The organism is Streptomyces sp. NPDC012466 (genome assembly GCF_042955215.1).
Lineage (GTDB): Bacteria > Actinomycetota > Actinomycetes > Streptomycetales > Streptomycetaceae > Streptomyces.
This window is the reverse complement of sequence record NZ_JBIBEQ010000006.1, coordinates 1-56,540: the sequence shown is the minus strand read 5'-3', so window position 1 is coordinate 56,540 and position 56,540 is coordinate 1. Positions and strand designations below refer to the sequence as shown.

Here is a 56,540-nt window from a genome sequence, read left to right as displayed (position 1 = left end):
GAACGTGGGGAACTCCACACCGCGGGACATCTCGAAGCGGTCGATCGCCTTGATCAGGCCGATGGTGCCGACCTGGATGATGTCCTCCATCGGCTCGCTGCGGGAGCGGAACCGGGAGGCGGCGAACTTGACCAGCGCGAGGTTCAGTTCGACGAGCGTGTTGCGGACGTACGAGTACTCGTGGGTCCCTTCCTCCAGCGTCTCCAGACGCTCGAAGAGGGTCTTCGACAGGGCCCGTGCGTCGACCGCGTCGACTTCCGCGTACGGGGGGATGTCCGGAAGTCCGGCGAGGAGTTCGCCCTGTGTGACGAGCATCTCGTTCTGCTCGATGGGATTCAGATGTTCCGGAGGGGGTGTCGACGTCGCTTTCGGGGTACGCGATGCGTCGAGCCGGGGTGACATGATGTCCTCCATCGTTCTCGGCATATGGCTGCCGGAGCCGTAAGGTGCACTGCGGTGTGCGGCGCCTCCAAAGCCGGCCGTGTCGGGTACGTGTCCTTATCTAGGCCTACCCGCTTTCCCGAGCCCACCGCAAGTGCGTTCTGTGGGCATATGTCCGTTTGTGTGTAGTTGTTCGGGTGTCGGAGCATGCTGGGAAGGCGTAGTGTTCGAGGGCGTCAGCAACCAGCCTCGACGTCGGGAGAGAGAGACGGCATGGACCGCGGGACGGTCGGCAGCGCACAGTCTGGCCGGCTTCTGGTGGAGGTGCGGGAAGAGGGCTCTAGTGCCGTCGTGACCCCGGCGGGTGAGTTGGATCACCACACCGCCGATCTGTTGCGTGAGCCACTCGAGGACTGCCTCGCCAAGGGATTCAAGCGCCTCGTCATCGATTGCGCGCGCCTGGAGTTCTGTGACTCCACGGGCCTCAACGTGCTCCTCGGGGCGCGGCTGAAGGCGGAGGCGGCCGGTGGCGGCGTCTCGCTCGCCGGCATGCAGCCGGTGGTGGCCCGCGTGTTCGAGATCACGGGCGCGGACGCGGTCTTCAGCGTCCACGACTCGCTCGAGGCGGCCCTGGCCGACGAGTCGGGCTGACCGGCGGTGCGTCGGTGTGCGGTGCCTCGGACATCCCCCTGTGACCGGTGCCCCGGCCCCGTCGCGCCTTTCGTGCGGAATACATGGGTGTTCCCTCGGTCCGCCAGGGCAGGAGACATCCTGAACGTGTCGGTCGCCAGGGTGGCGGGGGCGCCGCGAAACCGACGCGCCGCGCGCTGCGTGACTGACGGTGTAGTGAACTTTCTGAATCGTGAACTGGTGAATCGGTGAGGTGAAGCGCTGATGAGCACCACCCGGCCCTACCCGCCGGGCGACCGCGGGCCGGAGCCCAGCGGCGCTTCCGGGGCGTCCGAGGGTGGCGTGGCGGCGACCGGTGCGTCCGGCGAGGGCGTGGGCACGCCGTCCGGGGCGGCATCGCCGGGGGGCCGGCAGGTGCGCCGGCTGAGTTTCGAGGGCGAGAGCGGCGTGGTGCCGCTGGCCCGCGACTTCACCCGCCAGGCGCTGTACGCGTGGGGCTGGCTGCCGGCCGCCTCCGCGGACCAGCGCGCCGCGGCCGAGGATGTGCTGCTGGTCGTCTCCGAGCTGGTCACCAACGCCTGCCTGCACGCCGAAGGGCCGGACCAGTTGCGGATCACCTGTGACAACAAGGTGATCCGTGTCGAGGTCGCCGACCGCGGCACGGGCCAGCCCGCACCCCGCACTCCGCACCGCGCGGGACGCCCGGGCGGCCATGGCATGTTCATCGTCCAGCGCCTGTGCCTGGACTGGGGCGTCGTCCGCACGCCGGGGGTCTCCGGCAAGACGGTGTGGGCGGAACTGGGCGCGCCCGCCTGATCCCGGGCGCCCTCGCCCGATCCGTGGCGCGCCGGCCTGGTTCCAGGCGCGCCATGATCTCTGTCCTGAATCAAGCCGGTGTGACCCGGATCGGCGCGCGTGCCTGCGCGATCCTGGGCCCGCCTGCCCGATTTCGGGCAACCTTGCCCCGCCTGGAACCCATTGCCCGGCTGTAGCCATGTATGGCTGATCCTGTGCGCACCTGTCCGTTCCTGTGTATACCTGTCGGATTCCCGGCTCCAGCGGGCACTCCGGGTACGCCCGAACGGGTGACCGCTCCGGCGTGGATCCGGCGCGCCCTGTGTCTTCCTTCCTCAAGGTCCCGGGCGTACCTTGACGGCCCTATCTGATACGCCGTCAGGAACAGGACAGGAAGGGGAGCGGCACCGTGTCGTACCGGAAACGAACCGCCGCGCTCGCGTCCGCCGCGGCCCTGGCCGGCTCGGTGGTGTGGATGGCCGCCCCCGCCGCCCGGGCCGAGGTCGTCGACGTCAACTACCAGTGCAAGACGCCGATCGGCGACAAGAGCGCCGTCTCGCCCATCGACATCAAGGCCGTCGAGAGCGGCAGCGGCTACCGGGTCACCATGTCCTGGCAGAAGGGCGTCTCCTCCAGCCCGGTCGAACTGGGCAAGGGCGCCATGACGCCCAGCGCCACCATCGCCCTGGGCGGCGCCGGCAGCGGCACCCTCTCGGTGACGGGCCCCGCCAACGACGCCGCGATCCCGGCGAACACGCCCATCAAGATCAGCGACCTGAGCGGCACGTACACACCGAAGAAGAGCGGCGAGGTCACCTTCACGGCCGGCGTGCTCACCATCAAGGCGCTCGGTACGACCACCACGTGCACCCCGACGAACGACCCGGGCCCGTCCCTCACCCTCGACGTCACGGCCGCGAGCGGCGGCGGCACCACCGGATCCGCCCAGGGTCCCGGTTCCGGCCCGGACGCCGGTGCGGGGCTTCCGCAGACCGGGCCGGAGGACTCGGCCGTCGCCCTCGGCACCCTCGGCGGCACGGTCCTGCTGGCCGGCGCGGCGGGCGCCCTGTGGCTGTCACGGCGTCACCAGGGGGCCCGGGCCGGGCGCTGAGCGCGCGTCCCTCCTGACAGGCGCCGACGTCCCGGTTCGCTTCGGGATGCCGATGCGGCGCCGACGCCGACGCCGTACGCCCGCACCGTACGACCGCTGGAGCCGCCGATGCCGCCCGCCGTCCGTCTTCCGAACGGGGCGCCGCCCCTGCTGTTGGCGCTGCTGCTGGTCCTGGCGTGCGCCGGGCCCGTCGCGGCGGTGGACCGGCCCGTCGTCGAGCTGTCCGAGTCCGAGGCGGGGACGGGCGGTTCGGTCACCGTCACCGGCAGCGGCTGGCGGCCGCGTGCCCTGCTGACGCTGCTGGTGTGCGGGCAGGCCGAACCGGAGCGGGGCGTGACCGGCGGCACCAACTCCTGCGCCAACGGCGACGGCCGGGCCGTCACCACCGGCCCCGACGGCCGCTTCCGCCGCGAACTGCCCGTCGTGGAGCCGCCGGTGCCGTGCCCCTGCCTGGTGCACGTGGCGACCGTGACGGGAGCAGGGGCCGAGGCCGACGCGGCCCTCCGGGTCGCCGGGCACGCCGTCGAGCCGATGCCCGCCGAAGCGGCCGGCGGACGGCTGTCCCTGCTCGCCGGCACCCGGCTGCGCGGCTCCGGCGGGCTGCTCACCTGGTTCGGCTCCCCGCCCTCGCGGACCCTCGTGGTCACCGTCGGCAACGTCGGCACCTCCCCCGTGAAGAACCCGGTCTTCCAGGTCGGCACCTCGCACGGCGTGTTCGCCCCCGAGTGGCAGGACCAGCGGTGGCGCGGCACGATCCGGCCGGGAGGGAAGGCCCGCATCGAACTGCCCGTGGAGCTCGGGGCCGGGGCGCACGGCGACTACACCGTGTCGCTGAAGTACGGCGGCAAGGTCCTCGCCGAACACCCCTGGGGTGTGGGGCGCCCCTGGGGCGTGACCCTGTTCTGGGTCCTCGTCCTGCTGGTCGTGCCGGCGGCCCTGTTCCGCGCGGCCCTGGCCGTGATCGACCACGTACGGCCACGCCGCCCCGGCCACGCGGCCCGCCCGGCCCGCCGCCTGCGGCCGTCGGCGCCCCGCGGGGCAGCGGCCCGGCCCTGGTCCGCCCCGGACGCCGACCGGCCGGGGCCGGGAGGGCCATGAAGAAGGGCCGCCGCACCCCGGGGGGTGCGACGGCCCGACGTCAGGGTCCGGAGGCCGGCGTCAGCGGACCTCGCCCATCATGGCCTTGACCTTCTTGCGGTACATGTACACCGCGAAGCCGGCGACCACGGCGAGCGCCGCCTCCAGCGCCACGAAGCCCGTCCGGTCGAGGTTGACCCCGCCGACGGCCGGGTTGGACAGCAGCGCGGTCACGGAGTCGCCCGCGGTGACCGCGAGGAACCAGACGCCCATCATCTGCGAGGCGTACTTCGCGGGCGCCATCTTCGTCGTCACGGACAGACCCACCGGCGACAGCGTCAGCTCACCCACGGTCTGCACGAAGTAGATCGCGACCAGCCACATCGCCGCGGCCTTGTGACCGCCCTCGGCGATCGACAGCGGGGCGAGGAAGAGGAAGAAGGACGCGCCCACCAGCACCAGGCCGGAGGCGAACTTCACGATGGTGCTCGGCTCCTGGCCGCGCCGGTTCAGCCACAGCCACAGCCAGGCGAAGACAGGTGCCAGCGCCATGATCAGGACCGGGTTGACCGACTGGTACCAGGAGACCGGGAACTCCCAGCCGAGGATCGTGTTGTCGGCCTTCTCCTTGGCGAAGAGCGACAGGGTCGAGCCGCCCTGGTCGTAGATCATCCAGAAGACGGCGGCGGCGACGAAGAACCAGATGTATGCCGACACCTTCGAGCGCTCGCCGGAGTCCAGGTCCTTGTCGCGCATGATGCGGGAGATGACCAGGATCGGAACGATCAGGCCGAGGAGGGTGAGCGGGATCAGCGCCCAGTTCAGGGTGAAGTGGCCGGTGCCGCCGACCAGACCGTAGAAGACCACGGCGACGGCCAGCCAGATCAGGCCCTTGCGCAGGGTGGACGCCTTCTCGGCGGGCGTCAGCGGGGTCGGGACCACGCTGCTCTTCGCGTCCAGGTGGCGGCTGCCGAGCAGGAACTGGACGAGGCCCAGCGCCATGCCGAGCGCGGCCAGTGCGAAGCCCAGGTGCCAGTCGACGTTCTCACCGACGGTGCCGATGACCAGCGGCGCGATGAAGGCGCCGAGGTTGATGCCGATGTAGAAGACCGTGAAGCCGCCGTCGCGGCGCGGGTCCTCGGGGCCGTCGTAGAGGTGGCCGACCATCGTGGAGATGTTGGCCTTCAGCAGACCGGAACCGATGGCCACCAGGCCCAGGCCGACGTAGAAGCTCGCCGCCGCGGGCAGCGCCAGGCACAGGTGGCCGAGCATGATGACCACGCCCGCGACGGCGACCGTCTTGCGGGGGCCGAGGACACGGTCGGCGAACCAGCCGCCGGGCAGGGTGAGCAGGTAGACGAGCGACAGGTAGACGGCGTAGATGGCCGTCGCCGTGCCCGCGCTCAGGTGCAGGCCACCCGGGGCCACCAGGTACAGCGGGAGCAGGGCCCTCATGCCGTAGTAGGAGAAACGCTCCCACATCTCGGTCATGAACAGAGTGGCCAGTCCGCGGGGGTGGCCGAAGAAGGTCTTCTCGGCACCGGGGGTGTCCGGTCGGGCCGAGTCCTTCGTCAGGCTGGACGCCATGGTCGTTCCTTGCTGCTCGGGACGCGCCCCGCGGCAGCGGTGGTGCGCCCGTTGGGGGGCTGCCGGCACCGGTGGGTACGGCCGTCCGTCCGACGCCTACGGGGGTCCGCTCCGGGTCACGAAGCGGTGGGCGGTCGCCACCGGGATCCACGCCTCTGCGCGCGTCGCCGCACTGCGAGGCCCGGCACAGGTCGTTTCACGTGGGGGGCCGGCGGGAACCGGCCCGCACACAAAAGAGACCTTCAGGGCAAACAGCCTCCGAAGGTCGCCGTGGTGCTACAGGCGTTGAATCACCATACGGCAGGACACCGCCGCATATGGAAGGGCTTGAGACACGGATCACAGGTGCGGGGGGAACCGTGCGCCCCATTTCCAAGGTCCTTACCAGGATCGCACCCCACAGGCAGAGGTTCGGGCGGCTACCCCCGGAACGTAAGAACCGCGTGTGTGAACGGTAAGGATCAAGGATTCCGGTCACACCCCAGCTCAGGGCGTCGCAGGTCTACCATCACCTCATGACCCGTGTACTGCTCGCCGAGGACGACGCGTCCATCTCGGAGCCCCTGGCCCGCGCTCTGCGCCGGGAGGGCTACGAGGTCGAGGTCCGCGAGGACGGACCCACCGCTCTCGACGCCGGACTGCAGGGCGGCGTCGACCTGGTCGTGCTCGACCTCGGTCTGCCCGGCATGGACGGTCTGGAGGTGGCCCGGCGCCTGCGTGGCGAAGGCCATGCCATCCCGATCCTCATCCTGACCGCGCGCGCCGACGAGGTGGACACCGTCGTCGGGCTCGACGCGGGTGCCGACGACTACGTCACCAAGCCCTTCCGGCTCGCCGAACTGCTCGCCCGGGTGCGGGCCCTGCTCCGGCGCGGCGCCTCCGAGCCGCAGCAGCCGCCCGCCACGCACGGCGTGCGCATCGACGTGGAGTCGCACCGCGCCTGGATGGGCGAGGAGGAGCTCCAGCTCACCGCGAAGGAGTTCGACCTGCTGCGGGTGCTGGTGCGGGACGCGGGCCGGGTCGTCACCCGCGACCAGCTGATGCGGGAGGTCTGGGACACGACCTGGTGGTCGTCGACCAAGACCCTCGACATGCACATCTCCTGGCTGCGCAAGAAGCTCGGCGACGATGCCGCCAACCCCCGCTACATCGCCACCGTGCGCGGTGTGGGCTTCCGTTTCGAGAAGAGCTGAGCCGCGGGGCCGGGCTCGGGTAACAGGACATGCGTCGCCGACTGATCCAGTCCACGCTCGCCGTGGTGCTCGTCGTGATCGCCGTCTTCGGCGTCTCCCTCGTCATCGTCGAGACCCGGACCATCAGCAACAGCGCCCAGGAGCGGGTGGAGTCCGAGGCGGTGCGGCTGGCCAGCATCGTCGACAGCCGGCTCTTCGGAGCGCAGCAGGTCGACGCGGAGGTGCTGCGCCAACAGGTCACCCAGGACCGCTACTACGCGGTGATCCGCATCCCCGGGGAGTCGCCCATCGAGGTCGGCACGAAGCCCGTCGGGGACGTCATCAGCGCGAGCGCGCCCGGTGAGGAGGGCGAGACCGTCACCGTCCAGGAGCCGCGCTCCTCGGTGACCCGTGAGGTCGGCCGGACGCTGCTGATCATCGCGCTGGTCGCGCTGCTGGCGGTGGTGGCCGCGGTGCTGCTGGCGGTCCGGCAGGCGAACCGGCTGGCGTCGCCCCTGACCGACCTCGCGGAGACGGCCGAGCGGCTCGGCTCGGGCGATCCGCGACCCCGGCACAAGCGGTACGGGGTGCCCGAGCTGGACCGGGTGGCCGACGTGCTGGACAGCTCCGCCGAGCGCATCGCCCGCATGCTGACCGCCGAACGCCGGCTGGCCGCGGACGCCTCCCACCAGCTGCGCACGCCGCTCACGGCGCTGTCGATGCGGCTGGAGGAGATCACCCTCACCGACGACCCGGACACGGTGAAGGAGGAGGCGACGATCGCGCTGACGCAGGTCGAGCGGCTGACGGACGTCGTGGAACGGCTGCTGACGAACTCACGCGATCCGCGCACCGGCTCCGCCGTCTCCTTCGACCTCGACGAGGTCATCCAGCAGCAGCTCGCCGAGTGGCGGCCGGCGTACCGCAGCGCGGGGCGGGCGATCGTCAGCTCCGGCAAACGGCATCTGCGCGCGGTGGGCACACCCGGCGCGGTCGCGCAGGTCCTGGCCGCGCTGATCGAGAACTCCCTCATGCACGGCGGAGGCACGGTGGCCCTGCGCACCCGCGTCACCGGCAACCAGGCGGTGATCGAGGTCACGGACGAGGGCCCCGGAGTCCCCGCCGACCTCGGCGCCCGGATCTTCGAACGGGCGATCAGCGGCCGCAACTCCACGGGCATCGGCCTGGCGGTCGCCCGCGACCTCGCGGAGGCCGACGGAGGCCGCCTGGAGATGCTCCAGACCAAACCCCCGGTCTTCGGCCTGTTCCTCTCCCGCACGCCCCTGCACAAGCCCCTGGACGACGAGGAACCGATGGTCCGCTAGGGGGTGCCGGGCTGGGCGCCCGCAGGGCTACGGCACCTGCTGCCTCGGCTTCGGGGGGCTCGGCGGCTCGTCGTGCAGGGCCGGGCCCGCGGACGCCGGCGTCTCGTGGGTGGGGAGCGCGCGGAAGACCCAGGAGCGGTAGGACCAGAAGCGGAACAGCGTCGCGATGCCGATGCCCAGGAACTTGAAGACGTTGTTCTGCAGCGGGGTGTCCCAGCCGAAGCCGTACGTCGCCGTGTACAGGACGCCGTTCTCGATGACCAGGCCGATCGCGCTGAACAGCAGGAACAGGGTCATCTCACGGGTGCGGCGGCTCTTGTCGCGGTCGCGGTACGTGAAGTAGCGGAAGCCGACGTAGTTGAAGACGATCGCCACGACGGTCGCGATGACACTCGCGCGCACCACCTGGAGGTCGGTGGTGTGCCGGACCAGGTTGAAGACGACGAGGTTGACCAGCACCCCGGCCCCGCCCACCGCGCCGAATTTGGCGACCTCGCGAACGGTCCGCCGGAGCCGAGAGGCACCATGTCCCATGGTCGTGCAGGCCCCCGTCCGTTCGTCGGCGTCAACCCAGCCATGCTAACCACCCGTCCTCGCGATCTTCCTGCGGACGCCGGTGGGCGGCCGGAGATGGTCCGGGCAGGGCCGGGGAGGGGCAGGAAACCGGCCACTCCGGCGCGGCCGATACCCTGGGGGAGTGACATTCCCGGTAGTCGGCATGGTCGGCGGTGGCCAGCTCGCTCGTATGACACACGAGGCGGGCATCCCGCTCGGCATCAGGTTCAAGCTCCTCAGTGACACCCCGCAGGACTCCGCTGCGCAGGTCGTGAGCGATGTCGTCGTCGGCGACTATCGCGACCTCGACACGCTGCGCGAGTTCGCCCGCGGGTGCGATGTGATCACCTTCGATCACGAACACGTGCCCACCGAGCACCTCAGGGCCCTGGAGGCGGATGGCATCCCCGTGCGCCCCGGCCCCGACGCGCTCGTGCACGCCCAGGACAAGGGGGTGATGCGCGCGAAGCTCGACGCGATCGGTGTGCCGTGTCCACGGCACCGGATCGTGAGCGACCCGCAGGACGTGGCCGCCTTCGCGGCCGAGGGCGAGGGCTTCCCCGTCGTCCTCAAGACCGTCCGCGGCGGCTACGACGGCAAGGGCGTGTGGGTCGTCGACTCCGCCGAGGAGGCCGCCGAGCCGTTCAAGGCCGGTGTCCCCGTGCTCGCCGAGGAGAAGGTCGACTTCCTGCGCGAGCTCGCCGCCAACGTCGTGCGCTCCCCGCACGGCCAGGCCGTCGCCTATCCGGTCGTCGAGTCCCGCCAGGTCAACGGCGTCTGCGACACGGTCATCGCGCCGGCCCCCGGCCTCGACCACGCCCTCGCGCTGCGGGCCGAGGAGATGGCGCTGAGCATCGCCAAGGAGCTCGGTGTCGTCGGGCACCTCGCCGTCGAGCTGTTCCAGACCCGCGACGGCCGCATCCTCGTCAACGAGCTCGCGATGCGCCCGCACAACTCCGGCCACTGGTCGATGGACGGCGCCGTCACCAGCCAGTTCGCCAACCATGTGCGAGCCGTCCTGGACCTGCCCCTCGGTGACCCGCGTCCGCGCGCCGAGTGGACGGTCATGGTCAACGTCCTCGGCGGCGACTACCCGGACATGTACTCCGCGTACCTGCACTGCATGGCCCGCGATCCCCAGCTGAAGATCCACATGTACGGCAAGGACGTGAAGCCCGGCCGCAAGGTCGGTCACGTCAACACCTACGGCGACGACCTGGACGACGTGCTGGAGCGCGCCCGTCACGCTGCCGGCTACCTGAGAGGCACCATCACCGAATGAGCCCTGTTGTTGGCATCGTCATGGGGTCGGACTCCGACTGGCCCGTCATGGAGGCCGCCGCCCAGGCCCTCGACGAGTTCGAGATCGCCTACGAGGTCGACGTCGTCTCCGCGCACCGCATGCCGCGCGAGATGGTCGCCTACGGCGAGCAGGCCGACGGCCGCGGGCTCAAGGTGATCATCGCCGGGGCGGGCGGCGCCGCCCACCTGCCCGGCATGCTGGCCTCCGTCACCCCACTGCCGGTCATCGGCGTGCCCGTGCCGCTGAAGTACCTCGACGGCATGGACAGCCTCCTGTCCATCGTGCAGATGCCGGCCGGTGTCCCGGTCGCGACGGTCTCCGTCGCCGGTGCTCGCAACGCCGGTCTGCTCGCGGCCCGCATCCTCGCCGCGCACGACGAGGACCTGCGCGTCCGCATGCGCGAGTTCCAGCAGGAGCTCAACGACCAGGCCACCGAGAAGGGCAAGCGCCTGCGCTCCAAGGTCGAGGGTGCGGGCGGCTTCGGCTTCGGCGCGGGGAAGTGACGACGTGACCTCCCAGGAGGCGGCCCGGGAACTCCTCAGCGAGTTCCCGGTCGTCGACGGCCACAACGACCTGCCCTGGGCCCTGCGCGCACAGGTCCGCTACGACCTCGACGCCCGCGACATCGCCGCCGACCAGAGCGCCCATCTGCACACCGACATCCCCCGGCTGCGCGCCGGCGGGGTCGGCGCGCAGTACTGGTCGGTCTACGTCCGCACCGACTCACCCTCCCCGGTCGCGGACACGCTCGAACAGATCGACTGCGTACGGCAGTTGCTGACCAGGCACGCCGAGGACCTGCGTCCCGCGCTGACGGCCGCCGACATGGAGGCCGCACGCGGGGAGGGCCGTATCGCCTCCCTCATGGGCGCGGAGGGCGGCCACTCGATCGCCAACTCCCTGGGCGCGCTGCGCGGCCTGTACGGGCTCGGCGTGCGCTACCTCACGCTCACCCACAACGACAACGTCGACTGGGCCGACTCGGCGACCGACGAGCCGAAGGCCGGTGGCCTCACCGCGTTCGGCCGTGAGGTCGTCCGCGAGATGAACCGGCTCGGCATGCTCGTCGACCTCTCCCACGTCGCGGCGACGACCATGCGGGACGCGCTGGACGCGAGCTCGGCCCCGGTGATCTTCTCCCACTCCTCCGCGCGGGCCGTCTGCGACCACCCGCGCAACATCCCGGACGACGTCCTGGAGCGGCTGCCCGCCAACGGCGGTGTCGCGATGGTGACGTTCGTGCCGAAGTTCGTCCTCCAGGCGGCCGTGGACTGGACGGCCGCGGCCGACGAGAACATGCGGGCCCACGGCTTCCACCCCCTCGACACCACCGCGCCCGCCATGAAGGTGCACCGCGCCTTCGAGGAGCGCCACCCGCGCCCGGTCGCCACGGTGTCGACGGTCGCCGACCACCTGGACCACATGCGTGAGACGGCCGGCGTCGACCACCTCGGCATCGGCGGCGACTACGACGGCACCGCCTTCACCCCCGAGGGGCTCGCCGACGTCTCCGGCTACCCGAACCTCCTCGCGGAACTGCTCGACCGCGGCTGGTCCAAGGCCGATCTGGCCAAGCTGACCTGGAAGAACGCGGTCCGGGTCCTGGACGCGGCGGAGGACGTGGCCCGGGGGCTCCAGGCGACGCGGCCGCCGTCCAACGCCACGATCGAGTCGCTGGACGCGCCCGCCGGCTGAGCGGGGCGGGCGGGGTGGCCGGGGGAGCCGGTCGCCCCGCCCGCCCCGCGTACCGGACCCGCCTCCCGCCTCAGCGGCGCCCCGATCGCGGCCGCGCCACGGGGCACCCGCGCACGAGGCCGGCGTCGTACTCCGAACGCCCCGCCCACCAGGAACCGCTCTCCGCTCCGTGCGACGGTGACCGTACCTCACGAACGAGCGTACGGAGCCGCCATGGCAGACCTCCAGGACGACCTGCGCCCCACCGCCGCGGCCGCCGGCGGGTTCGACGAGCTGGCCGAGCCGTACCCCGATGAGGGCCTGGTCACGGCGGAGTCCTACGAGCCCGTCTCCGACCCGGACGACGCGCCCATGACCCGGGCCCACGCCATCCTCGCCGCGCACCCCGTGGCCGACGGCTACAACGGACTGCCCTGGGCGCTCAAGCGCATGTCCTGGTACGACCTGGAGGACGGCGAGAGCACCGTCGACACGGATGTGCCCCGGCTGCGCGGCGGCCATGTGGGCGCGCTGTTCTGGTCGTTGCACCTGCCCGAGGGCCTCGACGGCGACCGGGCCGTCGGCGCCACCCTGGAGCAACTGGACCTGGCGAAGACCGTCGCGCGGAGCTGCGAGGAGGGCCTGCGGCCGGTCTGCACGGCCGGGCAGGTCGCGGACGCCCGCAACTGCGGCCGCGTCGCCGTGCTCTTCGGTCCCGCCGGAGCCCCGGCCCTGGGCGACTCGCTCGGCATCCTGCGCCAGCTGCACCTGCTCGGCCTGCGTGCCCTGACGCTGACCGGTGTGTCCTGGGCGAGTGACGCGGGGCTGACCCGGTTCGGCGAGGAGGTCGTGCGGGAGATGAACCGGCTCGGCGTGATCGTGGACCTCTCCGGCGCGTCCGCCCAGACCGTCCGCCGCGTCCTGAGCCTGTCCCGGGCGCCCGTGCTGTGCAGCCGCTCCGCCGCCCGGGCCCTGCGCCCGCACCCCGTCAACCTCCCCGACGACCTGCTGGCGGAGCTGGGCGCGGCCAGGGGACTGTGTCTGGTGCCGCTGACGGCCGAGCAGGCCGGCCCGACCGTCCGCGATGTCGCCGACCATCTCGACCACATCCGCGCCGTGGCCGGAGCGCACTGCGTCGGACTGTCCGGCACGTACGACACCGGGGCCGCCCACCCGCAGGAGCTCGGCGACACCTCCTGCTTTCCCAGGCTGGTCGCCGAGCTGCTGCGACGCGGCTGGGAGGAGGCCGACGTTGCCCTGCTGACCTGGGGCAACGTCCAGCGGGTCCTGCGGGGTGCCGACTTCACGGCCCGCGCTGCCCAGCAGCGCCGCGAACCCTCGACGGCGACGATCGCGGACCTGGACGGCTAGCGGCCCCGCCTGCCGGGCCGGATCAGGCGTCTTCGATCCGGCACAGGCAGAACGGATGCCCCACCGGGTCGGCGTAGACGCGGAAGTCCTTCTTCTCGTAGTCCTCCTTGTCCAGCACCCGCGCGCCCAGGGCCAGCACCCGCTCCTCGGCCGCGTCGATCTCGTCCCAGGTCGCCCCCGCGTCGAAGTCGAGGTGGAACTGCTGGGCGTTGCGGTCGGCCCGCGGCCACTCCGGGGCGGTGTAACCGGGGGAGCGCTGGAAGGCGAGCCGGGGCCCGCCGGGGACGCGCAGCACCACCCAGTCGGGGTCGTCGTCCTCCGGCGTACCGCCGCCGACCTGCGCGTAGAAGCGGGCCAGCTCGCGGGGGTCGGGGCAGTCGACGACCACGGAACGGAAACGTGCCACGGCGGACATGGGGCCTCCAGACGTCAGCAGGCGCAGAGACAGAACGGGTGCCCGGCCGGATCGGCGTAAACCCGGAAGGTCCGCTCCCGGTCCTCGGCGTCCAGCGGCTTCGCGCCGAGGGCCAGCACGCCCTTCTCGGCCGCGTCCAGGTCGTCGACGACCAGGTCGAGGTGGAACTGCTGCGAGCCGTCGGGCGACGGCCACGTCGGTGGCACGTACCCGGGGGATGCCTGGAAGGCCAGTGCGCCGCCCGGCACCTTCAGGTCGACCCACTCGTCCTCCCCGTCGGTCTCCACCGTCGGCGTGCCGCCGAGCACCTCGGCGTAGAAACCGGCCAGGGCCCGCGGGTCGGGACAGTCCAGGACGACGACACCCAGCTTGGCGAGAGCCATGACTTCCTCCTCGAAGTGGGGGTTACCCACAGGGGCGGGTAACCGGTAACCGTTACTGCATGCTCCCCCATAGGAGGTAACCTCGCAAGGGGAATCGCGAGAGGTACGGTCCAGCCATGACGGAGAGATCGCCCGCGCCCGGCGGCCTGACCCTGGTCGAGGCCCTGGTGAACACGCTGGACATCGAGTCCGGCGCCGACGCCCTGGACACGCCCGAGGGCCGGGCGCGCCTCGGCATCACCCCGGACGAGACGGACCGGGCCCGCACCCTGCGCGAGTCGCTGCGCGCGACCCTGCTCGCCCACGCCGGCCACCCGCCCCACCGGGAGGTCACCCCCCTCGACGACCTCCTGGCCGATGCCCCGCTGCTCGTCACGGTCGACGCGGCGGACGGCTCGGCCGCCCTGACCCCCGCCGACGGCCGCTCCCTGCACGCGCGCGTGGCCGCCGCCGTCGCCGAGGCCCTGGTCGCCGGCACCTGGACCCGTCTCAAGGCGTGCGAGGCCGCCGACTGCCACTGGGCCTACTACGACCGCAGCCCGGCCGGTCGCGGCCGCTGGTGCTCCATGCAGGTCTGCGGGGCCCGCGCGAAGATGCGCCGCTACCGGGCCAAGGACGTCGCCAAGGACGTGTAGGGGCGCCCTGACCCCTGTTGCCGCCCCGCCTCACGGCCGGCTGGGGCAGAATGAACGAAGACGCCGGTTCGGCCGACTGAGCCTCGGCCGAACCGGCGTCACCTGTCTCCGCGTCCGCCGGCGATCAGGCCTTCGGGCGTCCCATCGCCCGGTACGTCCAGCCGGCCTTGCGCCAGCGCTCCGGGTCGAGGGCGTTGCGGCCGTCCAGGATCACCCGCGCCGCCGCGACTTCGCCGAGGGCCTCCTCGTCCAGCTCGCGGAACTCCCGCCACTCCGTCAGGTGCAGCACGATGTCGGCCCCGCGCACGGCGTCCAGCGCCGAGTCGGCGTAGCCGAGCGTCGGGAAGACACTGCGGGCGTTGTCCATGCCCTTCGGGTCGTAGACCGTGACCTGGCCGCCCTGGAGGTGGATCTGCCCGGCCACGTTGAGCGCGGGGGAGTCCCGCACGTCGTCCGAGTCGGGCTTGAAGGTCGCGCCCAGCACCGCCACCCGCTTGCCCAGGAACGGCCCGCCGCCCAGCGCCTGCCGGGCCAGCTCCACCATCTGCCCGCGCTGGCGCATGTTGATCGAGTCGATCTCCCGCAGGAACGTCAGCGCCTGGTCCGCGCCCAGCTCACCGGCGCGCGCCATGAACGCCCGGATGTCCTTCGGCAGACACCCGCCGCCGAAGCCGATCCCGGCCCGCAGGAACTTCCTTCCGATCCGGTCGTCGTACCCGATGGCCTCCGCCAGCTTGGCCACGTCACCACCCGCGGCCTCGCACACCTCCGCCATCGCGTTGATGAACGAGATCTTCGTGGCGAGGAAGGAGTTCGCGGAGGTCTTCACCAGCTCGGAGGTCGGGAAGTCCGTGACCACGAACGGCGAGCCCTCGGCGATCGGCGTGGCGTACACCTCCCGCAGCAGCTTCTCCGCGCGCTCGCTGCGCACGCCCACCACGAGCCGGTCGGGGTGCAGCGTGTCGTCGACGGCGAAGCCCTCGCGCAGGAACTCCGGGTTCCACGCGAGTTCGGCGTCCGCCCCCGCGGGCGCGTGCGCGGCCAGGTAGGCGGCGAGGCGGTCCGCCGAGCCGACCGGCACGGTCGACTTGCCGACGACCAGCGCCGGACCGTGCAGATGCGGCGCGAGCGAGGCGAACGCGGAGTCGACATAGCTCATGTCGCAGGCGTACTCGCCGTGCCGCTGCGGGGTGTTCACACAGACGAAGTGCACATCGCCGAACGCGCCGACCTCCGCCCAGTCCTGGGTGAAGCGCAGCCGGCCGCTGGAGCCCTCGATGCCGGCGACGTGCTTGCGCAGCAGCTCCTCGAGGCCCGGCTCGTACATCGGGGCCTCGGCGCGCTCCAGCTTCTCGATCTTCTCGCGCACGACGTCCAGGGCGAGCACCTCGAACCCCAGCTCGGCCATGGCCGCCGCGTGTGTCGCGCCGAGATAACCGGTGCCGATCACGGTGATCTTCAGGGCCATGGGTGCTCCAGGGGTCTGCGGCATGTGGTGCGCGCCCGAGCATATCCGGGGCATGGCCGCGCGCTTCACTGGGCAACTTCTCCGCTGTCGCCTAGCTCACGTATCACTCCCGTGGGCGACCCCATAAACTTTTGATTACTTAACGGTAGTTAGCGCCAGCATCGCAGCGTTTTGGAGCGTGAGAAACCTTGGCCGGATCGGCTGACTTCGACCTGTACCGCCCGTCCGAGGAGCACGACATGCTCCGTGACGCCGTCCGCTCGCTGGCCGAGGCGAAGATCGCGCCGCACGCCGCCGCGGTGGACGAGGAGGCCCGCTTCCCCCGCGAGGCCCTCGACGCGCTGGTGGCGAACGACCTGCACGCGGTGCACGTACCGGAGGAGTACGGAGGCTCGGGCGCGGACGCGCTGGCCACCGTCATCGTGATCGAAGAGGTCGCCCGCGTGTGCGCCTCCTCCTCCCTCATCCCGGCCGTGAACAAGCTGGGCTCCCTGCCGGTGATCCTCTCCGGCTCCGAGGACCTGAAGAAGCGGTACATGACCCCGCTCGCCAAGGGCGACGGCATGTTCTCGTACTGCCTCTCCGAGCCCGACGCCGGTTCCGACGCCGCCGGCATGAAGACGAAGGCCGTCCGCGACGGCGACCACTACGTCCTCAACGGCGTGAAGCGCTGGATCACCAACGCCGGTGAGTCCGAGTACTACACGGTGATGGCCGTCACCGACCCGGCCAAGCGCTCCAAGGGCATCTCCGCCTTCGTCGTCGAGAAGTCCGACGAGGGCGTCTCCTTCGGTGCCCCCGAGAAGAAGCTCGGCATCAAGGGCTCCCCGACCCGCGAGGTCTACCTCGACAACGTCCGCATCCCCGCCGACCGCATGATCGGCGAGGAGGGCACCGGCTTCGCCACGGCGATGAAGACCCTCGACCACACCCGCATCACCATCGCCGCCCAGGCCCTCGGCATAGCCCAGGGCGCCCTCGACTACGCCAAGGGCTACGTCCAGGAGCGCAAGCAGTTCGGCAAGCCGATCGCCGACTTCCAGGGCATCCAGTTCATGCTCGCCGACATGGCCATGAAGATCTCGGCCGCCCGCGCCCTGACCTACCAGGCCGCCGCCGCCTCCCAGCGCGTCGACGCCGACCTCACCTACCTGGGCGCCGCCGCCAAGTGCTTCGCCTCGGACGTGGCGATGGAGGTCACCACGGACGCGGTCCAGCTCCTCGGCGGGTACGGCTACACGCGCGACTACCCGGTGGAGCGCATGATGCGCGACGCCAAGATCACGCAGATCTACGAGGGTACGAACCAGGTCCAGCGCATCGTCATGGCGCGCAACCTGCCGTAGCCGCGCTCCGGGGGCCGGGACGCTCCGGTCCCCGGCGTTGTCACAGGAAGCGGCGGATCGGGGTGACCGCGGCTTCGGCGAGGCGCTGGGGCAGGGGGCGCCGCTTCCACCGGGTGGCGTCGATCGGCTCGCTGCGCTCCCGGTCGGCGTCGAAGTCGGCGTCCAGGGCCGCGGTGAAGTCCTCGTCGAGGACGGCCAGCACGACCTCCTCGTCGTGCTCCATGGAGCGGCGGTTGAAGTTCGTGGAGCCGATGAGGGAGCACACCCCGTCGACCGTGATGATCTTCGTGTGGAGCATGGTCGGCTGGTACTCCCGCACGTCCACCCCCGCGTCGACGAGCGTCTGGTAGTGCTGCCGCCCGGCCAGCAGGCACGCCCGCTGGTCGGTGTACGGGCCGGGCAGCAGGATCTCGACCCGGACCCCGCGGCGCGCCGCCGCGGCCAGGAGGTCGACGAAGTAGGTGTCGGGGGCGAAGTAGGCCGTGGCCACCCGCAGGCGCTCCCGCGCCGAGGTGATCAGGACCCGCAGCACCGTCTGCATGTCCTGCCAGCCGAAGGCGGCCGACCCCCGCACGACCTGGACCGTGGCCCGGCCGGGCTGCTCCTGGGCGGTGAAGCGGTCGTGGTCGTCGTAGAGGTCGTCGTGACACTCGGCCCAGTTCTGGGCGAAGGCCGCGGCGATGCCGTCCACGGCGGGTCCGCGGACCTGGACATGGGTGTCGCGCCACTCGTCCGGGTTCCGGGCGGCGCCGCACCACTCCTGCGCGATGCCCACACCTCCGGTGAAGGCCGTGTGCTCGTCGGTGACCAGCACCTTGCGGTGGCAGCGGTGATTCTGCCGCATCGGCGACAGGCGCGTGGGTCTGCGGAACCAGGCCACCTGGACACCGGCCTCGTCCATGGCGTCCAGCAGGCCGGGCTCTATCTCCTTGGCCCCGAAGCCGTCCAGCAGCAGCCGCACCCGGACCCCCGCGCGGGCCCGCTCGGCCAGGGCGTCGGCGAACTCGTGGGCGACCTCGCCGCGCCAGTACACGAACGTCATCATGTCGACGGTGTGCTCCGCGGCGCGTATGGCGGCCAGCATCGCGGGGAAGATCTCGTCGCCGTTGCGCAGCGGCACGAGTTCGTTGCCCTCGGTCGCGGCGACGCCGATCAGCCGCTCCAGCCGCCTGCGCAGCCGCTGCTTCTGCCCCTCCGGCCCTCTCGTCTCCGGCACCCGCCGTTCGTCGTACGTCTGCTGCGTCATGTGTGGGTCTCCCCCCTGCACGGTTCGCTCGCCGCCCCCGGCCCGGCGACGCCGGGCCTCCGGCGTGCCTGCACACCCTTTTTGCCGCTGCCGGAGGATTCACGCAGACCCCGGTGAGTCGTGCCTCACAGGAGGGGGCGCACCGCACACGGGCGGGTCCGTCCTGTGGTGCTCATGGGGCCACAGGCGTAGGACGAGAGGAGCGGGCGCCGATCCGCGGCTCCCGCCACCCCTCCCGGGAGGACGTCATGACCCAGCAGCCCGCCACCACGACCCGGCTGAGCAAGGAGATGCAGGACTGCGTGCAGGCGTGCATGGCCTGCCACAGCGTGTGCGAGGAGACCATGAGCTCCTGCCTGCAGATGGGCGGCCCGGCCCAGATGCAGATCATGCGCACGGTCATGGACTGTGCCGAGATGACGCGCATGTGCGCCGACATGATGATGCGCCGCTCGCCCCTGATGGCCGAGATGTGCGCGATGTGCGCCCGGGCCTGTGACATGTGCGCCGAGGCGTGTATGTCCATGCCGGACGACGCACAGATGATGCGGTGCGCGGAGGCCTGTCGCCGCTGCGCCGAGATGTGCCGCTCGATGTCGGCCGCCTCGATGTGAGGACCGCCGCACCACGAAGGGGGCACCCGCCCGGGTGCCCCCTTCCGCTGCCCGCCCGCCTGGTCAGTTGCCCGAGACGGTGACCCGCTCGTCGTTCTTCAGCTGGCTCACCAGCGTCTTCACCTTCGCGGTGTTCCACTGGAGGTTGCCGTTGGCGGCGTTGCCCGCGATCGGCATGTTCATCGACTTGCCGTCGCCGCCGCTGACGCCCTTCATCGCCCAGAACATGGACGCCAGGTCGTACAGGCCCATGTCCTTGTCGACCACGAGGGTGTCCAGGCCGGCGCTCATGGTCGGGTACAGCTTGAAGGGGTTGAGAACCGTGCCCGGGGTGGCGACCTGGTTGGCCAGGGCCGACAGGAACTTCTGCTGGTTCTTCGTGCGGTCCAGGTCGGAGCCCCTGAGGGCGTAGCGGGTGCGGACGAAGGCGAGGGCCTGCTCGCCGTTCAGCGTCTGCTTGCCCTTCTTGAGGTCCGCGCCGGACTTGGTGTCCTTGATGTCCTGCGGGATGTCCATCTCGACGCCGCCGACCGCGTCCACGATGTTCGCGAAGCCGGCGAAGCCGATCTCCACGTAGTGGTCGATGTGCAGGCCCGTGTTGGCCTCCACCGTGCGCACCAGCAGCTCCGGGCCGTCCTCGGCGTAGGCCGCGTTCAGCTTCGTCTGGCGGCCCGTGGCCGGGTAGAGCTTGCCGGAGTCGGAGCCCTTGAACGACGGGATCGTGACGTTCGAGTCGCGCGGCAGCGAGATCAGTGTCGGGGCGCCGCCGCCGGTGTGCAGGATCATCATCGAGTCCGTGCGCTTGCCCTCGGCGGACCCGGTGTGCAGCTTCTTCTTCTCCTCGGCCGACATGCCCTTGCGGCTGTCGGAGCCGACGATCAGGTAGTTCGTGCCCTCGCCCGCCTCCGGACGGTCGATGACCTTCGACAGGTCGACGTCGCGGTTGAGCTTGGAGTCGGCCCAGAAGTACGTGCCGACGCTCGTCACGACCAGCAGCGTCACCACCGTGATGGCCGTCACCTTGATGCGGCGGCGCCAGTTCGGCGCCGGGCGCGGCTCGTACACGCCGTCGCCCGGACCGCCGGGGCCTCGGCTGCCGGGGGAGCCGTAGACCTGGCCGGTGTTGTAGCCGCTGTCGTAGCTGTCACCGGGGCCGTGGCCGCCCCCGTCGACGTAGGACGGCTGCTGCGGTACTCCGCCGCCGTACGCCGCCTGCCCGGGCGATGCCGCCGGACCGCGGCGGACCTGCCGCATGACACGGGCGCTCTCGGGCTGCGCGCTCGAGCTTCCGCGTCCGTACCGGCTGCCGCGGTTGTCGCCGGAAAACCCCTCGGGCCAATCATTCATGCGCCCCAGTGTGCAGGTCCACGTAGTGGGCCATACAAGAGTCGTCGGAAAATCAGAGCACGGCTGTGGCGAAGCTGACACAAATCCCCCTCATGCCGCCTCGGCATAAGGTGGGGGCCATGACAGACCAGGTCCCAGCTGCGGATTCCGGCAGTCCGGAAATCCCGGGCAAGCCGACTTCGGCGTCCCGCACCACCCTCAGCCACATCATGACCCACAACGACACGAACCTTCTGGGGACGGTGCACGGCGGGGTGATCATGAAGCTGGTCGACGACGCGGCGGGAGCCGTTGCCGGGCGGCACTCCGGCGGGCCGGCCGTCACCGCCTCCATGGACGAGATGGCGTTCCTGGAGCCGGTCCGCGTCGGTGACCTCGTTCACGTCAAGGCACAGGTCAACTGGACGGGCCGTACGTCGATGGAGGTCGGCGTCCGGGTCCTGGCCGAACGCTGGAACGAGTCCGCCCCGCCCACGCAGGTCGGCTCCGCCTACCTCGTCTTCGCCGCGGTCGACGCCGACGGCAAGCCCCGCCGGGTCCCGCCGGTCCTCCCGGAGACCGAACGCGACAAGCGTCGCTACCAGGAGGCCCAGATCCGGCGCACCCACCGCCTGGCCCGCCGCCGCGCGATCATGGACCTGCGGGAGAAGCGAGCGGCAGAGGGCTTCGAGGACTGACGCGCGCCTACGAGCACGCCACCTCGTCGCCCCGCACCACCCCGAACTCGCCCTGCCCCGGGTCCTCGGCCCGCACCTTCTGCACGCGTTCGAAGTCCGCTCCGGCGATCACCTTCAAGGTCGGGCCCAGGCCCTTGACCGCCCGGAGCTCACTGCCCGGCAGAGCCGCCGCGAGGGACTTGGCGGAGCGGTCCCAGCGGGGGTCGTGGGCGACGACCGTGCGCCTGACGTCGCGGGCGGCGGAGTTCACCGGGGCCTTGGTCGTGCGGAAGCCGGTGGAGGCCAGGGCCGCGTCCACCCGGCGGCCCAGGCCGGCGGTGCGGGTGCCGTTCTCCACCTGGACGCGGATCTGCTGCGGGGCGACCGGGACGATCCGGGCCGCGCCGCGCGGCCGGTGCACGGACAGCGGCTGGTCCTGGCGCAGGGCGTCGAAGAGGCGCTCCGCCTTCACCGGGTCCCACTTCAGCGTCGACCCGACGCCCTTCACGGCGTACCCCATCCGCCCGATCGGGACGGTCGTGAACTCCGAGGAGGAGGGCGAGAAGTTCCGCATGGCCCGGCCCAGGTCCAGCATCTCGTCCGTGCCGAAGCCCTTGTCGGCCCGCACCGAGCCGAGCACCGCCCGCGTCACGTCCCGGAACTTCATCGGGTTGAGGAGGATCCCGGACGAGGTGAGCCGTTCCACGAGTGCCGCCATGAAGCGCTGCTGCCGTTTCATGCGGCCCAGGTCGGAGGCCCCGTCGACGTGGCGGGCGCGGACGAACTGGAGCGCCTGCCCGCCCGCGAGCGTGTGCCGGCCGGCGGGGAGGTTCAGGCCGGTGTAGCTGTCCTTCAGCGGGTCCGCGGTGCAGATCTGCACGCCCCCCACCACGTCGACCGTCCTCATGAAGCTGGTGAAGTCGACCTCCAGGTAGTGGTCGATCTTCACCTTCGTCATGTCCTCGACCGTGCGCACGGTCAGCTGCGGCCCGCCCTCGGCGTACGCCGCGTTCAGCTTGATGGGGTGCCCGTGGTGCCGCTTGCCGCTCGTCCGGTCGGTGTGCGCGGGTGTCACCGCGTACGAGTCGCGCGGCAGGCTCACCACGCTCGCCCGTTCCCGGTCCTCGGAGATGTGCACGATCATGATCGTGTCGGTGCAGTGGCAGGGGGCGCCGCCCAGCCGGTACTTGCGGCGCTCCTCCTTGCTGATCTTCTCCCGGCCGTCGGTGCCGACCAGCAGGACGTTCATGCCGTGGCCCGCCTGCGGCCGGTTCTTCATGTCCTTGAAGGGGTCGACCCGGGCGATGTCGGCGTCGAGGCTCGTCATCACCGCGTGCCCGATACCGGCGGAGGCGAGGACCACCACGGACAGCGTGGTGACCGCCCGCATGCCCCAGCGCGGTGTGCGCCGGGGCGGGCCCGGGCGGCGCGGAGCGCGGCGGGGAGAGGGGGGCTGGGGGCGGCGCCGGGGTGCGGCGGTGGACCGAGGGGACCGCGGCGGCGTGGGCATGGGGACACCTCCGGACGACGGCCGTACGTGGGATCCGTGAAACCGTAGGCCGATACGATCTGCGGCCCGCGCCACCGCCCCGGCGGCGCGCACCGGTGTCCCCCGTTCGCGGTAACGTGAGGCCCCTATGAACGCCAATCCCGACGTGCGGCTCCCCGCCGTTTCCGTGATCATGCCCGTCCTCAACGAGGAGCGGCATCTGCGGGGAGCAGTCCAAGCAATCCTCGCGCAGGAGTACGCCGGCGAGATGGAGGTCGTGATCGCCCTCGGTCCGTCCACGGACCGCACGGACGAGATCGCCGCCGAGCTCGTGGCCGAAGACCCGCGTGTGCACACCGTCCCCAACCCCACCGGCCGTACGCCCGCGGCGCTGAACGCGGCGATCAACGCCTCCCGGCACCCGATCGTGGTCCGCGTCGACGGCCACGGCATGCTCTCGCCGAACTACATCGCGACCGCCGTCCGGCTCCTGGAGGAGACCGGCGCGCAGAACGTCGGCGGCATCATGCACGCCGAGGGCGAGAACGACTGGGAGCACGCGGTCGCCGCCGCGATGACCTCGAAGATCGGGGTCGGCAATGCCGCCTTCCACACCGGTGGGCACGCGGGTCCGGCGGAGACCGTCTATCTCGGCGTGTTCCGGCGCGAGGCGCTGGAGCAGCAGGGCGGTTACAACGTGGAGTTCATCCGCGCCCAGGACTGGGAGCTGAACTTCCGCATCCGTGAGGCCGGCGGGCTGATCTGGTTCTCGCCCGAGCTGAAGGTGTCCTACCGGCCGCGGCCGAGCGTGAAGGCGCTGGCCAAGCAGTACAAGGACTACGGGCGCTGGCGGCACGTGGTCGCCCGCTACCACGAGGGCTCGATCAACCTGCGCTACCTCGCCCCGCCGACCGCCGTCTGCGCGATCGCGGCCGGCCTCCTCGTGGGTGCCCTGCTGACGCCGTGGGGCCTCGTGGTGCCCGGCGGCTATCTCGCGGCGATCCTGCTCGGCTCGGTCCCGGCGGGCAAGGGCCTGCCGCTGAAGGCACGGCTGCAGATCCCGGTGGCGCTGGCCACGATGCACATGTCGTGGGGCTGGGGATTCCTGACCAGCCCGCGGGCGCTGGCGAAGAAGGTCATCGCCTCCCGGCGCCCCGCGGTGCGCGCGGACGCCGCCGCGAGCTGACCTCTTACGGCTGAGGCGCTGCCCCGCCCACGGACGCGGAACGGGGCCCGCCGTCCTTCCGGACGGCGGGCCCCGTTCTCATGCCGTGCCCGTGGTCACCACCGGTAGGGCGGGTACACGTCCATGCACTCCTGCTTGTCGGCGGTCAGCGCGTCCGCGGATTCGGGCAGGTCACCCGCATCGGGAGCCTTCTGCTTCGGGTAGGTGGCCCCCTCCCGCCAGTCGCTGCCGACGGTCAGGGTGGTGGTGACGTCGTCGGTGGCCCGCACCTGGCTGCTCGGGACACCGACCGCCTTCGCCACCGACAGCGCGTTGGCCCGGCCCTGCTCCCCGGTGCTCTTCGGGTACGTCACCTGCGTCCGGGCGTGCGGGTCCTGACGGCCCGAGGCGACGGCCCGGGTGAAGCCCTTCTGCTGAAGCGCCGTCACGATCGCGGCGGCCCGCCGCGGAACGGCGGCCTGCTCCTCACTCGCCGTCCCGTTGACGACGGAGACCGACAGCCCCGCGGCCGGCGCGGCGGCCGGACCCGTGGCCGTCACCGACGCCGGGGACGGACCCGAGGCCGCTGCCGCCCGCGCCTTGCCCGCCTTGTCGAAGGAGACGTCGTCGCGGAGCATCGCCCACATCGTGTCGGCGTCCTCCGGCTTGGGCACGAGGTGGTTGGGGTCCAGGGGGTCCTCGATCCACGGCATCGTCGTCATCGTGATGCGGTTCGTCGGGACCGACTTCAGCTGCATGCCCAGGTCGTACAGCTCCTTGACCGTGCCGATCTCCTCGGACACCTTCAGCGCCTTCGTGCCCGCCTCGGCCAGGCCCATGAGCCGGCCGGTGTCGGTGAAGACGTTCTGCTCCTTCAGCGTCCGGATCATCGCGTTCATGTACATGTGCTGCGCCTTGGCGCGCAGCGGGTCACTGCCCCAGGCGTGGCGGGTGCGCAGCCACTGCAGCGCCTGCTTGCCCTGCACGTTGTGCTTGCCGGCCTTCAGCTTCAGTCCGGAGCCGCCGCGCTGACGGGGCAGGGGCCGGTCCCACACGTTCTGGTTGACGCAGACCGGGACGCCGCCGATGGCGTCCGCCATGTCCACCACCCCGGCGAAGTCGACCATCATCCAGTGGTCGATGTACACACCGGTCAGGTTCTGCCAAGTGGCGAGGGTGCAGCCCGGACCGCCGCGCTGGAGCGTCTCGTTGATGATTGTGTTCTTGGCCGGGTAGGTCTCCCCGGTGTCGGGGTCGACGCACTTGGGGATGTCCACCCGGGTGTCGCGCGGGATGCTCACCACGGACGCGCTCTCGCGGTCCGCCGAGACGTGCAGGAGCATCTGCACATCCGCCAGGGGCTTGCTGCCGACGTTGTCCCTGCCGCCGCCCAGCTTCACGTTCTCCGCCGAGTTCCGGCTGTCGGAACCGATCAGCAGGATGTTGAGGGGGGTCTGGCCCGCCGCGTTCGGTCCGGTCTTCTCGACGTCGGATTCGCCGCTGTTGCGCTTGCCCTTGTCGATGTTGCCGTTGAGATGGCGGTAGTAGAGGTATCCGGCGCCGGCCGTCCCGAGTATGAGTACCGACAGCACGATCGCGGACCAGCGCAGTATCCGCCGTCCGCCGCCGCGCCGCCGACCGCGCCGTCGGCCGTGGCCGGCTCTGCCCCCCTCGCCGCCGCCCGCGGCGGGCGCCTCGGCCCCCGCACGCTCGTCCTGGGCCAGGCCGCCCGAATCGTGCCGCGGGCTGCCTCCGCGCACGTCACTCTGCGCCATACCCCTGCCTCCCCACCCCTACGGCCGACCCACGGGTCCGCCCCACGTCGTGTTCGGATCACGGGCGACCCGTGTCCGTCCGGACCACGGGTTTCCCCGGTGCTCCGCCGGAGCACGGTTGTCTCCGCCACTGGTTGGACCACTGACATGCCCGCTCGGATGTACACCCGGCCGATTCGTCCGGGCATGCCCCGTCCACCTGTTAGACGCAGGAAGGGACGGTCAGGTCACTTCGCGCACTCGACCTTGTCGGCCACGGCCTTCTGCACGTCGTCCGGCACCTTCACCGGAGTGGTGAGGGGCACCCCCGCCCCCTTGAAGCCCTTGCCCAGGGGCAGCGTCATAGCGGGCACCCCCTGGGAGTCGGTCACGCTCTTGCCCGGCTTCAGCGGAACTGGGGCATGCCGCCCCTTTGTTTGAGGGAAGGCCCGTGAACGGGAAGGAACGCGGAGTCACTTGGCGCACGTCACCTTGTCGGCGGTGGACTTCGGCACCCCCGCCGGTGCCTTGGTGGGTGCGGTGAGGGAGACACCCGCTCCCTCGAAGTCCTTGCCGAGGGTCAGTGACATGGCGGGCAGCCCCTGCGAGTTGGTCACGCTCTCGCCGGGCTTCATCGCCGAGCCGGACAGACCCATGATGTCCGCGAGGCGGCGGGCCTGGTCGGCCTGGTCGGGCGCGTACTCGAGCGTGGTCTTCGCCAGCGAGGCGGGCGCGTTGCCGGCGTTCTCCGATTTGGTGACGCCCTCCTCGTTCTGCAGCCAGCTCAGCGTCTCCTGGGCGCTGCCGGCGACGGCACCGCCGTTGAGGATCCGCACCCGCACCTCGGAGGCCGGGGCCTTGGTGCCCTTCAGCCGGGCGGCGACCGCGGCGGCCTCCTTCTTCTTCCGCTCCTTGACGGCGGTGAAGGAGACGTCGTTCCTGATCATCGCGAAGACCTGCGGGGCCGTCGACTCGTTGAGCACGACCGTGGCCTTCACCTTCTCGGCCGGGTTGTCGACGACCGGAACGGTGGCGAACGTCAGGTTCTTGATGTTGAGCTTGCCCAGCTCCAGACCGAGGTCCTTCAGCTTGCCGATGCTGTCGAGCTGCGAGTCGACGGTCAGCGCCTTGGTGCCCGCCTCGGCCAGATCGAGCATTTTCGAGGGGCTGGTGAGGGTGTCGTTGGACTTCAGCTTGCGCATCAGCGCGCTCAGGAACTGCTGCTGCAGGCCGATCCGGCTCAGGTCACCGCCGAAACCGACGGCGTGCCGGGTCCGCACGAACGCCAGCGCCTGCTCGCCCTCGATGGTGTGGGTGCCCTTGGACAGCTTCAGGTGCGAGTCCGGGTCGTCGAGGTCCTTGCCCACGCAGACCTCGACCCCGCCGACCGCGCTGGTCAGCGTCTTGACCGCGTTGAAGTCCGCGACCATGAAGTTGTCCGGCTTGACGCCGGTCAGCTCGGTCACGGTCCGCATCGTGCAGCTCGGCGTGCGGCCGTCCTGGCCGAGGCTCGTGTTGAAGCGGACCTGCTGCGTGCCGGGGATGACCTTCTGCGTGCCGTCCTCCTGCGTCGTCGGGCAGTCCGGCACGTCGACGATCAGGTCGCGCGGGATGCTCAGCGCGGTGGCGTTCGAACGGTCCTTGGAGACGTGCAGCAGGATCGTGGTGTCCGCGTGCCCGACACTGCCCGCGTCGCCGTACTTGTCGTTGCCCTTGCCGGTGCGCTTGTCGGTGCCGATCAGCAGGATGTTGATCGCCTTGTCCTTCTGGAAGCCACCGGTGCTCGCGCCGTCGTCGGAGACGGACGCGATGTTGTCGTTCAGGTGCTCGATGTAGAAGTACGCCGCGCCCGCACCGGCGACCAGCACGAACGCCATCGTGCCGCCGGTCCACAGCAGGACCTTCCTGCCCTTCGAGACCTTCTTCACCGGGCGCCGTCCGCGCCGCCCCGCCGGCGGCTCCTCCGGCGCCGCGCGCCGCCTGCGCGGTGGCGGCACCGCACGCCCGGGCGTCTCGGGCCGTGACCGGCCGGGCGCCTGCGTGCGGCCGCGCGCCCGCGGGGCCGCCTCGGAGGACCGCGGCCTGCGCGGCGCGGGGACGCCCGACTGCGGTGCGGAATGACCCAGTCGCAGTTCGTATTCGCCGGTGTCCGGGTTGAGCACCCACTGGTCTGCGGGGTCGATGTCGTCCGCCCGCCCACGGCCTTGCGCGTCCACGGTTGCCTGATTCCTCCGTCGGGGCACGCGGCGCCTTCCCCTCCAAGGCGCTCGGGTCTCGGTCACACGGTGCGCGGCCTCAGGACTGTCCCTCAGGGCCGGGCGCACCGGATCGCTCACACTAACCGTCCCTTTCGGCGCCGAGCGACGACGGTGACCCATTCCACGTCCCTACACCTGGGCAATTCGCCCATTTCCCGGGTGAAGAGTTCATGGCCTCGGAGTGGCCTTGGTGCCCGCTTTACTCGCAGGTGTCCTCGGCTGCCGTGTTACCCCGAAACGTCGGTGGAGGAGAAACGGTGACGGCGGGCGCGCGGAAAGGGCCCGGATGCGAATCCCCGTACGACCCGTCACGCGAATCGGCGGCCCTCGCCGGGGCGTGATGTCCTGGGCCGTCCCCCTCGACGACCACCGGTGCGTCCGTGCGCAGCCGCTCGAACAGCCGGTCCGCCGCGGGCTCCACGAGTTGGTCGCGATTGGCGTCGTACGCATACGACTCCCGGGGAACGGTGAGGAATTGCACTTGTTCCATGGGGATGTCGCGCAGGCCGCGCACGAGTTCGTACAAACCGCGCAAGCTCGCCAGATCGGGGTCGGTGGTGAGGGACGATGTGGCGGCGTCCAGCACGGGATACAGCTTCCCCGGATTCAGCAGGACGTCATTGCTGCGCACCTTGTTGACGAGCGCCCCGAGGAAACGTTGCTGCCGTTCCATCCGCTCGGTGTCGCTGCCGTCGCCGAGGGACTTGCGGGCGCGCACGTAGCCGAGGGCCTGCTCGCCGTTCAGCGTCACGCGCCCGGCGGGCAGCCGCAGCTTGGCGGCCCGGTCGTCGATCGGCTCCCGCAGGCACACCTCGACGCCGTCGACCGCGTCGACCATCTTCTTGAAGCCGTGGAAGTCGACGACGACGTGATGGTCGACGCGGATGTCGGTCAGCTTCTCCACCGTCCGGATGGTGCAGGCCGAACCGCCCAGCTGGAAGGCCTGGTTGAACATCGCGAACCGCGGCGCGCTGCGGGACCCGTCCGGGCGTCGGCAACCCGGCAGGTCCACCATGAGGTCCCGGGGCAGGGAGACGGCGGTGGCGCTGCCCCGCCCCGCGGACAGGTGCAGCAGGATCGTGGTGTCGGACCGCTCGGTGCCGGAGTCCCGCCCGTAGCGGGCGTTGTCGCTCCCCTCGCGCGAGTCCGACCCGATCAGCAGGATGTTGCGGGCGTCCTTGACGAGCGAGGTGGGCCGCTCCTTGTCGTAGCGCTGGAGTTCGGCGGCGGCCGCCTCGTCGGGCGTGATGTTCCCGCTGAGCTTCGCGTATACGGCCCAGCCGATGCCGCCCGCCGCCACGAGGACAGTCGTGACCCCGAACGCCGTGACGCGCACCCACCGCCGCCGGCGCCGCCGCAGCAGCCCCCGCCCGCTGGCGGACGCCCCCGCGCTCGGACCGACCCTGTAGCCCACGGCAGCAACCACCCCTCCTGACGTAGGAACGCCCCGCGCGCACTGCTCCTACGACCATGGCGCGGATGGAGGGCGGGGGACGGGTGGGGATGGGCCGAACGGGGGGAGGGCCCTAGTGGCCCGCCGTGCCGCGGGCGATGGTCGTGACCCGCTCGCTGTCCACCCGCTTGTCCAGCACCCCGTCCCCGGCCTGCTCCAGATGCCGGCACAGCACCACGGAACCGCCGGTGGCCAACGGCCCGTACAGCCCGGCGTTCAGCCCCTCCCACGTGTCGTAGGGCAGGCCCGACAGGATCCGCGACCCGGGTCCGGTCAGCCCCAGCGCGGTCGCCTCGGCCCGGGCGCGCTCGACCACCTCGGCCCCGCTGAACTCCCGCCCGGCCACGATCAGCGCGGGCCCCTCCGGGTCCACGGGCGCGTACGGCACGAACCGGTCCCCTTGCCCCGGCACCTCCACCGCGTAGTCCGCGAAGCCCTCCGGGGCCTGCGGGAACCGCCCTCCGAGCGGCCGCAGGGCCATGGCGATCCGCGCCCCGGAGCAGGCCCGCGCCTCCTCCAGCCGGTCCGGCCCGCTCACCACGACGTCCGCGGCCCGGGCGTCCCCGGACACGTCCGCGACGACTCCCACGGACGCGCACGCCAGCAGCCACACCGCCGTCTGCCAGTGCGCGGGCAGCAGCAGGGCGACCCGGTCCCCGGGCTCGACGGACAACTCGTCCTGGAGGAGGTTCGAGGTCTTGGCCACCCAATTGGCGAAGGTGGCCACGGACAGTTCGACGCGTTCGCCCGTGGCATCGTCGTAGAAGGTCACCAGGGGGCGTCCCGGATCCGCGGCGAGCGCGGAACCCAGCAGGTCGGCGGGGGTGCGATCGGTGGCGTTCACCCGCGCAAGCGTACGCGGCGCACCGGCCCCCACCCAACGGCCTGCCCGCCGTCCCGCCGCGAATCCGCCACCAGTTCGGCCGAACCCGGCCGACGACCCGTCACATCCCAAATAGACAGACTTGTATGACTATGTCCAAGATCAGGGGCATGCGTGGATTCCTTGCTTCCTCGATCGGTGTCACCTGTGCGGCCGCCCTGGCCCTTCCCCTCACCCCTCCCGCCCTCGCGGCGACGGCGAGACCGGTGCCGGCCGCGGAAGCCGCCCCGACGGCGAGACCCGCGCCGCGCGCGGGCACCCCGGCCACGACCCCGGCCGACCGGCGCGCGGCCGAACCGTACGCCGCCGGCAGCACCCAGTCCCTCCCCCTCGAACCCCTCACCCGCGATCGCGCCACCCCCTCCGCCCCCGCCGCCGAACAAGGCCTGACCCGCCGTGCCGTACGCCACTTCTCCCTCGTCGGCGTCGTCTGGGACGACCCCGACGCCGAACTGCACGGCCGCGTCCAGGTCCGCACCCGCGCCGCCGGTACCGGCACCTGGTCGGGCTGGCAGGACGTCGAGACCCACAACGCCGACCACGCCGCCGACCCGGACACCCCCGAGAGAGCCTCGGGCCGGATCCGCGGTGCCACGGCCCCCCTGTGGGTGGGCGACTCCGACGGCGTCGAACTCCGGGTCCGCTCCGAGTCCGACGGCGCGGCGACCGACTCCGCCGGGAACAGCGCGGACGCCCGCAACCTGCACGCCGCGCCCCCGCTGCCCTCCGGCCTCCGCCTCGAACTCGTCGACCCCGGCGAGGACGAGGACCCGTTCCGCGGTGCCGTCGCGGACGGCCCCCGCACCGGCGGCCTGAATGCCGAGGCGTCCGCGCTCACCGACGCCGCCGCCGTCAACGCCGACCTCGCCCCCCTCGGCGCCACCGAGATCACGGCACTGAGCCGCACCGAGACCGAACAGGAGTACCTCGCCCTCGACGCGGGCGTACTGACCGAGCAGCAGCGGCAGGCGAAGCCGTACATCGGCCCGCGCCCGGGTATCGTCACGCGGCGCGGATGGGGCGCGGACGAGGGGTTGCGGGAGAGCGGCTTCCGGTACACGAAGAAGGTCAAGGCGGCCTTCGTGCACCACACGGCCAGCGGCAACAACTACCGCTGCTCGCAGGTCCCCTCACTCATCCGCAGTATCTACCGCTACCACGTCAAGAGCATGGGCTGGCGGGACGTCGGCTACAACTTCCTCATCGACAAGTGCGGAAAGATCTACGAGGGCCGCGCCGGGGGCGTGGCGAGGCCGGTCCTCGGCGCGCACACGCTGGGTTTCAACAGCAACAGCATGGGGATCGCCGTCCTCGGGTCGTACGGCGCCACCAAGCCGTCGAAGGCCGCGGTCAAGGCCGTCGCCCGGCTGACCGCGTGGAAGCTGGGGCTGTACCGGGTCAACCCGAAGGGAAAGACCTACCTGAAGTCGGCCGGCAGCAATCTCCACCGCAAGGGCAAGAAGGTACGACTGAACGTGATCTCGGGGCACCGGGACGGCTTCATCACCGAGTGCCCGGGACGCAAGCTCTACGGAAAGCTCGGCTCGGCCCGCTCCAAGGCGGCCCGCTACCAGGGCCGCTGAGCACACGTCTGACCGCCGACGGGGGACAGGGGGGGCGGATGCCGCACGGCCAACGAAGGCGCCACGGAACGGTCTGCATACACTGACCGGCCGAAAGACAGTTCGGCCGGTCCCGGCAGGAAGCAGAGACGACACGTGACAGAAGCGATCCTCCTGGTCGGCGGCAAGGGCACCCGGCTGCGCCCGCTCACGGTGCACACGCCCAAGCCCATGGTCCCGGCGGCCGGGGTGCCCTTCCTCACGCACCAGCTGGCCAGAGCGAGAGCCGCGGGCGTCGAGCACATCGTCCTGGCCACGTCCTATCTGGCCGAGGTCTTCGAGCCGTACTTCGGTGACGGCTCCGGGCTGGGACTCCACCTGGAGTACGTCACCGAGGAGGAGCCGCTCGGCACCGGCGGTGCCATCCGCAACGTGGCCTCCCGGCTGCACTCCGGCCCCGACGACCCGGTCCTGATCTTCAACGGCGACATCCTGACGGGCCTGGACATCCGGGCCCTCGTCGACACCCATGAGACGACCGGTGCGGACGTCTCCCTGCACCTCACCAAGGTCACGGACCCGCGCGCCTACGGCCTGGTCCCCACCGACGACACGGGCAGGGTGCTGGCGTTCCTGGAGAAGCCGCAGACCCCCGAGGAGATCGTCACCGACCAGATCAACGCGGGGGCGTACGTCTTCCGCCGCTCGGTCATCGACGCGATCCCGCTGGGCAGGCCGGTGTCGGTGGAGCGGGAGACCTTCCCCGGTCTCCTGTCGGCCGGCGCGCACCTCCAGGGCATGGTCGACTCGACGTACTGGCTGGACCTGGGCACCCCGGCGGCCTTCGTGCGGGGCTCGGCGGACCTGGTCCTCGGCCGGGCCCCGTCGCCCGCCGTCCCGGGCCGCTGCGGCGACCGCCTCGTCCTGCCCACGGCCCAGGTCGCCTCCGACGCGAAGCTGTCGGGCGGCACGGTGGTGGGCGAGGGGGCCTTCGTCGCGGAGGGCGCGCGGATCTTCGGCAGCACGATCCTCCCGGGCGCGGTCATCGAGCCGGGCGCTGTCATCACCGACTCCCTGATCGGCTCCCGGGCCCGCGTCGGCCGGCGCTCGGTCCTCACGGGCACGGTCATCGGCGACGGCGCGGTGATCGGCGCCGACAACGAACTCCTGGAGGGCGCCCGCATATGGTGCGACGCCCGCATCCCGGCAGGAGCGGTCCGCTTCTCCTCGGACCAGTAGGACGCGCGGGGGCCGCTGCACTCAGCTGCGGGCACACCTGCCGCCAAGGGCGATGGGGGTCCCCCTGCTCGAGCGAAGCCGAGAGCTTGGGGGCGGGTGGGCGCAGCGGCACCTGGTGGCGCCGAGGTGCGCGCCCACCCGCCCCCGGCATCGACGCCGGGCACCCGAAGCCCACAGCACCCGCCCCCCGACCGACGCCGAGCACCTCGACCGCCGAGAGTTCACAACTGCCCGATGTCCCACCGGGGCATCTTCGGCGCCCTGCGCGCCGGCACCCTTCCGCTCAGCAGGATCAGCCGGGCCGCCCGATGCCGCTGCCCCGCGTACGGCTCCAGCAGCTCCAGCATCGCCGCGTCATCCGCGTCCCGGTTCCCGGCCAGCGCCCATCCCACGATCCCGGGCAGATGCAGGTCCCCCACCGTCACCTCGTCCGCCGCCCCGTGACTGCGCTGCACCGTCTCCGCGGAGGTCCACGGCCCGACCCCCGGCACGAGCTCCAGCCGCGCCCGAGCCGCCCCGGGGTCCATCCCCACCGCCTGCTCCAGCCGTGCGGCCACCCGCACCGCACGCAGGATCGTCGACGCCCGCTTGTTGTCGACCCCGGCCCGGTGCCACTCCCACGAGGGGATCAGCGCCCAGGTCCGAGGCGAGGGCATCACGTACATCCGCCCGGGCGCGGGCCCCGGCGCCGGCTCCCCGAACTTCCGCACCAGCAGCCGCCACGCCCGGTACGCCTCATCGGTCGTGACCTTCTGTTCCAGGATCGAGGGGATCAAGGACTCCAGCACGAGCCCGCTCCGCGTCAGCCGCAACCCCGGCCGCCGATGCCGGGCCGACGCCAGCAGCCGGTGCCGCGGCACGAACGCCGACGGATCGTCCGCGGACCCGAGCAGCTCGGGCAACCGCTCCAGCAGCCACGGTGCCCCGGGCCCCCACGCCTCCCCGCGCACCCCACCGGCGTACGCGCACACCCGCAGTGTTCCGGGCCCGGCCGGAGTGAGACTGGCCCGCCACACCGACCCGTCCGGCATCGCCCGGAACGTCGGGTCGCCGGGCCCGCGCCGCAGCGGCCCGAGGACCAGGCCCAGATCCAGCGGCCCGTCCGGCACCCACTCGCGCACCCGCCCCGGCCCCGTGGCCTGCCGCGGCATCCCCGGGGGCACGGCGACCTGCCCGCCGCGCACCGGCATGGGGGTACCTCCCACGCCTTTCCGGCTGTGGGGGAGCGTGGGCCGCTGAGCGAACCGTCCTGCCATGAATGAAGTCCCCGGGATCCGTAAGAGCAGCCCTACGAGGGTAGGCGCCGCCCGGCACCTGTCAACGCACCTCGATGAACGTCCCCGCGTCACGCCCGGGCCGCGGCCGCGGTTCCTCCGCGGGATGCCCGACCGCCACCGCCCCCATCGGGTCCCAGTCCGCCGGCAGCTCCAGCACCTCGCGCACCACGTCCCGGCAGAACATCGTCGACGACACCCACGCCGAGCCCAGCCGCTCCCCGGCCAGCGCGACCAGGAAGTTCTGCACGCCGGCACCCGCGGCGACCACGAACATCTCCCGCTCGGCACCGTCGCGCCGCGTGTCGCCGTACGTGTGCGAGCCGTCCATGACCAGGCAGGGGACGACGAGATAGGGCGCGTTGCGCAGTACGTCCCCGCGCCGGACCCGCTTGGCGATGGACTCCTCGCTCTTGCCGTCCCGCCGCAGATCGGCGATCCACGCGTCCCGCATGGCGTCGAGCAGGCGCGTCCGCGACTCCGGCGACTCCAGCAGCACGAACCGCCACGGGGTGGTGTGGTGCGGTGCCGGCGCCGTCACGGCGGCGGCCACGGCCCGGCGTACGGCACCCGCGTCGACGGGTTCGTCCGTGAAGGCCCGGACCGTGCGCCGCTGGGTCACGGCCAGCCGGACCGCCTCGGAGGTGCCGAGGCGGAACATGTCGTCGCGGGCGCCGCGGACCATGACCCGCGCTCCCTCGCCGCCGTCGCCCTCCGCCACCAGATGCGTGAGCCCGCGCACCACGGCGACGGGAAGCCCCGCGGCCTTGCCCTTGACGAGGTCCCCCGCGGCGGCGAGTTCATCGGCCGTGGCGACGACCGTGGCGCTGAGCGGATTGCCGTGGGCGTCCGTGCCGCCGCGCAGATCGTCGAGCACGCGCACTCCGGCGGCGCCGATCGCGACATCCGTGAGCCCGGCGCGCCAGGGCCGCCCGAACGTGTCGGTCACGACCACCCCGACGTCGACACCGAGGGTGTCCCGCAGCCCGTCGCGAATGGCGCGGGCGGAGGCGTCCGGGTCCTCGGGCAGCAACAGCACCGTCCCGGACGGGGTGTTGGACGCGTCGACCCCGGCCGCGGCCATGACCAGGCCCTGCCGGTTCTCCACGATCCGCAGGCTGCCGCGACGGGCGACCACCCGTACGGTCTCCGCGTCGATCGCGGCCTCCCGGTCGACGGCCCGGACGATCCGGCCCTCGGCCTTGGACACGATCTTCGAGGTGACGAGCAGCACGTCCCCGTCGGCCAGCCCGGGCTCGGCGGCCGCGATCAGCTTGGCCAGGTCGTCCCCGGCCGCCACCTCCGGTATCCCGGCCACGGCCCACACCCGGTACCCGTCGGCGCCCCGCTCCGCGCCGGTGACAGCGGCGCTCACGCCCCCCGCACCTCCTCGGCCAGCGTCAGCGCCTCCCGGGCCATGCGCGCGGTGGCGTCGGTGTCGCTCATCAGCAGCGGTACGGCCCGGCAGCGGATCCCGGCCGCCTCGACCTGCTCCACCGCGCCCGCGTCCACCGAGTCGACGAGCCAGCCGTCCAGCAGGCCCGAGCCGTAGTGCTCGGCCACCGCCGTCGCGGTCGACTCGACGCCCACGGCGGCGAGCACCTTGTCGGCCATGCCCCGCACGGGCGCGTCACCGACGATGGGGGAGAGGCCGACGACCGGCACCCCGGCGTCGGCGATCGCCTCCCGGATGCCGGGCACGGCGAGGATCGTGCCGATCGACACGACCGGGTTGGACGGCGGGAAGAGGATCACGTCCGCCTCGGCGATGGCCTCCAGGACACCCGGCGCGGGCTTCGCCTGGTCGGCTCCCACCGGTACGACCGCCCGGGCGGGCACCGAGGCGCGCAGCCGCACCCAGTACTCCTGGAAGTGGATCGCCTTGGTCTCGCCGTCGATCTCGACGGCCACATGCGTCTCGACGCGGTCGTCGGACATGGGGATCAGCCGCACGCCCGGCTTCCAGCGGTCGCACAGCGCCTCCGTCACCGCGCTCAGCGGGTATCCGGCGCCGATCATCTGCGTCCGCACGATGTGCGTGGCGAAGTCCCGGTCGCCCAGGCCGAACCACTCGGGCCCGACGCCGTACCCCGCGAGCTCCTCCTTGAGGTGGAAGGTCTCGTCGGCGCGACCCCACCCCTGCTCCTCGTTGATGCCGCCGCCGAGCGTGTACATCACCGTGTCGAGGTCCGGGCAGACCTTCAGCCCGAAGAGGTGGATGTCGTCCCCGGTGTTGCCGATGACCGTGATGTCCGCGTCCGGGACGGCACGCTTCAGACCACGCAGGAACCGGGCACCGCCGATGCCGCCTGCCAGAACCACAATGCGCATGGGAGCCAGTCTTGCAGGCGCCTGCGACAAGCGGTCGGCGCCCGCGACATCCGGGCCGGCGCCCACGGCATCCGGTCAGGCGGTCAGAGCGCCCGGTACGGTCCGGGCCTCGCAGTGCGGGGCCGTGTGCATCGGCATCTCGGTGAGGCCCGGGTAGTAGACGTGCAGGCTCACCGCCGGCTCCAGTGCGTCGTTCACCACCTCGTGCACGTACCCCGGCGCGAACACGCGCTGCGCGCCCGCACGCAGGGCGCGCGTGCCCCGCTCCGTGCGCTCGGTCAGCGTGCCCTCCAGGACGGTCAGCACCCCGGAGGAGCGGCCGTGGTCGTGCAGCCCGCTGCCCTGCCCGGGCACCCAGGACAGCAGCCACACCTCGTAGCCCGGGCCGGTGCGCAGCCGGTGGTACCAGCGGCTGACCGCGTCGTAGCGGACGAGGTGCTCCCACTGGGAGCGGTCCTCGGCGAGGGAGCGGGCCAGTCCGACGAACTCGGCGACGGTGGCCGGGTGCTCGCGCGGGGTCTGGAGGAGGTGCGTGACTTCGAGGATGTCACCGGCGATCTGGAGGTCGCTGTCGCTGTTCATGGGGTGCGTGGTTCCTCAGTGAAAGAAGGTCAGAGGGAACGGGAGCCGAGAGACGGGTGGCTCGGCCTTCAGCTGGAGCGGGTGTGGCTCAACAGCTGGGACAGCAACAGCTACAGCGAGCGAGGGCAGCACCGTGGGACCCGGCGGTGCGGGTCGAGGTGGATGCCAAGTTCGCGAGCATGCCCACAAGGACACCGGTTCACACCTTCACTGTCAACTCGACACCCGGTATGTGGGATGTGGTTCACCTCATCCGGTCGATCGCTCAGATGAAAGGTTTGTTCATGGCCCGCCCGGGACACATGGCGTCCAACCGGGCGCACAAACCCCGTTGCGTAGTCGTGATCCGACTGTGATCCGTTTCGCTTCGACGTGCGTGTCGGAACGAGATCGAACTCCTGGGCGTCCTTCCCTGTAGAGGTCTGCGAGGGGTCCGGCGGAAGACGTGAGCCCTCAGGGGCTCTGTCGGTGTGTCAGGTTTTATGGTGATTTGAACACTTTCCGCATGGGCTTGGTTCCGCAGAGTGAATAAGGGGCTCAATAGCAGATCTCGGCTTGACTCGCCCGGAGCAGCACACTTGTAATTTCACTCGTGTCGTTCAGCCGGAATCGGTAACGGCTAGATCACGGGGACGCGAAAGACAGACGAGGGGCGCACATGACCGAGACGGTGCAGCAACTGCTGGTCGACGACGCGGACGAGGAACTCGGCTGGCAGGAGCGCGCGCTGTGCGCCCAGACCGACCCCGAGTCCTTCTTCCCCGAGAAGGGCGGCTCGACCAGGGAGGCCAAGAAGGTCTGCCTCGCCTGCGAGGTCCGCTCCGAGTGCCTCGAGTACGCCCTCGCCAACGACGAGCGATTCGGCATCTGGGGCGGCCTGTCCGAGCGGGAGCGCCGCCGGCTGAAGAAAGCGGCCGTCTGACCCCCACCCTCTTCGTGAACGGCCCGTCGCCCGTGGGTGATCCACAGGCGGCGGGCCGTCCGCCCACCCGTCTCCCGGCCACCGGTCCTCAACGAGGCGCTGGGCGCCGCCCCTGCTGGACTGCCGATAGTGTGGTCGCTCGTCCGAGACGCCCCGCCGCCCCCACCGGGCGCGGGCGTCCACCGCAGTCCACCGAACCGGGGCCCGTACCTCGATGTCCGTGCACAGCCACCCGGCAGCTCCCCACGACACCGCTGCCACACCTGAGTTCCCGCGTCATGTGGTGACCGCGGTCCTCGTCTCCCACGACGGCGCCCGCTGGCTGCCCGACGCGCTCGCCGGACTGCTCGGCCAGGAGCGGCCCGTCCAGTTCGCGATGGGCGCCGACACCGGCAGCTCGGACGCCTCCGCACAGCTGGTCACCGACGCGCTCGGCGCCGACCGGGTGCTGCACCTCGCCCGCCGCACCGGCTTCGGCCAGGCCGTCGAGGAGTGCGACCGCACCGCACCGGTCCTCACCCCGGACGAGCTGCCGTACCTGAAGCGCCCCAGCGGCTGGGACCCGGTCACCCGCTCGTGGCGCGACGACGCCTACGACCTGCCCGAGCTGCCGCACGGCGAGCCGGTGCAGTGGCTGTGGCTGCTGCACGACGACTGCGCCCCGGACCCGGACGCCCTGGCCCAGCTGCTGCGGGTCGTGGACAACGAGTACGAACTGGGCCGCGAGGACGTGGCCGTCGTGGGCCCCAAGCTCCGCGGCTGGTACGACCGGCGCCAGCTGTTGGAGGTCGGCGTCTCCATCGCCAACTCCGGCCGCCGCTGGACCGGCCTGGACCGCCGCGAGCAGGACCAGGGCCAGCACGACCACGTCCGGACCGTGCTGTCGGTGTCCACCGCCGGCATGCTCGTCCGCCGCGACGTCTTCGAGCAGCTCGGCGGATTCGACCGCCACCTGCCCCTCATGCGCGACGACGTCGACCTGTGCTGGCGCGCGCACGCGGCCGGCTACCGCGTCCTGGTCGCCCCCGAGGCGGTCGTCCGGCACGCCGAGGCCTCCAGCCGCGAGCGCCGCACGGTCGACTGCGTGGGCCGCACGGCGGCCTCCCCGCACAAGGTCGACAAGGCCGGCGCCGTCTACACCCTGCTCGTCAACGCGCGTACGGCCGTGCTCCCCTGGGTGATGCTGCGCATCGTGCTCGGCACCCTGCTGCGGATCGTGGCCTACCTGGTCGGCAAGGTCCCCGGACAGGCCGTCGACGAGATCCGCGGCCTGATGAGCACCCTGCTCAGGCCCGAGCGGATCCTCGCCGGGCGGCGCGGCAGAGGCGCACCCCGGATCGACAAGGGCGAGCTGCGGGCGCTGTTCCCGCCGCCCGGCGCGACCGTCCGCGTCACCGTCGAGCAGGTCGCGAGCAGCCTCGTCGGCCGCTCCGACCCGGAAGTCGCCGCCGGCGCGGGACGGCACGGCGGCGCCGTCGAGTCGGGCCCCGGCGGCGACGACGCCGACTTCCTCGAGATCGAGCAGTTCGCCCGGCTCAAGCGCATCGCGCGCAAGCCCGGCCCGGTGCTCTTCCTGGTGCTGCTGCTCGTCTCCCTGGCCGCCTGCCGCCAGCTTCTCGGCGGCGGCGCGCTCGTGGGCGGCGCCCTGTTGCCCGCCCCGGCCGACTCCAGCGAGCTGTGGGCGCGCTACCTGGACGCCTGGCACCCGGTCGGCGCCGGCGGCACCTCGCCCGCGCCGCCGTACCTCGCGCTCGTGGCGATGCTGGCGTCCCTGCTGTTCGGCTCGACCGGTCTCGCCGTCACCGTCCTGCTCGTCTGCTCGGTGCCGCTGGCCGGCGTCACGGCCTACTTCGCCTCCCGCCCGCTCGTCGAGTCCCGGCTGCTGCGCGCCTGGGCGGCCGTCGTCTACGCCTTCCTGCCCGCCGCCACCGGTGCCCTCGCCGGCGGCCGTATCGGCACCGCCGTCCTGGCCGTGCTGCTGCCGCTCGTCGCCCGCGCGGGCATCGCGGCCGGCGGCCTGACGAAGGCCGGCGGGGCGCGCGGCAGCTGGCGCGCCACCTGGGCGTACGCGCTGCTGCTGACCATCACCACCGCCTTCACGCCGATCGTGTGGCCCATCGCGCTGCTCCTCGGCATCGGAGTGCTGGTGCTGCGCCGGACCGACATCACGGCCTACGGCCTGCGGTTCCTGGCTCAGCTCGGCACCCCCCTGCTGCTGCTCGCCCCCTGGTCGCTGACGCTGCTCCCGTTCGGTTTCCTCAAAGAAGCGGGCCTGGAGTACGGCCCCTCCACCGCCTCCCCCCTCGACCTGCTCGGCGCCAGCCCGGGCGGCCCCGGCACCGTCAGCGGCCTCATGCTCTTCGGCATCGTGCTGGCCGCCCTGGCCGCCCTGGTGCGCTCCGAACGCCAGGCGGGCATCTGGACGGCCTGGACGGTCGCCCTGACCGGCTTCGTCTTCGCGGTCCTGGCCAACGGCTCCGCCTGGGCCGGCCCGGCGACCCTCGTCTACGGCATCGCCCTCCTGGCGGCCGCCGCGCTCGGCGCCGACGGGGCACGCGCGCGGGTGGCCGAGCAGAGCTTCGGCTGGCGCCAGCCGGTCGCCGTGCTGATCGCCTTCGCCTCGGCCGCCGGCCCGTTGCTCATCGCCGCCGGCTGGATGATCCGCGGCGCCGACGGCCCCCTGGAGCGGCGCGACGCGACCCAGGTGCCCGCGTTCGTCGCCGAGGAGAGCGGCACCCACGACCAGGCCCGCACCCTCGTCCTGGACAGCGACTCCGGCGCCCGCGTCGGCTACATGCTGGTCCGCGGTTCGGGCGCCCGCCTCGGGGACGGCGAGATCGCCGCGGCCGACGGCGAGAACGGCAGGCTCGACAAGGTCGTCGCCAACCTGGTCGCCGGTTCCGGCGCGGACCAGGCCGACCAGCTCGGCGGCTTCGCCGTGCGCTACGTCCTCGTCCACCAGGGCGCGCCCCGCGAGGTCACCCGCGTCCTGGACGCCACACCCGGTCTGACCCGGCTCAGCCAGCAGGACGGCGGCGCGCTGTGGCGCGTCAACCGGGAGGTCGCGCGCGCCACGATCGTCCCCGCTTCCGGATCCGGCACCCCGCGGCCCGTCGCCGCCGGGCCCGTCGACATCCACACCACGATCCCGGCGGGTGCCGGCGGACGCGTACTGCGCCTCGCCGACTCCGCCTCCGACGGCTGGTCCGCCACGCTCGACGGCAAGCCGCTGACCCGCACCACGGTCGACGGCTGGGCCCAGGGCTTCGAACTCCCCGCGGGCGGCGGCAGGCTGGACGTCACCTACGACGACCCGATCGGCCACACGGCCTGGCTGTGGGCCCAGGGGCTCCTCGCCCTCGTCCTCGTGGTGCTCGCCCTGCCCGGCCGACGCCGCGACATCGACGACGACCTCCCCGAGGAGCCTGCCGTCCCGGCCGAGGCCGTCGCCGGCGAGGGCCGCCGCGCCCGCCGCCTGCGCGCCCAGGCGGAAGCCGAGGCCGAGACCGAGGGAACCGCCGGACCCGAGGAGTTCCCGCCCCCGCCCCCGCAGCCGGAACAGCCGCCGGCGGCGGTGCCGCAGCAGCAGAACTACGGCGAGTGGGACAACGCCGCCTACCAGGGCGGCGAGTACGCGGGTTACGGCGACCAGTACCAGAACGCCCCGTACCCGGCGGACGCCTACGGGCAGCAGTACCAGGCGGACCCGTACCAGGGTGGCCAGTACGACCCGTACGCCTACGGCGGCCAGGGTCAGAACCCGTCCTACGACCAGCAGGGTTACGACCAGGCCTACAGTCAGGACCCGGGCTACGGCACGCCGTACGACCCGGCGCAGCAGCACCACCCCCACGGCACGGGCAGTGAGCGTCCCGACGGGAGCCAGCAGTGAACCGCACCACCCTGTCCCTGATCGCGGGCGCGACCGCGCTCGCCGCCGTCACCGGCTTCGCCGCGCTGTCCCAGCCGGACGCCCCGGCCCCGGACACCGCGGCCAAGGCGGCCGCCCAACTGCCCGTGGAGCGCACGAGCCTGCTGTGCCCGGCGCCCAGCACGTCCGACCTCGCCGAGACGTCCTACACGTCCTTCACGCCCGTCACGAAGGGCACCGAGAGCGGCGGCAAGGCCGAACTGCGGGCCGCCGCCCAGGAGTCGGCGGACGCCCCGGCCGACGGCACGGACAAAGGCAAGGGCGGGGACGACGGGAAGTCCGGCAAGGACAAGCCCGCCAAGCCCGTGCTGACGCCGAAGGAGCCCGGCAAGCCGGTCACCGGCGACAGCTCCGGCGGCGACGCGCCCGCGCTCGTCGGAACCGCGGACGGCAGGTTCGCACCCGGCTGGACGGTCCAGGAGACGACCGAGGTCGCCGCGGGGACCGGGCGTGGCCTGCAGGGCGTCAACTGCACCGCTCCGGACACCGACTTCTGGTTCCCCGGCGCCAGCACGGACGCCGACCGCACCGACTACGTCCACCTGACGAACCCCGACGACTCGGCCGCCGTGGCCGACATCGAGCTCTACGGCAAGGACGGCGCCCTGAAGTCCGCGGTGGGGGAGGGCATCACGATCCAGCCGCACTCCAGCGAGCCGGTCCTGCTGTCCACCCTCGTCGACGAGCGGCAGACCGACCTCACCGTGCACGTCAACGTCCGCAGCGGACGCGTCGGCGCCGCCGTGCAGGCCCTGGACGACAAGGTGGGCGGCGACTGGCTGGCCGCGTCCACGGACCCCTCGGGCAGCCTGGTCCTGCCCGGCATCCCCAAGGACGCCACCTCCGTGCGCCTGGTCGCCTTCACCCCCGGCGACGCCGACGCCGACCTGAAGGTGCGCCTGGCGTCCCCCTCCGGGCTGATCACCCCGGCCGGGCACGAGACGGTGCACGTCAAGGGCGGTATGACGACCGCCGTCGACCTGGGCGACGTCACCCGCGGCGAGGCGGGCTCCCTGGTGCTGACCCCGACGGACCGGTCCGTGCCGGTCGTGGCGGCCCTGCGGGTCGTCCGCGGCAAGGGCGACAAGCAGGAGACGGCGTTCATCCCGGCGACCCGCCCCGTCGGCACGCGCGCGACGTCGGCGGACAACAGCGGCAAGGGCAGCACCCTGTCCCTGACGGCCCCCGGCGCCGCCGCCACGGTCAAGGTCACCGCCTCGGCCGGCAGCGAGGGCGGCACCCCGGTGTCGAAGACGTACACGATCAAGGGCGGCACGACCCAGGACATCGAGCCCCCGGCTCCCAGCGGTCTGAAGGGCACCTACGCGCTCACGGTCGAGCCGGTCTCCGGCGGCCCGGTCTACGGGGCCCGCACCCTGGCGGCGACCGAGGGCGGCGTCCCCGCCTTCACCGTGCAGACGCTGCCGGACGACCGGGGGACGGTGGCCGTACCGGAGGCGGACGAGGACCTGTCGGTGCTCCAGAAGTAGAACCGCCGGCCGGCGTCCGGCTCAGCCCTGGTCCTCGCCGTAGCGCGGATCCACCGTCTCCGGCGTCAGCCCCAGCAGCTCGGCGACCTGCTCCACGACGATCTCGTGCACCAGCGCCGCTCGCTCGTCGCGCCCCTTGGTGCGGATCTCGACCGGCCGCCGGTAGACGACCACGCGCGCGGGGCGGCCCTCGCGCGCGCCGATCGTGCCGCCGAGCGGTACCGCCTCGTCGTTCCAGGCCTGGCCGGGCCCGTCGAGCCGGGGGACCTCCAGGACGAGGAAATCGATGTCGGCGAGCTGCGGCCACCGCCGCTCCAGGCGCTCCACGGAGTCCTGCACCAGATCGGCGAACGCGTCCGCACGGCTCGCGGCGAGCGGCACCTGCGGCGGTGCGATGGGGCCGCGCATGCCCCGTCCGTGGCGATCACGGCGGCGGGGCCCGGGGGCGGCGGCACGGGGCGTTACGGGCTTGTCCATCACTGGTGAAGGGTAGTCCCCGACGCGCCCCGGTGCCCGGCACCGCACAGCGGCACGGACGGCTTCCGGCCGACCCGCGGGGCATGTCGTTACATGACAGTTCAAGCCAAGATCGGGCTCAAATCCGTATCCCGCCGAGACCGGTGTGCACACGGCAATTGAGGGTTTTGTGACGACTCCTCTCCGCTCGCGCGGCCGTTCGGCACCCCGGACGGCGATGTCCGGGCAGGTCGGCGAGGTGCGCCCGAAGGAGTGTGTGGGACGTTTCACAGCACGACACGGTGGGGTGACCTCGTGGAGAGTCGTCGCGGCCCGCTCAAGAGTGCGGTACCGTCCAACATCGTGAGCCCTGTACGTCGCTGTTCGCGCACCGCTTGCGGCCGTCCCGCCGTCGCGACGCTGACGTACGTCTACGCCGACTCGACCGCGGTCCTCGGCCCGCTCGCCACCTACGCCGAACCCCACTGCTACGACCTGTGCGCCGAGCACTCCGAGCGCCTCACCGCCCCGCGCGGCTGGGAGGTCGTCCGGCTCCTCGACGGTTCGGCCCCCGCCCGCCCCAGCGGCGACGACCTGGAAGCGCTCGCGAACGCCGTCCGTGAGGCGGCCCGTCCGCAGGAGCGGGCGGCGGAGGCCGGCGGCGGGGGCCGCAGGGCCGACCCGATGGAGGTCGCGCGCCGCGGGCACCTCCGCGTCCTGCGCTCGCCCGACAACTGACCGCGGCCTCGGTTTCTCCACCAGCGCACCCATGGACGCCAGCTTGGCGCGGACATGGCCATTCCGTACGGGGTCGTGGGAAACCGCTTTCGCAGGGCGGAACCCGGGGAGCGCCCGTGTACGCCCAGGAACCGGAACCCGTCGCCGGCTCGCTCGGCCTGTCCGCCTGGTCCAGCTCGGCGGCGTCCGCACGAAGGCGCACCTGGCGGGCCTGACCGGCCTCCTCGCCACCGTCCTCGTCGCCCGGCTCGCCTAGGCATGCCACTCGGCCGGACTCTCTCCGGCGGCGCCCAGGGAGCCGTCTTCGGCCTCTTTCCCATCCTGTGGATCGTCGTCCACGCCCTGTGGGCGTACCGGATGACCGTCCGCACCCGGCACTTCGACACCTGCGCCGCTCCTTCGGCAGGCACTCCGACGACCCGCGCATCCAGGCACTCGTCATCGCCTTCTGCTTCGGGCACTGCTGGAGGCGCTCGCCGGCTTCGGGGCGCCCGTCGCGATCAGCGCGACCCGCTGGTCGCCCTCGGTCGCCCTCGGCTTCGAACCGGTGCGCGCCGTCGTCGTCGCCCTCGTCGCCAACACCGCGCCCGTGGCCTTCGCCGCGATGGGCACACCGGTCGTCACGCTCGCCCAAGTGCCCGGGCTGCCGCTCGGCTCCGTGGCGTCCGTGGTGGGCCGTCAGACCCCGCTGCCGGCCCTCGTGGTGCTCCTCGTGCTCGTCTGGCTCGTGGACGGCCGGCGCGGCCTGCGCGAGACCTGGGTGCCCGCCCTGGCGTGCGGAGTCGCCTTCGCCGTCGCCCAGTTCGCCGCCTCCACCTACGTCTCCGCCCAACTCGCCGACATCGGCGCCGTCCTCGCCGGCGCGGGTGCCCTGGTCGCCGTACCACGCGCGGGTGCCCGCCGCCGAGTCCGTGCGCTTCCGTGCTGACCGGCGCCCGCAGCGAGGAACTGGACGAGGAGGGCCCGACCCGGGAGGTCCTGCGCGCCTACGCCCCTACGCACTGATCGTCGTGATCTTCTCCGTCGCGCAGACCCCGGCCGTCAAGGACCGGCTCGCCGGAACCATCCGCACCACGACTGGCCCTTCCCGAACGTCGCCGGCCCCGACGGCGAACCGGTCGGCGGCAACGTCTTCAGTTGGCCGGTCGGTCGACCGGCGGCACCCTCTTTTGCCCGTCCTCGGCTGGTTCGACGTCGCCGTGACCGGCTCGGACACCTCGGCCAACGCCCTCTTCGGCGCCCTCCAGGTCACCGCGGCCCGCGCGTTTGGCCTGCCCCCCGACCTGCCGCCGCCGCCAACAGCTCCGGCGGTGTCCTCGGCAAGATGATCTCCCCGCAGAACCTCACCATCGCCTGCGCGACCGTCGGACCGGCGGGCCGCGAGGGCGACCTGCCGCGCGAGGTGCTGCCCTGGAGCCTGGGCCTGCCGCTGGTGATGTGCGTGATCGTGGTCGGCCAGAGCACCCCGGTCCTGGGCTGGAGTCTGCCCTGACCTGAGATGACGGCTGGGAGTCCTCTTGGCGTCCGCCCAGCGCGCTGTCGGCGGGCGAGGGTAGTTTGGGCGGACCGACAGTACTTTTTCAGGAAGGTTGGCCGTGGCTGCTGATCTGTCGCAGGTCGTTAAGGCGTACGACGTACGCGGGGTCGTTCCCGACCAGTGGGACGAGTCCCTCGCCGAGCTCTTCGGAGCGGCCTTCGTGCGGGTCACCGGCGCGAGCGCCATCGCGACCGGGCACGACATGCGGCCCTCCTCACCGGGCCTGTCGCGTGCCTTCGCGCGCGGGGCGGCCGCGCTGGGCGCGGACGTGACGGAGATCGGCCTGTGCTCGACGGACCAGCTGTACTACGCCTCGGGCGCGCTGAACCTGCCGGGCGCCATGTTCACCGCCTCCCACAACCCGGCGCAGTACAACGGCATCAAGATGTGCCGCTCGGGTGCCGCCCCGGTCGGCCAGGACACCGGCCTCGCGCAGATCCGCGAACTGGTGGAGGGATGGAGCGAATCGGGCGCCCCGGAGCCGGCCGCCGAGGCGGGCACCATCACCGGCCGCGACACGTTGCCCGACTACGCGGCACACCTGCGCTCCCTGGTCGACCTGACCTCCATCCGCCCCCTGAAGGTCGTCGTCGACGCGGGCAACGGCATGGGCGGGCACACGGTCCCCGAGGTCTTCGCGGGCCTGCCCCTGACGCTGGTCCCGATGTACTTCGAGCTCGACGGCACCTTCCCCAACCACGAGGCCAACCCCCTCGACCCCGCCAACCTCGTCGACCTGCAGAAGCGGGTCCGCGAGGAGGGCGCCGACCTGGGCCTCGCCTTCGACGGCGACGCCGACCGCTGCTTCGTCGTCGACGAGCGGGGCGAGCCGGTCTCCCCTTCGGCGATCACCGCCCTGGTCGCCACTCGCGAACTGGCCCGGCACGGCGGCAAGGGCACGGTCATCCACAACCTGATCACGTCCTGGTCCGTCCCCGAGGTCGTCCAGGAGAACGGCGGCAGCCCGGTCCGCACCCGCGTGGGCCACTCCTTCATCAAGGCCGAGATGGCCCGCACCGGCGCGATCTTCGGCGGCGAGCACTCCGCGCACTACTACTTCCGCGACTTCTGGAACGCCGACACGGGCATGCTGGCCGCCCTCCACGTCCTGGCGGCCCTCGGCGGCCAGGAGGGCCCCCTCTCCTCCCTCGTCGCCCAGTACGACCGCTACGCCGGCTCCGGGGAGATCAACTCCACGGTCGCCGACCAGCAGGCCAGCCTCGCCGCGATCCGCTCCGCGTACGGGGCCCGCGAGGGCATCACCCTCGACGAACTCGACGGCCTCACCGTCTCCGCCGCCGACTGGTGGTTCAACGTCCGCCCCTCCAACACGGAACCGCTGCTGCGCCTGAACGCGGAGGCGAAGGACGCCGAGACGATGGCCAGGGTGCGCGACGAGGTGCTGGGGATCATCAGGGGCTGAGGCCCCACCCCCACCGGCGGTAATCTGACCAGGCACGACCCCAAGCGCCCGCACCTCGGAGGAAACCCCTATGCCCCTCGAATCCGGCCTCCTCGAGATCCTCGCCTGCCCGGCCTGCCACGCCCCCCTCACGGAGCAGGACAGCGAACTGATCTGCACCGACACCGCCTGCGGCCTGGCCTACCCCGTCCGCGACGGCATCCCCGTCCTCCTGGTCGACGAGGCCCGCCGCCCCGCGTGACCGAGGGGCGCACGCAGCCGCGCGCGCCCGTACGCACCCGCGCGACACCCCGGTGCACATAGCTCCCGGCACAGCGGGCACGATCCAGGACACCTCATAACGGACCCCGGCGATGGGAAGCTGCCGCCCATGCTCGACGAATCGCTGCTCGACTCACCGGAGGGCCTCGCCGAGGCCGACCACCGCGGGCTGCTCCGCGGCGCCGCAGAAGCCGGTGCCCGCGTGCGCACAGCCGCCCGCCACGCCGCCGAGGCGGGCGTCAACGACCTCAAGCCGGACGGCCGGCCCCGTGCCGTCCTCATCGCCGGCCCGGGTGCCGCCGCCACCCACGCCGCCGACCTCATCGGCACCCTCGCCGGTGCCGGCAGTCCGGTCACCCGCCTCGCCCCCACCGGCGTCGCCCCCGCCGCGGGCGCTCTGCGCTGGGAACTGCCCGGCTGGGTCGGCTCCGTGGACCTCCTGCTGATCACCACCCCGGACGGCACCGAACCCGGCCTGTCCCTGCTCGCCGAGCAGGCCTACCGCCGGGGCTGCACCGTCGTCGCCGTCGCCCCCGCCCGCACCCCGCTCGCCGACGCCGTCGCCGGGGTGCACGGCCTGTTCGTCCCCATGGCGACCGCCCCGTACGACCTGGACGAGCCGCTCGCCGCGTCCGCCCCCGGCGTCCTGTGGGCCCTGCTCACTCCGCTGCTCGCGCTGCTGGACCGTGCGGGCGTGCTGGACGCCCCGCCGGACGTGCTCGGCAAGGTCGCCGACCGCCTCGACCGCGTCGCCGAGCGCTGCGGCCCCGCCATCGTCACGTACAGCAACGCCGCCAAGACCCTGGCCGCAGAGCTCGCCGACGCGCTCCCGGTCGTGTGGACCGAGGGCACCTCGGCCGGACCCGCGGGCCGCCGCTTCGCCGCCGCCCTCGCCGAACTGTCCGGCACCCCCGCGGTCGTGGCCGAACTGCCCGAGGCCCTCGCCGCCCACGGCGCCCTGCTCGCCGGCCCGCTGGCCGCCAGCGCCGACCCCGAGGACTTCTTCCGCGACCGCGTCGAAGAACCGCCCGCCCTGCACGCGCGCGTGGTGCTGCTGCGCGACCGCCCCATCGGCGGCCTCACCGCCGCCCCCGGCGCCCGCGACCTCGCGCTCAGCCACGACACACCGATCAGCGAGCTGGAACCGGAGGAGGGCGGCGAACTGGAGACCCTCGCGGAACTGATCGCCATCACGGATTTCGCCGCCGTTTACCTGGCGCTCGCTTCGAGGGCCTGATCTTGCCCGGGACACCCTGACGCGCCCGCGCCCCGCGCCCCGCACCACGCAGAGAGAACCCATGGACCGCCTCGACAACACCATCCGCCCCTACGCCTGGGGTTCCCCGACCGCCATCCCGCAGCTGCTCGGCGTGGAACCGACCGGCGAGCCGCAGGCGGAGATGTGGATGGGCGCCCACCCGGGCGCACCCTCGCGCACCGGCCGGGGCACGCTCGTCGAGGTCGTCGACGCCGACCCCGAGAAGGAACTCGGACCCGCCGCCGTCGCCAAGTTCGGCCCCCGGCTGCCCTTCCTCCTCAAGATCCTCGCCGCGGGCGCCCCGCTCTCCCTCCAGGTCCACCCCGACCTCACGCAGGCACGAGAGGGCTACGCGGACGAGGAGCGGCGCGGCATCCCCGTGGACGCCCCGCACCGCAACTACAAGGACGCCAACCACAAGCCAGAACTGATCTGCGCCCTCACCGAGTTCGACGGCCTGTGCGGCTTCCGCGACCCGCTGGAGGCCGCGGCCCTGCTCGACGACCTCGGCGTCGACTCCCTCAAGCCCTACGTCGACCTGCTGCACGCCCACCCCGAGGACGCCGCCCTGCGCGAGGTCCTCACGGCGATCCTCACCGCCGACCCCGACGAGATGTCCCGCACGGTCGCGGACGCGGCCACCGCCTGCACCCGCCTCGGCGGCGCCTACGCCCCCTACGCCGACATCGCCCACCACTACCCGGGCGACCCCGGCGTCATCGCCGCGATGCTGCTGAACCACGTCCGGCTCCAGCCCGGCGAGGCCCTCTACCTCGGCGCCGGCGTCCCGCACGCCTACCTCGACGGCCTCGGCGTGGAGATCATGGCCAACTCCGACAACGTCCTGCGCTGCGGCCTGACCCCCAAGCACGTCGACGTCCCCGAACTCCTGCGCATCGTCCGCTTCCGCCCCAGCGACCCCGGAGTCCTGCGCCCGGAGGCCTCCCCGGACGGCGAGGAGGTCTACGAGACCCCCATCGACGAGTTCCGCCTCTCCCGCTACGTCCTCCCCGAGGCGGGCACCGCCCACGACCTCACCCGTCCGACCCCGCAGATCCTGCTCTGCACGGCCGGCACCGTCCGGGCCGGCGAGCACGACCTGACGCCGGGTGAGTCCGTCTTCGTCCCGGCCGGAGAAAGGGCCGAAGTGTCCGGAACGGGAACACTTTTCCGGGCCACGGTCGTCGCCTGACCGTTTCGACGGCCCCGTGCTGGTGACCTGACTCACCGCTGTCGCGGCGGGCTGCAACAATGGCCCACCGTCAAGCACGGGCAAAGCCACGGGCGCGCACCAAGGCGGCGTCCGGGCCCTGGAACGGCGTACGAAGGGACAACGCGGAGATATGAGCGCGTCAGGCGGTACCAAGGCGATCGTGGCGGCACTGGCCGCCAACCTCGCCATCGCGGTAGCGAAGTTCGTGGCGTTCCTCTTCAGCAACTCGTCGTCAATGCTCGCCGAGTCCGTCCACTCGCTCGCGGACTCCGGCAACCAGGCCCTGCTTCTGGTGGGCGGCAAGAAGGCGAAGCGCGAGGCCACCCCGGAACACCCCTTCGGCTACGGCCGCGAGCGCTACATCTACGCCTTCCTCGTCTCCATCGTGCTCTTCTCGGTCGGCGGCATGTTCGCCCTCTACGAGGGCTACGAGAAGATCAAGCACCCCCACGAGCTGACGCACTGGTACTGGCCCGTCGGCGTCCTGGTCTTCGCGATCATCGCCGAGAGCTTCTCCTTCCGGACGGCCATCAAGGAGTCCAACCCCCTGCGCGGCAGCCGCTCCTGGAAGGACTTCGTCCGCCACGCCAAGGCCCCCGAGCTCCCGGTCGTCCTCCTGGAGGACCTGGGCGCCCTCGTCGGCCTCATCCTCGCGCTCGGCGGCGTAGGCCTCGCCCTGCTCACCGGCGACAGCGTCTGGGACGGCATCGGCACCCTCTGCATCGGCATCCTGCTCATCCTGATCGCCCTGGTCCTCGCCGCCGAGACCAAGTCGCTGCTGCTCGGCGAGTCCGCCGGCATCGAGGAGACCCGGAAGATCGAGGCCGCCGTCGTCGACGGCGACACCGTCACCCGCATCATCCACATGCGCACGCTCCACCTCGGCCCGGAGGAACTCCTCGTCGCCGCCAAGATCGCCGTCCAGCACGACGACACGGCCACCGAGATCGCCGCCGCCATCGACGCCGCCGAGGCCCGCATCCGCGACGCCGTCCCGATCGCCCGCGTGATCTACCTCGAGCCGGACATCTACAGCGAGCGGGAGGCCGCCAAGGGCCCCGACCGCGAGGCCTCCCCGGGCGGCCCGGCCCCCCACCCCACCGAGCACTGACCCCTTTCCTTCCCGGCCCACGGGGCCCGCCGAACCACTCGGCGGGCCCCGTCCGGCTTCCCGGCCCCCACCACCGCCCCGCCCGGCCGCCGGTCCCGTCCCCCGATCCGTCACATGATCGGCTCGATGTGTTTCCCGGCGGACTGGGGATCGCACCCGCCCCCGGTGTAGCTTGGGACGGAGCCAGACGTCGCTGCTGATGGCGGTCGGGCGGTCCCACCGCGGACCGGCCGAGGGAGAGAGGGCCTCCGACGGACTGCGCTGCGCGCACGCGGGCATGCCTGTGTCCTCTTTCGGGCACCCCTGTGTCCGCCGCCGCGCAGACCAGCCGTACCCACCTCGACCCAACCCCCCGAGGAGCAGCTCGCAATGACGACTGTCGAGAACCGACAGGACTTCAAGGTCGCCGACCTCTCCCTGGCCGAGTTCGGCCGCAAGGAGATCACCCTCGCCGAGCACGAGATGCCGGGCCTGATGGCGATCCGCAAGGAGTACGCCGAGGCGCAGCCGCTCGCCGGCGCCCGTGTCACCGGCTCCCTGCACATGACCGTGCAGACCGCCGTGCTCATCGAGACCCTGGTCGCCCTCGGCGCTGAGGTCCGCTGGGCGTCCTGCAACATCTTCTCCACCCAGGACCACGCGGCAGCCGCCATCGCCGTCGGCCCGAACGGCACCGTGGACAACCCCCAGGGCGTCCCGGTCTTCGCCTGGAAGGGCGAGACCCTGGAGGAGTACTGGTGGTGCACCGAGCAGGCGCTCACCTGGCCGGACAGCCCCACCGGCGGCCCGAACATGATTCTGGACGACGGCGGCGACGCCACCCTCCTCGTCCACAAGGGCGTCGAGTACGAGAAGGACGGCAAGGTCCCCTCGCCCGACACCGCCGAGTCCGACGAGCACCGCGTCATCCTCGAACTGCTGAACCGCACCATCACGGACGGCTCGCAGAAGTGGACCCAGCTGGCCTCGGAGATCCGCGGTGTGACCGAGGAGACCACGACCGGCGTCCACCGCCTGTACGAGATGCAGCGCGACGGCGTCCTGCTGTTCCCGGCGATCAACGTCAACGACGCCGTCACCAAGTCGAAGTTCGACAACAAGTACGGCTGCCGCCACTCGCTCATCGACGGCATCAACCGCGCCACCGACGTCCTCATCGGCGGCAAGACCGCGGTCGTCTGCGGCTACGGCGACGTGGGCAAGGGCTGCGCGGAGTCCCTGCGCGGCCAGGGCGCCCGCGTGATCGTCACCGAGATCGACCCGATCTGCGCGCTCCAGGCCGCGATGGACGGCTACCAGGTCACGACCCTCGACGAGGTCGTCGACCAGGCCGACATCTTCATCACCACGACCGGCAACAAGGACATCATCATGGCCTCGGACATGGCCAAGATGAAGCACCAGGCCATCGTCGGCAACATCGGCCACTTCGACAACGAGATCGACATGGCCGGCCTCGCCAGGATCCCGGGCATCGTCAAGGACGAGGTCAAGCCGCAGGTCCACACCTGGACCTTCCCCGACGGCAAGGTGATCATCGTCCTGTCCGAGGGGCGCCTGCTGAACCTGGGCAATGCCACCGGCCACCCGTCGTTCGTGATGTCCAACTCCTTCGCGGACCAGACCCTGGCCCAGATCGAGCTGTTCACCAAGCCCGACGAGTACCCGACCGGTGTCTACGTGCTGCCCAAGCACCTCGACGAGAAGGTCGCCCGCCTCCACCTCGACGCGCTCGGCGTGAAGCTGACGACGCTGCGCCCGGAGCAGGCCGAGTACATCGGCGTCCAGGTCGAGGGCCCCTTCAAGCCTGACCACTACCGCTACTGAGCCGAGCGGCACCACCGCCGGTCAGTCACCCACTGGTCGGATCTCCGAGGCAGGCCCCCGCACCCCCGTGCCGGGGGCCTGCCCCGTTCGACCGGCCGGCGACCGGCCCCGCCCGTCAAGACCCAGGACCCCCATGCCCCGCGGCCGCTATTCGCTCCACGATCCGCACGATCACACCCCCCTCGCGGAAGAGCACTTCCAGTGCGCCCCCGGCCCCTCCGGCTGGCGCTACGTCTCCCAGCTGACCACCCCCTCGGGCGATCACCACGGCTCCGTCGACCTCACCCTCGACGAGCTCGGCCGCCCTCTCCGCCTCGAACTCCACGCCGCCGCCTGGCAGGTGCGCGGCGCCGCCCTCGACGGCGTCACCTGGGTCCGCTCCGACCCCACCGGAACCGAGGCCACCGAAGGCAATGTGCGCGCCCACGCCTTCACCGGCACATCCCCGGCGTTCCTCGTGGCCACCGCCCGTCTCCTGCGTCTCACCCCCTCCGCGACCACCCGCGTACGCCTCGTCGCCTTCACGGACCCGGTCCTCGCCCCCCGCACCGTGGACCAGTCCTGGACCTTGCTGAAAAGCGAAGCACACGCCACTGACAACGGCCCTCTGACCGTGGACGAATACCAGGTCACAGCCCTGGACACGGGCGAGCAGCACACCGTGCACCTCGCCGGAGACGTGGTGCTCGCGGCACCCGGCATCGAGCTCGAGGACCTGGAGTCACCACCGTCGGTGTTCACCTGAGCAGGCAGCCGCCCCGGAGCGGCCGGTCCCGCCCCCCCACTAGGCCGGCGGCACGAACCCGGTGCGGGGCCGCTCGCTCGCGGGAACCTCGGCTGACTCCCCGGACCGGCCCCCGCCGGACGGTTCGGACACCACCTCACGCGCTCCGGCCGTCGGTCCGGCCGATCCATGAGAAGCCGGAGGAGCGCCCGCAGCCTGAAGCCCACCCGCTGCCCGAGCCACGGTCGGGGCCGTCGTTCCGTTCGTGACCGGAGGGGCGGTGGCGGACGTCGCCGACCGGGCCGCATCGCTCCCGAAAGCCCTCCGCGCCTCCCGCGCCTGCCGTTCCTGCACGACTGCCGCCAGATACGCCGCCGCCGGCACACCCTGCGGCACCGGAGCCCCCGTACGCTGCGCCAGATCCGACGCCAGCCGCTCCGCCATCGACCAGCCCACCTGCGGATCCAGCTGTTGCATGCGCGTCAGGTACTGCCGGACGGCGAGCCACAGCCCGTCGGGCACCGCGGACAGATCGAGCCCCGAGAACCGCCCCGACAGCCAAGGAGGCGGAGGCGGCACGAAACCGGTCCGCGTGACCGGGATCCTCTCCCGTACGACGAGCGTCCCCGCGAACACATCACCCAGTCGCCGCCCACGCGCCGACACGAACGAGGCGATGCAGGCGACGATCCCGAACGTCATCAGGATCTCGATCACCCCGATCAAGCCCCTCACCAGCGCATGCCGGAACCGGATCGGGCCCCCGTCGTCCCGCACCACACGCAGCCCGCACGCCATCTTCCCGAGCGACCGCCCGTGACTGAGCGTCTCCACCGCGATAGGCCCGCCCACCAGCACCAGAACGAACGTCACGAGCGACAGTGCCGTCTGCGCCGCCTCGTCGAGGGAGGCCGTGGAAACGACCACCGCGATGGTCACCGCGACGTAGACCGCCAGCGCCGCCACCAGATCGAGCAGCACGGCCAGCGCCCTGCTGGGCAGCCTCGCGGGGCGCAGCTCCAACGCCACAGCCTCGCCCGTCACCAGCTCACTCACGCCCGCCGCCCTTCCCCTGCCCTGCCTCCGACAGGGCCAGTCTGCCAAGCTGAGGGCGCATCGCACCGTAGTACGACAAGCTGATCCACGACGAGCTGCCGACGACCAGCCGAGGAGCAGGCACACCGATGGACCTCGACGTCTTCGTCTCCGCCCACCGAGCGGAATGGGATCGCCTCGAAGCCCTGCTCCGCCGCCGGCGCCGCCTCAACGGCGCAGAAGCCGACGAACTCGTCACCCTTTACCAGCGCACCGCGACGCATCTCTCCCTGATCCGGTCCAGCGCCCCCGACCCGCAACTGACCGGCCGGCTCAGCCAACTCGTGGCACGCGCGCGGCATGCCGTGACAGGCACCCGACGCGCCTCCTGGCGTGACGCCACCCGCTTCCTGGCCCACGGCTTCCCCGCCGCCGTCTACACGGCACGGCACTGGTGGGTGCCCACGGCACTCCTGTCCACGGCCGTCGGGGCTCTGCTGGGCTGGTGGATCGGGACTCACCCCGATGTTCAGGCCTCGATCGCGGCTCCCGGCGAGCTACGCGAGCTCACCCGCCCCGGCGGCCAGTACGAGACGTACTACTCCAGCCACCCGGCCGCCAGCTTCGCCGCCCAGGTCTGGACGAACAACGCCTGGGCTGCAGCCCTGTGCCTCATCCTGGGGGTCTTCCTGGGCCTCCCGGTCATCTGGATCCTCTTCCAGAACATGCTCAACCTCGGCGTCGGTGTCGGCCTGATGTCCTCGGCAGGCCGCCTCGACACGTTCCTCGGCCTGATCCTCCCGCACGGCCTCCTCGAACTGACCGCCGTCTTCGTCGCAGCCGGCACCGGCCTGCGTCTGGGCTGGACCCTCATCGACCCCGGCCCCCGCACACGGCGCACGGCTCTCGCGGAAGAAGGCCGAGCCGCCATAGGCATGGCCATAGGCCTCGCCCTCGTCCTCTTCGTCTCCGGCGCGATCGAAGGGTTCGTCACTCCGTCCGGCCTCCCCACGTGGGCCCGCATCAGCATCGGGGTCGTCGCCGAAGTGGCGTTCCTGGCGTACGTCTACGTCCTGGGCGGTCGCGCCGCCCGCGCGGGGGAAAGCGGTGACGTCGAGGCCGCGGAGCGGAGCGCGACCGTCCCCACAGCCGCCTGATCGCCCCCACGACCGCCGGATGTGCGACGACCTCCGTTCAGCTGCTAGTCTCCTCTTCGCCCCGCAGGAGCCGTTGACACGGCAAGTGTGGGGAGGTAGATTTGAACAGTTGCCTGGAGATGGGCTCAAGGCCCAGACCAGCACGGTGAACATCTATCCGCTTCATGAAACGCTGATTTCATTGAAGCCTCTCCCGATGAATCGGAAATGAAACGGCCGGTCAATCCGGCCCGGAACTTCTGATAAAGTCGGAACCGCCGGAAAGGGAAACGCGAAAGCGAAAACCTGGAAAGCACCGAGGAAATCGGGTCGAGAAAAGATCTGATAGAGTCGGAAACGCAAGACCGAAGGGAAGCCCGGAGGAAAGCCCGAGAGG

At 72.0% G+C, this 56,540-nt stretch carries 49 protein-coding genes and 1 pseudogene (1 of these 50 running past the window's edge); 30 read left to right on the top strand and 20 right to left on the bottom strand.

Translation table 11 applies throughout. The annotated features are described in order from the left end of the window. Positions 1-414, bottom strand: partial view of a SigB/SigF/SigG family RNA polymerase sigma factor gene (locus ACFY9E_RS22320; RefSeq protein WP_390986783.1) — the 5' portion only. Its footprint begins 513 nt before the window's first position; the window shows 414 of its 927 coding nt (coding positions 1-414); its start codon is at positions 412-414; its stop codon lies beyond the left edge, outside the window. 240 nt (positions 415-654) lie between these two features. Here ACFY9E_RS22320 and ACFY9E_RS22315 point away from each other — a divergent pair, with 240 nt between their 5' ends. The 4 genes from ACFY9E_RS22315 (at position 655) to ACFY9E_RS22300 (ending at position 4,015) form a co-directional block, all read left to right on the top strand. Further along, complete coding sequence (locus tag ACFY9E_RS22315; protein WP_031102780.1) at positions 655-1,032, top strand: STAS domain-containing protein; 378 nt, start codon at positions 655-657, stop codon at positions 1,030-1,032. A gap of 243 nt (positions 1,033-1,275) precedes the next feature. Continuing rightward, positions 1,276-1,827 carry an ATP-binding protein gene (locus ACFY9E_RS22310; RefSeq protein WP_390986780.1) on the top strand — a complete coding sequence of 184 codons (552 nt, stop codon included), beginning with the start codon at positions 1,276-1,278 and terminating at the stop codon, positions 1,825-1,827. Positions 1,828-2,215: 388 nt separating this feature from the next. Further along, the gene (locus ACFY9E_RS22305) at positions 2,216-2,917 is read left to right on the top strand and encodes an LPXTG cell wall anchor domain-containing protein (RefSeq protein ID WP_390986778.1); all 702 of its coding nucleotides are present in this window, start codon (positions 2,216-2,218) and stop codon (positions 2,915-2,917) included. 108 nt (positions 2,918-3,025) lie between these two features. After that, positions 3,026-4,015: a hypothetical protein gene (locus tag ACFY9E_RS22300; protein ID WP_390986775.1), complete on the top strand. Its 990-nt coding sequence runs from the start codon at positions 3,026-3,028 to the stop codon at positions 4,013-4,015. 60 nt (positions 4,016-4,075) lie between these two features. On the opposite strand, the gene ACFY9E_RS22295 is transcribed toward ACFY9E_RS22300, so the two are convergent. Beyond that, positions 4,076-5,581: an oligopeptide:H+ symporter gene (locus tag ACFY9E_RS22295; RefSeq protein ID WP_390986773.1), complete on the bottom strand. Its 1,506-nt coding sequence runs from the start codon at positions 5,579-5,581 to the stop codon at positions 4,076-4,078. Between the two features lie 515 nt (positions 5,582-6,096). Between ACFY9E_RS22295 and ACFY9E_RS22290 the strand changes: the two genes are divergently transcribed. Both ACFY9E_RS22290 and ACFY9E_RS22285 read left to right on the top strand, forming a co-directional pair. Then, positions 6,097-6,774, top strand: a complete 678-nt coding sequence (locus ACFY9E_RS22290) for a response regulator transcription factor (protein WP_030844734.1) — start codon at positions 6,097-6,099, stop codon at positions 6,772-6,774. Between the two features lie 29 nt (positions 6,775-6,803). Then, complete coding sequence (locus ACFY9E_RS22285; protein WP_390986770.1) at positions 6,804-8,078, top strand: ATP-binding protein; 1,275 nt, start codon at positions 6,804-6,806, stop codon at positions 8,076-8,078. A gap of 27 nt (positions 8,079-8,105) precedes the next feature. Here the strand turns inward: ACFY9E_RS22285 and ACFY9E_RS22280 are convergent, their stop codons facing one another. Next, the gene (locus ACFY9E_RS22280; RefSeq protein ID WP_390986767.1) at positions 8,106-8,612 is read right to left on the bottom strand and encodes a GtrA family protein; all 507 of its coding nucleotides are present in this window, start codon (positions 8,610-8,612) and stop codon (positions 8,106-8,108) included. Between the two features lie 163 nt (positions 8,613-8,775). On the opposite strand from ACFY9E_RS22280, the gene ACFY9E_RS22275 reads away from it, so the two are divergent. The 4 genes from ACFY9E_RS22275 to ACFY9E_RS22260 all read left to right on the top strand — a co-directional run bounded on the left by ACFY9E_RS22275 (position 8,776) and on the right by ACFY9E_RS22260 (position 12,981). Next, complete coding sequence (locus ACFY9E_RS22275) at positions 8,776-9,915, top strand: 5-(carboxyamino)imidazole ribonucleotide synthase (protein WP_390986764.1); 1,140 nt, start codon at positions 8,776-8,778, stop codon at positions 9,913-9,915. After that, complete coding sequence (purE, locus tag ACFY9E_RS22270; RefSeq protein WP_390986762.1) at positions 9,912-10,439, top strand: 5-(carboxyamino)imidazole ribonucleotide mutase; 528 nt, start codon at positions 9,912-9,914, stop codon at positions 10,437-10,439. Before ACFY9E_RS22275 ends, purE begins: the two co-directional genes overlap by 4 nt. Positions 10,440-10,443: 4 nt before the next feature. Then, positions 10,444-11,631, top strand: coding sequence for a membrane dipeptidase (locus ACFY9E_RS22265; protein WP_390986759.1), 1,188 nt, complete (start codon positions 10,444-10,446; stop codon positions 11,629-11,631). Positions 11,632-11,844: 213 nt separating this feature from the next. After that, complete coding sequence (locus tag ACFY9E_RS22260) at positions 11,845-12,981, top strand: membrane dipeptidase (protein WP_390986756.1); 1,137 nt, start codon at positions 11,845-11,847, stop codon at positions 12,979-12,981. 22 nt (positions 12,982-13,003) lie between these two features. On the opposite strand, the gene ACFY9E_RS22255 is transcribed toward ACFY9E_RS22260, so the two are convergent. Together ACFY9E_RS22255 and ACFY9E_RS22250 are read right to left on the bottom strand one after the other, a co-directional pair. Continuing rightward, positions 13,004-13,396, bottom strand: a complete 393-nt coding sequence (locus tag ACFY9E_RS22255; protein WP_390986753.1) for a VOC family protein — start codon at positions 13,394-13,396, stop codon at positions 13,004-13,006. A gap of 14 nt (positions 13,397-13,410) precedes the next feature. Continuing rightward, positions 13,411-13,779 (bottom strand): VOC family protein, encoded by a 369-nt coding sequence (locus tag ACFY9E_RS22250; RefSeq protein ID WP_390986751.1) that lies wholly within the window; start codon positions 13,777-13,779, stop codon positions 13,411-13,413. A gap of 116 nt (positions 13,780-13,895) precedes the next feature. On the opposite strand from ACFY9E_RS22250, the gene ACFY9E_RS22245 reads away from it, so the two are divergent. Continuing rightward, positions 13,896-14,414, top strand: coding sequence for a CGNR zinc finger domain-containing protein (locus ACFY9E_RS22245; protein WP_390986749.1), 519 nt, complete (start codon positions 13,896-13,898; stop codon positions 14,412-14,414). Positions 14,415-14,538: 124 nt separating this feature from the next. On the opposite strand, the gene ACFY9E_RS22240 is transcribed toward ACFY9E_RS22245, so the two are convergent. Beyond that, positions 14,539-15,882 (bottom strand): nucleotide sugar dehydrogenase, encoded by a 1,344-nt coding sequence (locus tag ACFY9E_RS22240; protein ID WP_390986747.1) that lies wholly within the window; start codon positions 15,880-15,882, stop codon positions 14,539-14,541. A gap of 188 nt (positions 15,883-16,070) precedes the next feature. On the opposite strand from ACFY9E_RS22240, the gene ACFY9E_RS22235 reads away from it, so the two are divergent. After that, positions 16,071-17,228 carry an acyl-CoA dehydrogenase gene (locus ACFY9E_RS22235; protein ID WP_283974627.1) on the top strand — a complete coding sequence of 386 codons (1,158 nt, stop codon included), beginning with the start codon at positions 16,071-16,073 and terminating at the stop codon, positions 17,226-17,228. Positions 17,229-17,268: 40 nt separating this feature from the next. Here the strand turns inward: ACFY9E_RS22235 and ACFY9E_RS22230 are convergent, their stop codons facing one another. Next, positions 17,269-18,474, bottom strand: coding sequence for a phospholipase D-like domain-containing protein (locus ACFY9E_RS22230; protein WP_390986743.1), 1,206 nt, complete (start codon positions 18,472-18,474; stop codon positions 17,269-17,271). A gap of 248 nt (positions 18,475-18,722) precedes the next feature. Here ACFY9E_RS22230 and ACFY9E_RS22225 point away from each other — a divergent pair, with 248 nt between their 5' ends. After that, positions 18,723-19,088 carry a four-helix bundle copper-binding protein gene (locus tag ACFY9E_RS22225; RefSeq protein WP_390986740.1) on the top strand — a complete coding sequence of 122 codons (366 nt, stop codon included), beginning with the start codon at positions 18,723-18,725 and terminating at the stop codon, positions 19,086-19,088. Positions 19,089-19,151: 63 nt separating this feature from the next. Here ACFY9E_RS22225 and ACFY9E_RS22220 read toward each other — a convergent pair whose 3' ends face one another. Continuing rightward, a complete protein-coding gene (locus tag ACFY9E_RS22220) occupies positions 19,152-20,435 on the bottom strand; it encodes an LCP family protein (protein WP_390986734.1) in 1,284 nt (427 codons plus the stop codon). A 119-nt stretch (positions 20,436-20,554) separates the two neighbouring features. On the opposite strand from ACFY9E_RS22220, the gene ACFY9E_RS22215 reads away from it, so the two are divergent. Then, positions 20,555-21,112 carry a hotdog domain-containing protein gene (locus ACFY9E_RS22215; protein WP_390986732.1) on the top strand — a complete coding sequence of 186 codons (558 nt, stop codon included), beginning with the start codon at positions 20,555-20,557 and terminating at the stop codon, positions 21,110-21,112. Positions 21,113-21,119: 7 nt separating this feature from the next. Here ACFY9E_RS22215 and ACFY9E_RS22210 read toward each other — a convergent pair whose 3' ends face one another. Further along, the gene (locus tag ACFY9E_RS22210) at positions 21,120-22,601 is read right to left on the bottom strand and encodes an LCP family protein (RefSeq protein WP_390986729.1); all 1,482 of its coding nucleotides are present in this window, start codon (positions 22,599-22,601) and stop codon (positions 21,120-21,122) included. 127 nt (positions 22,602-22,728) lie between these two features. On the opposite strand from ACFY9E_RS22210, the gene ACFY9E_RS22205 reads away from it, so the two are divergent. Further along, on the top strand, positions 22,729-23,766 hold the full coding sequence (locus ACFY9E_RS22205) for a glycosyltransferase (protein ID WP_390986727.1): 1,038 nt from the start codon (positions 22,729-22,731) through the stop codon (positions 23,764-23,766). A 95-nt stretch (positions 23,767-23,861) separates the two neighbouring features. Here the strand turns inward: ACFY9E_RS22205 and ACFY9E_RS22200 are convergent, their stop codons facing one another. From ACFY9E_RS22200 to ACFY9E_RS22185, 4 genes are all read right to left on the bottom strand, one after another. After that, positions 23,862-25,520 (bottom strand): LCP family protein, encoded by a 1,659-nt coding sequence (locus ACFY9E_RS22200; RefSeq protein WP_390986724.1) that lies wholly within the window; start codon positions 25,518-25,520, stop codon positions 23,862-23,864. Positions 25,521-25,972: 452 nt separating this feature from the next. Next, positions 25,973-27,715 (bottom strand): LCP family protein, encoded by a 1,743-nt coding sequence (locus ACFY9E_RS22195; RefSeq protein WP_390986722.1) that lies wholly within the window; start codon positions 27,713-27,715, stop codon positions 25,973-25,975. 241 nt (positions 27,716-27,956) lie between these two features. Further along, positions 27,957-29,171, bottom strand: a complete 1,215-nt coding sequence (locus tag ACFY9E_RS22190; protein WP_390986719.1) for an LCP family protein — start codon at positions 29,169-29,171, stop codon at positions 27,957-27,959. 112 nt (positions 29,172-29,283) lie between these two features. Beyond that, positions 29,284-30,054, bottom strand: a complete 771-nt coding sequence (locus tag ACFY9E_RS22185; RefSeq protein WP_390986717.1) for a TIGR03089 family protein — start codon at positions 30,052-30,054, stop codon at positions 29,284-29,286. 149 nt (positions 30,055-30,203) lie between these two features. Between ACFY9E_RS22185 and ACFY9E_RS22180 the strand changes: the two genes are divergently transcribed. Continuing rightward, a complete protein-coding gene (locus tag ACFY9E_RS22180) occupies positions 30,204-31,676 on the top strand; it encodes an N-acetylmuramoyl-L-alanine amidase (RefSeq protein WP_390986714.1) in 1,473 nt (490 codons plus the stop codon). A 135-nt stretch (positions 31,677-31,811) separates the two neighbouring features. After that, the gene (locus ACFY9E_RS22175; protein WP_390986712.1) at positions 31,812-32,894 is read left to right on the top strand and encodes a sugar phosphate nucleotidyltransferase; all 1,083 of its coding nucleotides are present in this window, start codon (positions 31,812-31,814) and stop codon (positions 32,892-32,894) included. A gap of 221 nt (positions 32,895-33,115) precedes the next feature. Here ACFY9E_RS22175 and ACFY9E_RS22170 read toward each other — a convergent pair whose 3' ends face one another. From ACFY9E_RS22170 to ACFY9E_RS22155, 4 genes are all read right to left on the bottom strand, one after another. Continuing rightward, entirely contained in the window at positions 33,116-34,150 is a 1,035-nt protein-coding gene (locus ACFY9E_RS22170; RefSeq protein WP_390986710.1) for a DNA-3-methyladenine glycosylase family protein, read from the bottom strand. A 61-nt stretch (positions 34,151-34,211) separates the two neighbouring features. Beyond that, on the bottom strand, positions 34,212-35,543 hold the full coding sequence (locus ACFY9E_RS22165) for a coenzyme F420-0:L-glutamate ligase (RefSeq protein ID WP_390986707.1): 1,332 nt from the start codon (positions 35,541-35,543) through the stop codon (positions 34,212-34,214). Continuing rightward, positions 35,540-36,499, bottom strand: coding sequence for a 2-phospho-L-lactate transferase (gene cofD, locus ACFY9E_RS22160; protein ID WP_390986705.1), 960 nt, complete (start codon positions 36,497-36,499; stop codon positions 35,540-35,542). The genes ACFY9E_RS22165 and cofD overlap by 4 nt, the downstream gene beginning before the upstream one ends. Before the next feature lie 75 nt (positions 36,500-36,574). Next, entirely contained in the window at positions 36,575-37,081 is a 507-nt protein-coding gene (locus ACFY9E_RS22155) for a cupin domain-containing protein (protein WP_390986702.1), read from the bottom strand. Positions 37,082-37,739: 658 nt separating this feature from the next. Between ACFY9E_RS22155 and ACFY9E_RS22150 the strand changes: the two genes are divergently transcribed. The 3 genes from ACFY9E_RS22150 (at position 37,740) to ACFY9E_RS22140 (ending at position 43,424) form a co-directional block, all read left to right on the top strand. After that, a complete protein-coding gene (locus ACFY9E_RS22150) occupies positions 37,740-38,003 on the top strand; it encodes a WhiB family transcriptional regulator (protein ID WP_010034659.1) in 264 nt (87 codons plus the stop codon). A 214-nt stretch (positions 38,004-38,217) separates the two neighbouring features. Beyond that, the gene (locus ACFY9E_RS22145) at positions 38,218-41,895 is read left to right on the top strand and encodes a glycosyltransferase (RefSeq protein ID WP_390986699.1); all 3,678 of its coding nucleotides are present in this window, start codon (positions 38,218-38,220) and stop codon (positions 41,893-41,895) included. Continuing rightward, complete coding sequence (locus ACFY9E_RS22140) at positions 41,892-43,424, top strand: DUF5719 family protein (RefSeq protein ID WP_390986696.1); 1,533 nt, start codon at positions 41,892-41,894, stop codon at positions 43,422-43,424. The genes ACFY9E_RS22145 and ACFY9E_RS22140 overlap by 4 nt, the downstream gene beginning before the upstream one ends. Positions 43,425-43,445: 21 nt before the next feature. On the opposite strand, the gene ACFY9E_RS22135 is transcribed toward ACFY9E_RS22140, so the two are convergent. Further along, positions 43,446-43,901 (bottom strand): metallopeptidase family protein, encoded by a 456-nt coding sequence (locus tag ACFY9E_RS22135; protein ID WP_390986694.1) that lies wholly within the window; start codon positions 43,899-43,901, stop codon positions 43,446-43,448. A 294-nt stretch (positions 43,902-44,195) separates the two neighbouring features. Between ACFY9E_RS22135 and ACFY9E_RS22130 the strand changes: the two genes are divergently transcribed. The 9 genes and pseudogenes from ACFY9E_RS22130 to ACFY9E_RS22090 all read left to right on the top strand — a co-directional run bounded on the left by ACFY9E_RS22130 (position 44,196) and on the right by ACFY9E_RS22090 (position 53,993). Next, entirely contained in the window at positions 44,196-44,618 is a 423-nt protein-coding gene (locus ACFY9E_RS22130) for a DUF3499 domain-containing protein (protein WP_283974607.1), read from the top strand. Between the two features lie 116 nt (positions 44,619-44,734). Next, positions 44,735-46,110, top strand: a pseudogene (locus ACFY9E_RS22125) (L-lactate permease). A gap of 103 nt (positions 46,111-46,213) precedes the next feature. Further along, entirely contained in the window at positions 46,214-47,578 is a 1,365-nt protein-coding gene (locus ACFY9E_RS22120; protein ID WP_390986691.1) for a phosphomannomutase/phosphoglucomutase, read from the top strand. 70 nt (positions 47,579-47,648) lie between these two features. Beyond that, positions 47,649-47,819, top strand: a complete 171-nt coding sequence (locus tag ACFY9E_RS22115) for a Trm112 family protein (protein WP_390986689.1) — start codon at positions 47,649-47,651, stop codon at positions 47,817-47,819. 129 nt (positions 47,820-47,948) lie between these two features. Continuing rightward, a complete protein-coding gene (locus ACFY9E_RS22110; protein ID WP_390986686.1) occupies positions 47,949-49,076 on the top strand; it encodes an SIS domain-containing protein in 1,128 nt (375 codons plus the stop codon). A gap of 61 nt (positions 49,077-49,137) precedes the next feature. Then, positions 49,138-50,289, top strand: coding sequence for a mannose-6-phosphate isomerase, class I (gene manA, locus ACFY9E_RS22105; RefSeq protein ID WP_390986685.1), 1,152 nt, complete (start codon positions 49,138-49,140; stop codon positions 50,287-50,289). A gap of 151 nt (positions 50,290-50,440) precedes the next feature. Further along, the gene (locus tag ACFY9E_RS22100; RefSeq protein ID WP_390986682.1) at positions 50,441-51,421 is read left to right on the top strand and encodes a cation diffusion facilitator family transporter; all 981 of its coding nucleotides are present in this window, start codon (positions 50,441-50,443) and stop codon (positions 51,419-51,421) included. 369 nt (positions 51,422-51,790) lie between these two features. Then, positions 51,791-53,248 (top strand): adenosylhomocysteinase, encoded by a 1,458-nt coding sequence (ahcY, locus tag ACFY9E_RS22095; protein WP_390986679.1) that lies wholly within the window; start codon positions 51,791-51,793, stop codon positions 53,246-53,248. A gap of 133 nt (positions 53,249-53,381) precedes the next feature. Next, positions 53,382-53,993, top strand: a complete 612-nt coding sequence (locus ACFY9E_RS22090) for a hypothetical protein (RefSeq protein ID WP_390986676.1) — start codon at positions 53,382-53,384, stop codon at positions 53,991-53,993. A gap of 39 nt (positions 53,994-54,032) precedes the next feature. Here ACFY9E_RS22090 and ACFY9E_RS22085 read toward each other — a convergent pair whose 3' ends face one another. Continuing rightward, positions 54,033-55,028 carry an RDD family protein gene (locus tag ACFY9E_RS22085; RefSeq protein WP_390986673.1) on the bottom strand — a complete coding sequence of 332 codons (996 nt, stop codon included), beginning with the start codon at positions 55,026-55,028 and terminating at the stop codon, positions 54,033-54,035. A 128-nt stretch (positions 55,029-55,156) separates the two neighbouring features. Between ACFY9E_RS22085 and ACFY9E_RS22080 the strand changes: the two genes are divergently transcribed. Further along, positions 55,157-56,164 carry a stage II sporulation protein M gene (locus tag ACFY9E_RS22080; protein ID WP_390986670.1) on the top strand — a complete coding sequence of 336 codons (1,008 nt, stop codon included), beginning with the start codon at positions 55,157-55,159 and terminating at the stop codon, positions 56,162-56,164. Between the two features lie 162 nt (positions 56,165-56,326). Here the strand turns inward: ACFY9E_RS22080 and ACFY9E_RS22075 are convergent. After that, positions 56,327-56,540 (bottom strand): hypothetical protein (locus ACFY9E_RS22075; RefSeq protein ID WP_390986667.1); only part of this gene is annotated, 214 nt, incomplete at its 5' end.

What these genes read in the sequence shown, in the direction of transcription:
- ACFY9E_RS22315 (WP_031102780.1), top strand. Translation starts at nt 655, where the DNA reads ATGGACCGCGGGACGGTCGGCAGCGCACAGTCTGGCCGGCTTCTGGTG.
- ACFY9E_RS22310 (WP_390986780.1), top strand. Translation starts at nt 1,276, where the DNA reads ATGAGCACCACCCGGCCCTACCCGCCGGGCGACCGCGGGCCGGAGCCC.
- ACFY9E_RS22300 (WP_390986775.1), top strand. Translation starts at nt 3,026, where the DNA reads ATGCCGCCCGCCGTCCGTCTTCCGAACGGGGCGCCGCCCCTGCTGTTG.
- ACFY9E_RS22295 (WP_390986773.1), bottom strand. Translation starts at nt 5,581, where the DNA reads ATGGCGTCCAGCCTGACGAAGGACTCGGCCCGACCGGACACCCCCGGT.
- ACFY9E_RS22290 (WP_030844734.1), top strand. Translation starts at nt 6,097, where the DNA reads ATGACCCGTGTACTGCTCGCCGAGGACGACGCGTCCATCTCGGAGCCC.
- ACFY9E_RS22285 (WP_390986770.1), top strand. Translation starts at nt 6,804, where the DNA reads ATGCGTCGCCGACTGATCCAGTCCACGCTCGCCGTGGTGCTCGTCGTG.
- ACFY9E_RS22280 (WP_390986767.1), bottom strand. Translation starts at nt 8,612, where the DNA reads ATGGGACATGGTGCCTCTCGGCTCCGGCGGACCGTTCGCGAGGTCGCC.
- purE (WP_390986762.1), top strand. Translation starts at nt 9,912, where the DNA reads ATGAGCCCTGTTGTTGGCATCGTCATGGGGTCGGACTCCGACTGGCCC.
- ACFY9E_RS22260 (WP_390986756.1), top strand. Translation starts at nt 11,845, where the DNA reads ATGGCAGACCTCCAGGACGACCTGCGCCCCACCGCCGCGGCCGCCGGC.
- ACFY9E_RS22255 (WP_390986753.1), bottom strand. Translation starts at nt 13,396, where the DNA reads ATGTCCGCCGTGGCACGTTTCCGTTCCGTGGTCGTCGACTGCCCCGAC.
- ACFY9E_RS22250 (WP_390986751.1), bottom strand. Translation starts at nt 13,779, where the DNA reads ATGGCTCTCGCCAAGCTGGGTGTCGTCGTCCTGGACTGTCCCGACCCG.
- ACFY9E_RS22245 (WP_390986749.1), top strand. Translation starts at nt 13,896, where the DNA reads ATGACGGAGAGATCGCCCGCGCCCGGCGGCCTGACCCTGGTCGAGGCC.
- ACFY9E_RS22240 (WP_390986747.1), bottom strand. Translation starts at nt 15,882, where the DNA reads ATGGCCCTGAAGATCACCGTGATCGGCACCGGTTATCTCGGCGCGACA.
- ACFY9E_RS22230 (WP_390986743.1), bottom strand. Translation starts at nt 18,474, where the DNA reads ATGACGCAGCAGACGTACGACGAACGGCGGGTGCCGGAGACGAGAGGG.
- ACFY9E_RS22225 (WP_390986740.1), top strand. Translation starts at nt 18,723, where the DNA reads ATGACCCAGCAGCCCGCCACCACGACCCGGCTGAGCAAGGAGATGCAG.
- ACFY9E_RS22220 (WP_390986734.1), bottom strand. Translation starts at nt 20,435, where the DNA reads ATGAATGATTGGCCCGAGGGGTTTTCCGGCGACAACCGCGGCAGCCGG.
- ACFY9E_RS22215 (WP_390986732.1), top strand. Translation starts at nt 20,555, where the DNA reads ATGACAGACCAGGTCCCAGCTGCGGATTCCGGCAGTCCGGAAATCCCG.
- ACFY9E_RS22210 (WP_390986729.1), bottom strand. Translation starts at nt 22,601, where the DNA reads ATGCCCACGCCGCCGCGGTCCCCTCGGTCCACCGCCGCACCCCGGCGC.
- ACFY9E_RS22205 (WP_390986727.1), top strand. Translation starts at nt 22,729, where the DNA reads ATGAACGCCAATCCCGACGTGCGGCTCCCCGCCGTTTCCGTGATCATG.
- ACFY9E_RS22200 (WP_390986724.1), bottom strand. Translation starts at nt 25,520, where the DNA reads ATGGCGCAGAGTGACGTGCGCGGAGGCAGCCCGCGGCACGATTCGGGC.
- ACFY9E_RS22180 (WP_390986714.1), top strand. Translation starts at nt 30,204, where the DNA reads ATGCGTGGATTCCTTGCTTCCTCGATCGGTGTCACCTGTGCGGCCGCC.
- ACFY9E_RS22170 (WP_390986710.1), bottom strand. Translation starts at nt 34,150, where the DNA reads ATGGCAGGACGGTTCGCTCAGCGGCCCACGCTCCCCCACAGCCGGAAA.
- cofD (WP_390986705.1), bottom strand. Translation starts at nt 36,499, where the DNA reads ATGCGCATTGTGGTTCTGGCAGGCGGCATCGGCGGTGCCCGGTTCCTG.
- ACFY9E_RS22155 (WP_390986702.1), bottom strand. Translation starts at nt 37,081, where the DNA reads ATGAACAGCGACAGCGACCTCCAGATCGCCGGTGACATCCTCGAAGTC.
- ACFY9E_RS22150 (WP_010034659.1), top strand. Translation starts at nt 37,740, where the DNA reads ATGACCGAGACGGTGCAGCAACTGCTGGTCGACGACGCGGACGAGGAA.
- ACFY9E_RS22145 (WP_390986699.1), top strand. Translation starts at nt 38,218, where the DNA reads ATGTCCGTGCACAGCCACCCGGCAGCTCCCCACGACACCGCTGCCACA.
- ACFY9E_RS22135 (WP_390986694.1), bottom strand. Translation starts at nt 43,901, where the DNA reads ATGGACAAGCCCGTAACGCCCCGTGCCGCCGCCCCCGGGCCCCGCCGC.
- ACFY9E_RS22115 (WP_390986689.1), top strand. Translation starts at nt 47,649, where the DNA reads ATGCCCCTCGAATCCGGCCTCCTCGAGATCCTCGCCTGCCCGGCCTGC.
- ACFY9E_RS22110 (WP_390986686.1), top strand. Translation starts at nt 47,949, where the DNA reads ATGCTCGACGAATCGCTGCTCGACTCACCGGAGGGCCTCGCCGAGGCC.
- manA (WP_390986685.1), top strand. Translation starts at nt 49,138, where the DNA reads ATGGACCGCCTCGACAACACCATCCGCCCCTACGCCTGGGGTTCCCCG.
- ACFY9E_RS22100 (WP_390986682.1), top strand. Translation starts at nt 50,441, where the DNA reads ATGAGCGCGTCAGGCGGTACCAAGGCGATCGTGGCGGCACTGGCCGCC.
- ahcY (WP_390986679.1), top strand. Translation starts at nt 51,791, where the DNA reads ATGACGACTGTCGAGAACCGACAGGACTTCAAGGTCGCCGACCTCTCC.
- ACFY9E_RS22090 (WP_390986676.1), top strand. Translation starts at nt 53,382, where the DNA reads ATGCCCCGCGGCCGCTATTCGCTCCACGATCCGCACGATCACACCCCC.
- ACFY9E_RS22080 (WP_390986670.1), top strand. Translation starts at nt 55,157, where the DNA reads ATGGACCTCGACGTCTTCGTCTCCGCCCACCGAGCGGAATGGGATCGC.